We start from the raw sequence: 57,671 nt of genomic DNA on the forward strand, positions 1-57,671 counted from the left end.
ACTCCATTAATCGTTCTTTGCAGCGCGCAAGTCCAGGAAATTCAGCGAGCGATAATTCGCTGAAGCACCCCATGACTTCGTCTTTTAATGTCAACCAATCAACCCAAACACGCATAAAGGATTTGTTATGCTTTATTTCCTCCCAACTAAATCGGTCATCAACTTCCGCTAAACTACTTACTAGCTCATCCATCAACGTGTCTGCCTTATGGCTTAAAGCTTTTAAAGGTTGATTAGCAAGGTCTACAGCGGGCCATTCTTTAATAAGATCATCCAATAAATCACGAAACTGACGTGTTCCAATTCGTTCACCATTAAAATGGGTTGCTGTTTCAGCAAGTTGATGAGCCTCATCAAAAATAACCACCTCAACACCAGGTAATAACTCACCAAACCCTTCTTCTTTCAAGCGTGAATCAGCAAAAAATAGATGATGGTTAATGACGACTACATCAGCATCTAAAGCACGTTTGCGTGCCTTGAGTAGAAAGCATGTTTCATGATCAGGACATTCAATACCTAAGCAATTATCTACTGTTGAGGTTACATAATGCCAAACTGGAGAGTCTTCATTCAGTTCAGGTAACTCCGATCGATCACCGTTTTTCATTTGTGACAATTTACTGCGTACATGAGCTACTTCATGAGCACATTGCGGGCTTTGGAATTGTCCTTCTTCAGAATGTAATGCAACACGATATTGACAAATATAGTTGGATCTTCCTTTAAGATTTTGTATGCGGGCAGATAATCCCAAGGCCCTGACTAAAGTAGGTAAGTCTTTTTGATAAAGCTGATCTTGTAATGTTTTGGTTGCTGTAGAAATCAGCGCTTTTTTTCCACTTAACAAACAGGGAAGTAAATAAGCAAAAGTCTTCCCTGTCCCTGTACCTGCTTCGGCAATTAAAATTGATTTTTCTTCGATTGCTGCAGCAATAGCCTCGGCCAAATCGGACTGTGGCTTACGTGCCATAAATCCGGGGATAGCAGTAGAAAGCCGCCCTTTCTCAGCAAAAATTCGCTGACAGGTTTCAGCGAGCGAAGTAATTTCTACCACTCTTCTTGCAAATATTGAAGTTTATCCTTAACCTCTTCCCAATCTTTGGCATCAGGCGGAGCATCTTTTTTTGCAGTTATATTAGGCCATTTTTTAGCAAGCTCAGCATTTAATTCTTTAAATTGTTGCTGCTCAGAAGTTAAATCATCTTCAGAAACAATTGCATTAACAGGACATTCCGGCTCGCACAATGCACAATCGATGCATTCCTCTGGGTGAATCACCAGAAAATTCGGGCCTTCATAAAAACAATCAACAGGGCATACTTCAACACAATCAGTGTACTTACACTTAATACAACTTTCTGTTACTACAAAAGTCATGATAAACCTTTCTTACGCTGGAAATAGTAAATATTAAATCATAAAATAGACCACTTAAGATAGTAGTTTTCTTAGTAATTACTTCATCCAAAACTGTCTTCCCAAATGAAAACGAGTTCATGATCTTTGCTAAAAAAAATAAAACGATTTGAACGCTGCAATTATTCACTTTTTATTCAAATGCACTTCTTGAAAGACAAATGGGTCTATGTTGTAATTTTACTCAATCTTTAAAATTACTGATGGGAGTGGTGTTTAAAATCTCACTAATCTTATGCATCCCCTGCTTATCAAAGGAAATGAAATCTCAGGGGTGGGAATAATTGACAACTTTTTAATTATATCGATGCCTATTGTTTGACGTTGGAGTAGTACCCATGGTATTAACAGTAACACCTATTAACGCAAAGCACCGGAGGCTAATACGCCAAATACATGAATTTAATAAAATACCTGAGGAAGATGTAGTCCAGCGTTTATTCTACTTACAGAAAATCAATTATTTTATTAATTCAATACCCATATCTGAGGGAGAATTTAAATGGCTTGCGGCAAGCGGCCCAAAAAGTTGGAGAGCTCATCTAGAGTCTCATGGAATTAATCCTCATGGGTCATTCTTTTTTAAAGGGATTCAGTTTGCAAAAGCTGTTGCAGCACAAGCTCCAGCATTATTAATACCCTCTGGATTAGAAGATGAGATAAAAGGAAAAAATATCTATCAATTAATGCAAGAGCGGGATGTATTATTAAGAAGTGCCAATTTTAATGAAATAAAAGAACGATTTTTAGCCATCAGCGCCCGGCTTAGTGTGTTGGCAGAAAAAGATAGTATTCTAAAAAAGAATCTGGATGATCATGCCCAAATTCTACGTTTGGCCAAGTCAATTTGCCAATCAGGGAAGCTTATTAGATATTGCAAAAGGACTAAAAGGTCAGCCCCAACAAAAAATGCAGACGTAACAGAATATTACTTCAATTAGATTAATGATTTTTGCCTCAACCTCAAAGAAGCAAATGCCTATCATCCTGATATTAAATTAAGTAATTTCTTGGTGCATAACCATAAATTGCTGGTAAGTGACCGAAAAACATTCGTACGCTCCCCAAAATCACTTGCCAGTACACTACGAAGTAGTCCACGCTATGCCCCACCACAATATCTTGCTTGTCTTAATGAAGAGTGTGAGGATTACATACCTATAGCATATACTACTCAAATCGACGTAGAGCAACTGATGTCCTATCAGATGGGCAAAGCGCTCAAAGAATTCCTCATCGTAACTCAACTGGGTGAAATGCCCCAAGAATCCAATGAGAAAAATAGAACTGTTCTCGCTCATTTTGAAAAACCAAATCGTGCCATTACCAACTTGTCCATACTTATTGACGAGCTAACGCGTTACAAGGAAGGAAAAAGGCTTACCATAGAACAATTCAAGAGATTACTCCCTTCTTTGAATCATAATATTGATGATTTCTATAAACAACTTGAAAAAGAATTACCGGCAAAACATTTAGGCATTGAACGCGAATTAAATGAAATTGATCAACTCTTACATAACAATGAACGCAAAGGAATAAACTTTCTGGAACAAGCGAACATAATTTGTTGCCATTTCAGAACGAGATCCTAAAGAACCTCGCCTCAATCGCATGGCTGAAAAGTTAGCAATAAAAAGTTATCAAGAATATTCAGAAAGTTATTTTTCCCAAATTTCCCAGGATATTGAAGCCTCGCTTTTAGCAAAAGATTGGGATTCTGCAAGTTGGTGGAGACAAATAATCCATGCCCTATCTTTTGGTTTCTTCAGAGTAAAAAGAGTAACTACCGTGGATAATATAGACATTTCATTAAATTTTAATGATCAAGAATTCCGAACTCATTTTATTCAACTGGAGTTTTTGCCTGCAACAATTCTGGATAGCCTAGGTGCCACAGAAGCAAATAATTTTAATGATTATTTTCAAACACATTTGGATGAGATAAGAGCTCTAAACGATCCGGCCTCAAACAGCGAAGAGGAAGAGATTGATGTATCAGAAAAAAAGAAGGACCCTACAGAAGAGGAAACCAGCGCCCCTCTTCCCCAAAAAGGTGCTGACAAAAAGGATGAAGAGTCCCTTTCAACTGAGACAATGGTAATTAAAAATAACAGTACTAAAAAATCAGGAGACGCAAAATCCCCCCCTAAAACACCTGCTGAAGCAGAACCACCTACTGATGAGGAATCACCCGGTAAGCAGCAAAAACTGCTTCTCCAACCGATAAAAAACCTCAGCATAAGAAAAAAACGTCTGTTGACCTTGCAGAAAACTATAGATTTTTCGCAAAACTTGCCAAGGGCACCAAAGATGACGATCCTCAGGTTAAGAAAAGATCGATACGTCGAGTCGGCACTGCGCTCTTTAGAGGGGAGAAGAGAGGGCATTACCCTAATGCTCAGGATATTTTTAGGCAAACACCAGAGGCCCAAGAAGATGTAAATCATCAGGAAAATTTAACCACTGGATAAAAATAATGGACTCAAGGAAGAGTTCTCACTACTTAAAATTATTATCTTCTATAAGAAAACGCGATCAGGAACTTTAAGGGATTATTTTATATCCTCTGGATTTCTAAAACCGCTACATTTATGTAGTGCGCGTCGAAGAGTATTTATTTTTATATTAATGAATAAAATTTGTAAATTTTCCGCAAAAAATTGCAATACAGCCAATTAATTAACACTTCAGTATTTTCTATGGTCTACAAATATTAATAGTAACGTAAAAAAGAGATTAAAATGAGTAGATTAAAAGTTTTCACTAATTTAGCTAATCGAATGTACAAAAAAGTAGTAGGCGAAAAGGAAAAAACAACTCAAGCCACCCCTGAAGGAACCAAAGATGCAGATGGTTCATACGGTAAAATGGAATCAGTTTTTCATACTGGGAGTGAAAAAGGAACAGTCAAGTCTCAAAAATCTGTTCTATTAGATGACATAGAAAGAATTAGGACCGATTTTCAACTTTATAATGGTGCTAAAAATCGCATAAGGTTACATGACGGCGGTATAAAAGACTCTGGGTCTGGGTATAAAGGTAATGAAAAAGAAATCATGAAAACTCTTGCAGAGAAAATAACCGCTCAACTAGAACAAAAAGGGTGGACGACATATTTTGAAGCAACAACATATCATCAGATTGAGAGTTTGACTCAGAAAGACAAAAGTATGCCAAAAGACGTACGTAACAAATTAATAGAACTTTGCAAAGAGTACGGCTCTGATTTCCAATACTTCAAAAAAGAACTTCAAAAAGAAGAATTTAAGCTAGAAGAAGAGCCTTCTACTATTCCCTCTTTTCAATAAATTAAAGGGTTATCTGAACCTTAAGAACAAATTTTTATGCTCTTTTTAATGAAAGGATTGTCATTTTATATAGTTTTCATCTGTATGCGCATTGATTATTATACGGAAATCCCTAATGTACTTTTTGACCAAAAGCATAAAAATTGTCTATATTTATAAACAGGTCAAATTGGTTTTATAAGGACATAACCAATGGAGTTGGAGCAAAAAAACAGGATTATTAAACGTTTTTTAAAAGAACAAAGTGAAAATCCTGTTGTAGTGGAACTAAAGGATGAAAATCTGGCGATTTATTCTGATCTTGATAAGTTATTAGATCACCTTGATCTCCATAAAAAGGGTTTATTCGACCTGAAGACTCTGGAAACGGATCCAGACCAGTGGCGAGAATTTTGTGGGATCATTAAATACGCTTCTACTTTTGAAAAAGGAGGCTCTCCTCCTCTGCTAAAGAGTGTTGATCTTAAAAAAGTAGAAGAAGGTATACGATATACTTTGAATGCACATGAAATTATTCGATTACCCAAAGATGATTATTATGAACGCTCGACTCATATACCCCAAGATATAGATGCTCAGTTAGATGATTTAATCGTTAACAGCAGGACAAAATTGTATGCTCTGACACAAACCTTTCCAGAAGCCATACCTTTTGATGCCTCCAATTCACTTCAAGTCACCTCGCAGATTCAACGCCTACAAGAAGAAATGGCACGATCATTTAATAGTGATACAGAAAGGGAAAGCATAGAAAAGAGATTAAATATCTTATTGGATCTCAATAAAATCAATGAATTAAAACGAATTAATATTCCACAAGACAATGGTTCAACCCTCGTCTATTGCATCTTACAAGAAAGCGTAGGTGGGGTGACAGAAAAAATCTCATTAATTAGCCTGGAGAGTGTAAAAAAACAATTGCATTGTTTATGTGGGCGTGCAGAAGGTCTAAGTATTGAGAATTACCATACTGAAAGAGAATGCTATAAACTCAGCACGCAAGCCATTATTAAATTGCCCAAACATGGCAATATTAAAGAAGTTCAACATGAAGCCATGGCACTCAATCTTTCCCGATTAATGGGATTAGATACGGCTGCTTCAACTACAATTTCTCATAATGGGCATCCAGGATTATTCATACCTTTTGAAGAAATACGTTTACTGAGTGAATTCTCTTTGGGGAAAACATTTTATGCGTGGCTTACAGGAAAAACCTATACCCATTATTCAACGATTAAAACTCTTGGGGAAGGGATACAAGCGGATTACTTTATCGAAGATTTTGGCAAGATACTTGGTTTACTTTATCTCTGTAGTGATACCGATGCAATTGGCGGCAATTGCCAAAACAAGGCATTAAGAAATGCAAAATCACTTTTTATCTTTGACCAATCACTCATGGATACTGATCGATTTATTCTTGATTCAAGATTGTGTCTTATACCTGGTGATTTTCTTAGAAAGCACTCTCGTCATGGCTTAGGACGCAATCGCACGCTTATTGAAGATTCATCCATGAATTCTAAATTTGAAAGCATCATGCAATTGCGCTCTATTGGCGATAAAATTATTCAATATATCAATCATATTGCATGGCAACATCACCAACAAACATCCCGAATTAAACGACAATTTAAAAAACCACTAAGTATAGAAAAACAAAGTCAATTAACTTCTGAGTTAAGTGATCTTCTGGTTCTTGAAAAAGATGCAGAAACCCTGCAGGCACGAGTATTAGAGCGTCTTGAAGCAATTGATAATATACTTCCCCAAACGGCAGGTGATATAGACTCTTTCGGAATCAAACAAGCCTTAATTTTTGAAAAACTCCTGCATAATCCAATATTATTTAGTGATGATGGCCGCGCCTTTAAATATCCTTGGACTCACAGACAGCAAAATAAAGTTAGAAAAGTAGAAGAACTTGGAAATGGCTTGATACAGCTGACGTTTAGTGACAAAGTTTCTTCAGCCATACTGGATTTTATTAAACGACGCAGTGGAGCTGATTCAATCACCAATACCTCACCCAAAATTATAACCTTAAGTAGAGTACACTTTGCAGCATTAAGGGAAGACACACTTCATCCTGAATATCAATTAGTTCTGGACCCCACTACGAACTACTTGGATCCCGCTGATTTGGGAGTAATCAAGGATGCTTACACTATGGGAAATAGAACCTATATTATGAATACGATTACAAGTTATTGTAAAAAAATGAAGTGCGATAAGGCCTCTACTGATGAAAAATTGAAATGCATCGTTGAAACTGAGGAACGACTTAGAGCACTTATTATCACAGCCCATGATAGAGGCTTTGGCATGCACGTTATTAAAAAATTCTTTTTTGACGCACAACAACAATTACAACAAATGATTTCTCCTTTGAAATTCCCAATGAGGTTAAATGATGCGTTTACCGCTGCTTTAAAGCTAGATAGAGTATCTGAATTTAACGCTGTAGTATCGGAAGCAATAAAACACGATAAAATCACCGATAAGCAATTCATCAGCTTTTTGGAGGAGTGTATACTCAAAGCCAGTGCTGCAACAAATTACCTGCAAGCACGAGAAAAAAGCCAGGAATTATCCAGTATTGCAAAAACGGTAATACATCAATTAGGAACGCTTTCCACGTCTTGGAGTCAATTTTTAGCTGCAAATGTGCGGCAAAAAGGATTGAATAAGACCGAACCAATAGTTATCACTAAAACAATACAAGAGAAAGAAGAAGATGAGTGGGTAATAAAATCATCCCCAAATTCATCGATATTGGACATGATACATGAGGAGCAAATTGGAATATCATGTAAATAATAAGTCTAAGGACTTGTTCACTAAATGCAGTTAATGGAGCTATTATGCCTATACATGAGAGACGTCAACATTTTCGGGTGGAAGATCATATCTATTTTAACTACCGAATTATGGAACCTGGGGAGCTGTGTCCTGATCGCGCAGTTGTGGATCAACTTTTAGGCAAAAATGGACAACGATATCTTGAGGCAGCACATTATTTTCAAGAAATTGATTATGAATTGGCAGAACTCACCCAAGTTATTGCTCTTAAAGAACCCACAATAGCCCATTACCTTAACCTTTTAAATGCAAAAATAGATTATTTATCACGACAAATGCTGATGACGAACACAATTCAGTTACGTAAGGTTAATCTTAGTCTGGGTGGAATGGCATTTAAAACGCCCGACCTTATTAGAGAAAAAACCCTGATAAAGTTGGTAATCTATACTAAACCCAAAATGATCCCCATAATTGTAGAAGGGACCGTAGTCTACAGCCAATATCAAAATGAGCATAATTACCGCACGGCAGTACAGTTTAACGGATTAACAAATGAACAGGAGCAAATTCTTTCCCAACATATTTTGTTAGCTCAGGCAAAACATCGTTCAGATTAAAAATAAAAGTCATTTTAACTACACAATTGCCGAATAACACGTAAACTATACTGTGTTTATGATGTTGGAAACAAGAGGCAAAAACATGACCAGAATAGTACATTGCTGTAAATTAGAACAGGATGCCGAAGGCTTATTAAAACCACCCTTCCCCGGCGCATTAGGAGAACGGATTTATAATGAAGTATCAAAACAAGCCTGGACCATGTGGCTAAGTCATCAAACCATGCTCATCAATGAATACCGCCTGAACTTAATGGAAGCGAAAGCTCGCGAGTTTTTAAAAGAAGAGATGCAAAAATATTTTTTTGGTGAAGGCTCAGAAAAGCCAACAGGCTATACTCCGAAGTAAATCAACATACTTTGCAAAGATTAAAAATAGCATGCAATAACCAGCTTATAAAACTCTGCAGGAAGGTCATAAAATTTAAGGGTTCTATTGTTAAAATATTGAATTTTTTGGCCTACTCCCTAGCGAGTTTGATGCAGGTATTTTCATAATCCACTTCGTACATCGCTTTATGCCCGAATGACTCAAGCACTTACAAACCAGGCTTCCTGCCACACCTACAAACTGCACTTCCTAGCCCGCCTACATACCGCCCTATATGCGCGGTATCCAGAACCTGATAAGCATACTTCTAAGCTCTGTACATCAAAGACCCAGGGAGAACGTATAAAAAATTTCCTATTCTTTCTCTCTCTTCTCAATTCCTGAAAAAAAACAATACAGTAGAAAAATAATATTCCATTTTGAATTAAATGGAGTCAAAAAGAGATTATTACATACTAAATTATGATAAAAATTAATAACTTATTCAGAAAAAGCACTATGATTTTAAAAAACACATACAATAAGTATTCAGGAAATAATTCACATTGAAATGAAAAACAATTTTTTTTAAAAAAAAAATGCATTCAACACTTGACTCAAAACGCATCTCGGAGTCTAATAGCAACCCTCGGGGCCAGATAGCTCAGTCGGTAGAGCAGAGGACTGAAAATCCTCGTGTCGGCAGTTCGATTCTGCCTCTGGCCACCATGAGAACTCTTATATAATCAATAAGTTATAATTGATTTGTTAAACCCTTAAAAAGTGAGTATCACCCCACTTTTCTGGGCTCTTTCCCAATTATGGGGGCACTCACATTTAACAGCACAGCACCCTAGTAATTTCGCTCTTTCCCAATTACGGGAGCAGCTTTAATCATCCGCAGAGCACCCTAACACGTACTCTATAATTTTCAAAATTTCTAAAACCATAAGCTTCGCTGAATGAGTTTCATTTTGCGATGGAGCCCTTCTGTTATTCCATTAGATTTACTAAACCGCCACATTCTGGCGACCTCATCTTTCCGACTCTTATTGTTAGCGTAGTAACTGGTAAGCTTGATTGCGGCTCCATGCACTGGAAAGTCTTTTTTAGTTGATATAGTGAGGTGCAGAAACCAAGCCCCTTTAAACTAAATAAACTAGTCCAAACGCATCCCCACTTTAATAGGAGCCATTATTTTTTCCATAGATTCATTTTTAGATAAAGAGTCTCGAATCACCCTGAAATTTATATGGCTCGGTTGACTAAATACATCAATAATTTCCAGAGTATTATTACTATGATTCCTTTCATCTGATTTGTTTATCCTATCCTTGATTTGAATAATAGCCGAGGCAATTTTTTTATCATCTAAATAATCAATATCCTCCATTATATTGCGTATTTCTTGAATAATAGTAGGAATATTGCCATCTTGTCCTTTCATTAAATCATCATTATTTAATACCGCGTTAACAGCGAAAATGTTTTCCTCTCTCTCATTAGTAGGGATTCTAATAATATTACTCCTAGCTTTTAATTTATCCGGAAGAGTAGCAGTTGGAGATAAAGTGGAAGTCTCTGTAGTTTCCATACTTAATGCAGTCGGGGTTGTAACATTATAAATAGGTTTTTCAGTCTCTTGAGATATAGACAAGTCGTTTTTGGCTTCACTCGCTATAATTTTTTCTAAGTTTTTAATTTCTAACTCAATTTCTTCTAAATCTTTGGGAAGGTTTTGTAAAGCAATTAATGCTTCTTCGCTCAATTCCTCCGTCAAATTATCTGGTCCGGACTGATACTTCTCTGATCTGTCGAATTTAGGTTGCTCCATTTCTTTACAAACTTTGGCAATATCTAAAAACTTAGAATATACTTTTTGTGTATCGATTCTCAAAAGTTTATCCTCTGGCTTTCTAATTTCATCATTAAATTCTCTAAATTCTTTAATAATTTGATCTATGACTAAAGGATTTTGATTAATATATTGCCTAAATTCAGGGATAGCTATTAGTGTTGTTGTTAATAGGAACGTTCTTTCAATTTTATCTGCAACAAGTTGTTTTCTTAATTCCTCCGAACTAACAGTTGCTTTTGCTATTTCCATGTAATTAAGGTCATCAATAAGAATGCGTTTCAGAAAACTATAGTATTTTTGTGAAATAAAATGTTCATTATGAACTAGTTCATCAACATCTAATAATTTTTTTGGATATTCATGGACAAAGATTGCAGGGCCTGCGTCTTTTAATCTTGGGAAGTTAACTATATCATTAGCAGTAATAATAAATGGACTTTTAGCAGGAACGTCCCTTTGCTGGGATACAACCGGATATGTACTTTCACCGTGATCTATTTTAACCGAAATTACTTCACCTTCCTTATTGCGTCCAAACCCAAAATTTTCTGCGTTTAAATCATTTTCTTCCTCGCAGTAAGCTGCAACTAAAATTTGCGGAAACTTGAGTTTAATAAAATCTTCTGTGCTTACTCCCCTCTTGTTATTCTGTTTATAATAGCTGTAAAAAGATAAATAGTCAGGAATAAGTTTTGAAACAATAGCAATGGTAGCATTTGAATCATCATGAACTCCCCTCACTTTTGCAGCATGTTCTCCAAGTAGCATGCGATAACATAAGCCATTAAAAGCTTCTATTTCACCAAAGTTAGAATTGAGGGCTTCTTTGTATACATAAGAACTCTGAGAATGTTTTTTTCCCTCTTTTCTCTTAACAATAGATATTTCAGAAGTAGACTTTGCTATCTCATTAGATTCCTGTTGTTTTGTGAATAAGCCTCCACTCTTACTTTTATAAGGCTTCTTTCTATGTTTCATTTTATGCGCATTAAGTAGCGTATCCTTATATAATTATATTAGGTAATGTCCAAATTTCCATGTTATGTCCCAAGAAGACAAAAGACCCTCCTCTACCTTAGTAGACTTAATCCAAGTTGCAATGAAATACATCCTAATTGCAGAGAAATCGATGTAATGCAAAATACAGAGCCCAACAAAATCATCAAAAATTGACTGTGGGAAATTTGCGTATTTGAGTACGACACTGTGATACATCGTAGGATATTTGCAATGGTTTCCTTTGATATAAATTATAATAAAATCAATGGATTATTTTTAAACCAGAGGACTGAAAATCCTCGTGTCCGCAGTTCGATTCTGCCTCTGGCCACCCATGAGAGCCAACGACTTACCCGAGATTTCAAAATTTCCATGTAGACGCAATCTAGACACTTTAAACAGCACATTCACTTTTACTCATTATTATAAAAATAAGAGTTAGAACGTTTTAAGACTCAATTAACTGTTCATGGCTAAGTACCACACTCCGCTCACCCCAAAGCCATATTTAATGCATCGTGATTCAAAAAATGTTCACCTCTGATGTATGACTGCACTTTTTTTGGATCACGATCAATTAACATGCATCCAAATATTACTCTTTACTTAAATAATCAAAAATATGGTCAATACTCACAATATTTGAATATATATCGAAAATAAAGTATATTTCTTCGCCAAATTAACCGATGCCGAGAAAAATTCATATGTTTAGTAAAGAAACGTTGAGCAAAGATGCGAAGGGTATATTAAAACAATTAAGCGCCAAGAGTGATTTTACTATAGGTTTTGTTACTTCGGAGTTTGGATTATTACCCTCGGTGGTTCCTGCATCAGCTTTGCCTGCAAAATTTTCGATATTGGACAATGCTGCAAAAAATTTAAAAACCTGGGTTAAAGAAAAAAATATTGAAGCATTCAAACAGTTAAATGACGAATTAAATACTTCATTATTGATTGCAGAGATTGGCAACTTGACTGATAGTGAATTAGCAAGAGCAAAATTAATAGTAGGGAAGCTTGGGCATGCCTATGGTTATATTTTAAATGCCCTTGGAAAAACTTCGCCACATTTTAATATTGAATGTTCTAATTTGTTTATACTTTGGCAAAAATTGGCTGAAAGAATGAATCATTCACCAAAGTTTCCAATTCTTACAAGTAGCGATACCACCTATTGCAATTGGCGCTATAAAAATCCTGAAGAACAACATAGTCTGGAAAATTTAAAAGATTTAGAAAAACTCGAACAGTTAGTGCCGCTTTTTGACAATAGAGAAGAAATAGTAACTAATCTTGGGGTGGTAGTATTTGAAGCGCATATTGCCCCTGCGATTTCTGCGATAGACAATGCAGTCAAAGCTATGGAAATGAATGACATGTCTTTGTTATCCAAACAATTAGACATTATTTTAAATTCCGTCCAAGGTTTTGCTAAGACATTTTTAGAGTTTTACAATTTTCATCACGGTTCTGGCAAAAGTTATATCGATCTTAAGACATGGGGCGACACGGTTATGAAAGCTGTTAGACCATGTTATCCGGAAGAAGTTGCTCAATTAGGCTCAGATGTTAGTCTTTTTAATGTACTGGATGCATTTATAGGTAGGAATATACATGAGTCTCGTTTAGGTAAAGCAATGCAGGCATCAGAAACCTTATTGCCAGAAAATCATAGACGTTTTATACACTTTATAAGAGATGCGAACTTTAAAGAGTTTATTCAACAATGTTCGGATACATCCTTAAAAATAAAGTTCCAACAAATAACAGAAGCATATGCTGGACAACATGGTTTTTTGGGAATACATAAAGAAGTTGCTATGAGTGGCATCGTTGTAACTTCTGAATCTAATGTTAACCAAAGCGGTAGGAAATTAGATGCGAAGCTCGGCGAGGAAATAGAAGAGGCAAGGAATGAAAGAAAAAATGCAGAATTTGAAAACGTTATTCGTTTTCAAATTGCCCGTCAAGAAAAAATATCCTCCGAAGGAAGCAAAGAAAGCGGAAGTTTTAGTGTTGAGCTTAAACTTTGTGATGGTAAACAGGGCGATGCCAGAGGTATTATTGCGCGTGTTCAGCCTGGAGCTTGCATTTACATTCCTATTAAAAATTCTATAAAACATTTAACTGAATTCGGAATCTTATTAAACACCTTGAATCTAAGCATAGATCTTAATGCAGCAGTTGATATTCACAGTAATCAAATATGGAGAGACGCGCTTAGCAAATGGCCAGAAACCGCAGGAAAAAGTAACTTTACATTAAAAGAATTACTTTTGTACGTAGACTTACATCATCTTGTTCGTTCACTCAAAAAAGGCGCTCAAATAAGTTTAGAGAGAAATTTTTTACCAGCACCAGACAGAGTCTATTCTGTTAACTCTGTGGATGCAGAACAAGGCACTGTTAACTTATTGGTGAAAAGACAAGTTTATGAAAGTGGAGAAATCGGATCAGGGTCTTATTTTTTAACTAATGAAGAAAATTTGGGTCAAGAGGTGAGTTGTCACATTTTGCCTCCATTAAGTTTTACCTTGCCCAAGGACAAAAATAAACCAATTTTGTTATTTGCTGGTGGTAATGGAATTGCGCCTTTTACTCACTTCTTGTCTGAGTTGGATAAAAGTGGATTTACTAATCAAGTATGCCTGGTTTATTTAACGCGCTCAGAAAAAGAAGATTGGCTGGAAACACAATTAAAGCAAAACACTCAACACCTACCCAATTTCCAGTGTTGTGTTATTTATACTGGAAAAAACAAACGGACTGAGTGGTTGACAAAAAATAAAATTGATAGTGGCGACTCTCCTCAAGACAAACTTAAAGCCATTGGTACTGTTATTGATAGTTTTAAACAACAAGAATTTCGCGCTTATGTCTGCGGAAGCATACCCTTTACTCAAGGACTCTTGGGAACTTTTAAGAAGGCATTAGGCGAAGAGAGATTTTCAAAAATGATTGGGAACGCTCAATTAGTATATGAAGCGTTTAGCTTCTCTGAAACTGACAATGGCAGAAGTGCTGAAGCTTCTGTTTCGAAGAGAGAATTCACTCTGGAAGAAATTAATAAACACAATACAAAAGAAAGTTGCTGGGTAACCGTTGATGGGAATGTTTATGACATCACTGGATTTCTGGATATCCATAAAGCAGGAGGCGGCATCTTTCTTTCCAAAGCACTTGTCGATAGAGATATGTCGGAGATGTATCGAATTGTGCATAAGGGACATTCTCCTACTGCAGATGGATGGCTCCAAAGTTATCGCATTGGATCTGTTAAGGTCAAATTGGATGATTCAGATCTGGTTGTTGTCGCTCCTAAGGTAAATAAGCTTGTTAATGAATCAATTACTCCACCTGTCCGAGCTTCTGATGCGCCCAAGCATTCCAAATTAGATTACTCAGTCACTTGTCCTTATCTTAGCAAAAAAAGCACAGCGGATTCTTTACAAAAAGAAAAGCCTGTTGAAAGTAATCCTGTTGTTCCAACGAGCAACAGTTGGTGCGGGTTCTTCGGGAAACGAGTGGTGCCAGTAATAGCAACAGTTGGTGTAATTGCAACTGCGTATTACGCGAGTTTATAATCCCCCTAGAAAGCTCGTGGCGAAGACCCATAGGCATCTATAGAAATGCTTCTCCCAATATTTGAGAAGCATTTTTATTTCGCTAGCAGAAACTTCTAATGATCCAGAAGTGCTGTAAAAATCTATTGATGTAGGTTTTCTGCGGCCCTTTGATATTTACTAATCTCAGGGAAGCGTTGATTAAAATAACGCCCCCAATTATACAATATACTTTTAAAAACTAAATATGCCTCTCTTTTGAAATCACTTTCTTATTACAATAAATACCGCGTGACACTTCTCTCAATACAGGTGCATAACCTCTTATTTTTTTAGAAAAACTAGATATCTTTCCCAGGATGCTTCTATTTAAATTTTTATTATTAAATTCAACATATTAGAATATATCGCTTGATTTAAAACATTCAACTAAATGACCATAAAATACAAAAAATATGCAAGTTTTTCTTGCTTTTGAGGGCGTCGTTGCGTATCATTCCGGAGCTCAATAATAACCCAAACAGTTTCATTTATAAGATATTTGTTATTAAGTTAGATAATAAGTAAATTTAAAACGCGAATCGGAGTGGTAAATGCAACAGAAACATATTAAATCTTGGTCTGAAATTGATGTTAAATCCTCAAAATACTACAATAAAATCATTGAGTTATGCAAAAGAAATCTAAAAATTGATGGTAATGTTACTTTCTTAGTAGTGGATCATTGTCTGCAAACTTTTGAATCGCATGTGGATTCTATAGCTAAACTTGGCAAAATAGCGGGTGTAATTTTGAAAAGTTCTACTCATGTTAAAGAAGCTGAGGAATTTGCCAAAAAACACTGCAAAATATTAGATGTTACAAAAGAGGACCTTAAAAAACCTGGTGTAGCGATTGATCTCGTTTTAAAAAACACAGAAGCTAATGAAAAATTGGTTATATTGGACCATGGTGGTTATTTTTCTTATGCTATTAAAGAGATGATGTCTGATCCGGAAGTGAGCAAAAGATTAATTGGTATTGCAGAGGTCACTGAAAATGGTCACTACAAACTGAATAATGCTTTAAAGGAAACGGCGATGCCTAATCTTTCTGTTGCTCGTAGTAACATTAAAGAGTTGGAAGATGCTCAAACGGGTGTTGCTATTTGCGATGCGAGCAATACAATCCTTTATGGTGTGCATTCGGCTTTAAATTCTTTACAACATGCTTGTGTTATCGGTTATGGAAAAATCGGCCGGAGTATTGCAAATAGTTGTAGAAAAAGAGGAATTCCAGAAGTCACAGTGATTGAAATTGACCCACTGCGCGCGCAATTAGCCATGATTGACGGACATCAGGTCGTAATGGGGACCGATAAAAAAGCTAAAGCACTTGCTTTACAAAAAGCACAGATTTTATTTAGTGCAACGGGATCAAAAGTATTGTGCAGCAAAGATATTGCTGACCTTCGAAAAATTGACCGTTCTTCTGAGGTGGACACGCAACCTGTGTTGTTTATTGCATCATGTACTTCGCCAGATGATGAGTTCAGCGATGACTTTTTTCAAGAACTAGCAGCTCAAAGCACAAATTCAAAAGAAGATCGTTGCAATTGTGAAGAAAACTTACACTTGTCACCTTATAAGTTGTTTGATGGTCGTACAATCTATGTTTTAAATGGTGGAAAGTCAGTCAATTTTGCAATTGGAGGCACTCCAGGATTTGAAATTTGCCAAGTATGGGCAGGAGTTTTATACACTGCAGCGAAGTTAGCGGCACACGATGTAAAACCGTCTAATACGGTACAAGAATTGACTCGCGAAGAAGAAAGATCAATTGGTCTTGTGACACAAACGGTATTCTTTGGTAAAGACTGTTGTGATACTCCCAGCAAGCCGAAAGAAACTGAAGCGGCCAATCCTCCTAAAGCATCTAAGCTTCACCGCTCCCATAGTTTTTCAGAAGTGTCTGGATTGTTTGCTTCCTCAAAACCAACAAAGAAAGAGGCACAACACGCTCCCTATGATACAAAATCTCAGTCACTTGGGTAATGATATAGACTTGACTAGATGTATGTGTCTAGTCAAGTCTATCCAAATAGCATAACGTGTAACTCTTCACTAATGAATAGGTAGTCAAATGGTCTATCTTGGATTCTTGACTTCGAAGGAGTTTAGTGAAAAAATTTATCATCTTATTTAAACTGTGCACAATAAAAGAGGAATTCACCGTAACCCGAATACTCCGTTTGTTTTATTTTGTTCACAAAAATCCAAACTGTATAACAATCAATGATAGGTAATAACATGTCGTCAGAGAGAGTGGGACAAACTCTTGGTAGTTTCTTGTCTACAACTACAGCCCAAGAGACCGATCAGAAAAAAACGGAACAGAAACAGCAAAAAAGGAAAGTGATTCTGAATCAAATAATTTATCCTATCAGTGCATTAGTTGCATTACCTACTAGCATATTATCTGGATTTGCAGCACTTGAAAGTGAGCATGGAAACCTTAAATCACTTGATTCTTTAAATGCAATTGGTCACTTACTAATGAATCAATCCATTGGTCAACTCCTCTATGGATTCATCTGTTTGCTGGCCACTGCTATTGTCTTGACGGGTCTTAATAAGAAATATCTTTTGGGTTCTACACAAACAGTTTTAGAACTCATTAAAAGTAACCTTATTTATTTAAAAAACAAATTTTCAAAAAAATTGGATGGAAACAGAGTTTCATTACTTGAAAATGGACTTTTCATATGGTGCTTCATAACCAGTCTGATTTTTGCAGAGCTTGGCAAAGAGACGATGGCTTTTTTAGGAGTACCTGGTGAGCTCATTGGTTTTTATCTCAATTTAATCGTGTACTTTGCTACTCGATATGCAGGAGCACGTCGTTTTTTTCGAACTATTCTCGAACAGAAGAATACTCAATCCTCGTTTGATGCTAAATCTTCGTCAAAAGATCATATGGTTAGAAGAATATCACTCGTTGCGGGATATATGTTGGCTTTTGTTAGTGCAATTTCGATTATAATTAATTTTATTCCCGAATGTGTTAAAGGATTACAAATGCTGTTACATAGCAATTTGAATGCTGATCCCAAATATCAAAACATGACGGCTCTCATTGTAGGTTTTATCGCGACCTTACCTACAGTATTTTTCTATAGTGTGAGCATTAAAGATTTGCCCAAACATTTAGCTAAATCTGGTTCATTATTTCATAAGACAATAAAGTTTCATCATTATAAACACGCATTATTATTATTGTTACTAACAGTGCTTGCATTTGCAGCAAGTTATTTCGCGGGCATTGGTTTTCGTTTAGTGGGCACCAGCAATATCGAACAAGGCTATTTATCTTATTTGAATCCAGTAATCGCAAATTGGATGCCAAATATGCTTTTTATAGCATGTGTCCTGATGTTTTGGTCGCATTTACAGCATTTAATCAATGATCGCGTAACATATCAATAAAGGCGAACAACAGTAGAGTTCTCTAAAATCCACCTTAGATTTATTGCCTAATGAAAAATATTTGTATATAGTCATCAATTAATGATCATGATACTTTATAAGTATTCAAGATATATCTTTTCATTGATGAAGAAGGAGGACATTTGTGCCTAAAAGTTATAAGGAAATACACGCTCGAATAACAAAGAAATATAAATCCCATTATTTAAACAACCCTACCTCCAAATCTTTAGCGAAAAATATTAAAAATCTCACCCTTGATGACATTATTAATTTATTAAAAGAAATTAGAGACACGCCTAAGCTAACCCAAATGTCTATTTCCCTATCTCGAAGAAGCAATCTATTTGATAAGTTAGTTCTTATGATAGGCGATGAGCCCCATGAATGGGCTTTAAGATTACATACTTATAACATGGTGAAACAATCCGATGAACCCGGATATGTAGTAAGTAATTTAAAGAGAAAAATTAGGGACGATGAAAACCATATACATGAACATAGTTGGCAATTGGCCTCTAGAATTTTAATTGGGGGATTTAAAAATCATCAATATGCTAAAACTGATGTAGCACCCCTTTTTAATCGTTATACTTTAGTTCCCACCATTAAAGACGGTGTTTCTGAAGACACATCATATAGAAGAGCTATTTTAGAAGGACAAACAGGTATAATAGAAATTACTGAAGATTTATATCAACAAGGTGATTTAGTCCATTACCCCATAGAAATTCCTCATAAAATCGACACGCTTGCCTCTTCTTACTTAGGCATGACAATAACCTTGGCACATACCTCTGAGCGTCACAACGAGAACTCTATTTTTTATGAGAAAATGCAAAGTGATCCAATTAATGAGGGAAATAAAGAATTGGCAATTGAAGCCCATAAATACACTGAAAAAACCTTTTTTAAAGCTATAAATATCGCGATTACTCATTTAGAACTTATAAAATTATGTGATCTACTGGCGAAAAAGGGATTTAAACGGTTTAATCGCTTTATCGATCCAATTACCCAACAATTTTCTCCAAATAATGTATTGGAAACAGAATTATTACCTACAATAGCAATGCTCATGTTACAGAGCAATGAAACGTTTATAGAATACCCAATGACCGCAGAATTACAGGAAAAATCACCCAATGAAATTCTAAACCTAAAGGAAAAATATGCGAATAGGAGTAGTGAATTAAAAAATCTTATTGAAGAAGCGATCGAAGGAATGCATAGGCCTTCTTTGCTGCAGCTTATTAGAACTTCCCAAGAAAATTTAATTGCTAAACTCTACACAGCGTCTCAAAACAGTTTAGCTGCGGATGTTCTGCCCATATTTAAAAAAAGAGAGATGAATACACCAGAACATGTTCTAAGGAGCGTAAGCTTTTTTTCTAAAGAGCAGACAGTAACGAGAGAAGTGCGTAAGTTAACAAAAGAGAACTGTAATTCGCTACCTCAAATGGTTTCATCGAAATAATAATAATCCGGGGGGAGCTAGGAACTCAGCACATGAAATTTATATTTTTTTAAAAAGCATATCGATAATATCATCTATCCCCAAGGAGACTTGAAGGCCTGACTCGTCAAATTTCTGTGGGTGCCAATTTAACCTATTTCGATGCCCATAATCGGCTAGCGGCTCACATGCATCCTTTAATTGTCGTGAAATAAGTTTATTCCCATCCGAGGTATAGCAAATCCTTCACTTGTGTTAATTGATTTAGGAGTCGGTGCGGTAAACAATGAATAGCGCATTATTTGTCTCATATAATACTGATACCCTGCCGATTCCTCTATATTTTTTTGGAACTTTTTTAAATTAATTAGTTTTAATTGGCAGCCCTCTTCCAGCATATGCTTAAATTGAACATCATCCATACTGCAATAAAGATCTCCCAATTCTTCCCATAATTTTAAAGTAACTTCTTTTTTTATTGCCTGCCAGATGGGTAACACGTCTTTTTCAAGATGCAAAAATAACTCCATTAATTCTTTATATTCTTTAACTGTCTGGGGATTAGTTAAAGGCTCAAGATAGTTCATCGCTACCTGTTCAATAATTTTATCCCGACGCATAGAAACGGCAAAAGCTAATGCTTTTTCTAATGGATAGAATTCTTGATGGTGAGGCTCATAAACAAATACTTCACCCGTTTCAAACTCATAGAACCAGCCATGGATCGCAAGTTCTTTCCGAGCTAATTTTTCGGCAATTAATGGATATGATTTTAAATGTTCTATCTGTTCCAAAATATTTAACTTAGTGGCTTGAAGTAACTTTAAATTAAAATCATGAGTATCCAGTTCCTTGGAATCATTCATCTGTTTTAAGACAGAATGAGAATGGGTTAGCCATGAAGCAACTTCAGGCAGACGTTCCTTGAGGTTAGGCGTTAATAAACCCTTCATTGCCCCGCAATGTGAATGGCCACAGATAATAATGTCTTTTATGCTAGGAAGTTCGTTTAGAGCAAACATAAGCCCTGCTGCTTCACTTGAGGGAACGTTATAGGGTGGAATAATATTTCCTACATTACGAATGATGAATAGATCCCCTGGTTTTGTTTGTGTTAAAAGACTTGGTAATAAACGCGAATCAGAACAAGTTATAAATAGAATGTCTGGGGTCTGCGCCGTACTCAATTTTTTGAAAATGCTCTCCATTTGTTTAAATGATTCATCCTGAAACTTACGTATCCCAAGTATCAATTTAATTAACATGTTTTCTCCTTAAGTGAAAATGTTGTTATGACCATCTAAGAACAGACACCAATACTCAAGGTAATTAATTATTTCATAATCGTCAATTTATATAACAAAATTGTAAATATCCTTCAGTACATTCGATTATTTTTTCATTAGCACGTGTATCACATAACAGCCAGGATAGATCAGCCAAATCTTATTAGTTGATAGTTGTGAGCAAATAGCTCCTTATTTAAATGGCAGAACCTGTTTGATGCCGTGCAATTTAATGAGTATTTGAATGAGCTGGCTGAGCCAAGTGCACAAGGTCGCACAGATTACCCCATGGATGTAGGTAAAATTTGGTATGGATAGGCTACAGTCCTTCTGTATTAGCAAAAGCGAAGTTATAGAATTTAAGTTGCAAATAAGAATAAATATATTATTATATTAGAATATACTAATATTGGAATTTACCATGCCCGCTAGAAAATTAATTTCCGAGAAAATGGCAGAATTTTTAAGTGCGATAGCCCACCAGCACCGTATTCGAATCATAGAGGAACTGCATACAGGTGAACAAAACGTTAACGGTCTTCAAGCAATTTTAGGAACGAGTCACTCAGTGGTATCACAGCATCTGTCTATCTTAAGAGCCAACAAGGTAGTCAAACAACGCAAAGAAGGGAATCAGGTTTATTATCAACTGGCTCAACCAGAATTAGCGAATTGGCTACTTCAAGGGTTAGCTTATCTTGAAGGCGGTTTGCAATCTGATGAAGTCATCCGCTCGGCAGTTAATGAAGTAAAGACTATATGGAGCCATACTCCAGATAATCCCTTTAAGAATGGTGGATCAAATGCATAACCCCCATTCTCCAGACTTAATAGACTTCAGTGTCTTAACAATTAGTAAGCAATATGTGCTCTATAGAGGGGAAATATAACATGTTCAAAGAATTCAAAAGCGACCTTATAGCAAGTATTGTAGTATTCTTTGTAGCACTGCCATTATGCCTTGGTATTGCTTTAGCTTCCGGTGCCCCCTTGTTCGCAGGCATTATAGCAGGGATAGTAGGCGGCATAGTAGTCGGTACAGCCAGCGGCTCACACCTGGGCGTTAGCGGACCTGCTGCGGGGCTAGCTGTTATTGTATTTTCTGCCATCAACATATTAGGCTCTTGGAATGCATTCTTATTAGCGGTTATTATAGCTGGTGTTATACAAATTATTATGGGCTATGCAAAAGCCGGATTTATTGCTTATTTTTTCCCCTCTTCAGTCATCAAAGGGATGCTTGCAGGTATAGGGATATTGATTATTTTAAAACAGATTCCCCACGCCTTAGGTTATGATAATGATTCAGTAGGCGACCTTTCTTATTTTCAAACGAGTGGTGAAACCACGTTTACATCCATTAGTAGTGCATTCAATGCATTTACACCGGGTGCAATTTTAATTTCCACCTTATCATTAGTAGTGCTGATTTTTTGGGAAACCGTTTTAACAAAAAAGCATAAGATTTTTCAATTAATACAAGGCCCCATTGTCGTTGTATTAATGGGAATTGCAATGAACCTGCTGTATCAATCGAATATCTTAAATTTTAGTTTGGCTCCAGACCATTTAGTGAAGATTCCTGTTGCGAATAATTGGATCGAATTTTTCAAACAATTCACTTTTCCAGACTTTTCTGCAATAAGCCATTTCCAAGTCTGGAAAACTGCTATTGTTTTAGCCATTGTCGCAAGTCTAGAAACACTGCTTTGTGTGGAAGCCACCGACAAGTTAGATCCCTTTAAAAGGGTGACGCCAACCAATAGAGAACTAAAAGCACAGGGACTTGGTAATATAGTGTCCGGACTGTGTGGTGGATTACCTATTACCCAGGTCATTGTTCGTAGCTCTGCAAACATTGCATTTGGTGGGAAAACCAAGCTTTCTACAATACTGCATGGTATTTTCTTACTAATTAGTGCTGCTACTATAGCTAAATTTCTAAATTTGATTCCCCTTGCGAGCCTTGCGGCTATATTAATTATGGTAGGCTATAAGCTAGCCAAACCAGCGTTGTTTCAACATTTATATCGATTAGGATCCGAGCAATTTGTTCCTTTTGTTGCTACCATTGTGGGCATTTTGGCAACTGATTTGCTTAAAGGAATTTGTATTGGTCTTGCGTTTGGTATTTTTTATACCTTACGCCACAGTTATCGGAATGCCTATTATATGAAAGATACAATAACCAAGGAAAATGAACATGCGGTTCATCATCTCGTATTGGCAGAAGAGGTCTCTTTCTTTAATAAAGCCAGCATAATTCAAGCTCTCGATACCCTTCCACCTTACTCAAAAGTTATTATTGATTGTTCAAACTCAAAGTCTATTGCCTACGATGTAGTTGAATACATCCGTGATTATAGAATAAACGCAAAACAGAAAAATATTACTGTTGAAACCATCGATTTTATTGAGCCTGTTTAATACCCAGGCCTATGTAGGAGTATAAAAAATGAAAACATTAACTAAAGAAATGCAAGAAGCTATTACACCTGCAATTGCATTGCACTTATTGCAAGAAGGAAATAAACGCTTTGTAAATAATTTAAAAGTTAATCGAAACTTGTTGCAGCAAGCGAATGAAACCTCTGATGGACAACATCCATTTGCAATCATCTTAAGCTGTATCGACTCCCGTACCTCGGTCGAGTTGATATTTGACCAGGGTTTAGGCGATGTATTTAGTGTGCGCATTGCGGGAACCATTATTAATGAAGATATATTAGGAAGTATGGAGTTTGCTTGCAAAGTAGCAGGGGCGAAGATCATAGTGGTTTTGGGGCATACAAAATGTGGCGCAATAAGAGGCGCATGTGATCATGTAGAAATGGGTAATTTGACTGCCTTGCTAAGTAAAATACAACCTGCTGTCAGGGCTGAGAAAACTATAGTCGAAAACCGTACATCAAGTAACGAGGAATTTGTGGAAAAGGTTACTACTATTAATATACATAGAACCGTACGTGCAGTTATGGATCGCAGCCCCATTTTGAAAGAACTTATTGAAACGGGCGAGTGCGGAATTATTGGGGGAAATCATGATATCGCAACAGGTGAAGTGAGTTTTTACGAGGATACGAAATATGGCTTTTTTACGACTGAACCCCTTTTAAAGCTTTTATAACTCATTATACCCCATAAGAGACAATCTTGAGGATCGGAATATAACTCGTGAGAAGCAGAATATCTTTCTCATTTTAGTGATGGTAAGCTAACAAGATGGATGCTTTGTCTCATAATCTAGAAGCTTGTTGTGCTAATGGTTATCCAATGGCAGAAGATATCGGATTGAAGGAATAAGTTTAATAAAAGATAATTTACCGCAAGAAGTACAAGATGGCCCAAATCTTCTCTCCCCCGAATGTTAGCCTCTACTATGGGTGCAATAACTTTCCAGCATGGTTTGGGCACTATGCATGCATTAGCGCATCCCCTAGGAGTAAATTAATTTTCTATATCACTAAAGAGCCAGAATGAGAGCTAGATTATTTAAATTACTGAAATCACTAACTAAACTTCTCTGCTTATGTCTTGTAGTTTTGCTCGGGTTAAGGATATTTGATTCGCAACGTGGCCCAGCCTTGGAGCTATGGCATACTTATGTCCCAAAAGAAAAACATGCCAAAGAACTTGATAAACTTAATTGGGCACAATACATAGGAGTAGAAAATGCCCTTTTTGACGCTGTACTAACCGAAGTAACTGAAAAATTAAATAGTAAAGAGCGTATTCCGATTAATCGATATTTCTCTGGAAGCCCAGTTTATCCCGAAAAGTTTTCCACTGATTGGAATCGCTCGTATATACTTGAACCCCAAGGTCCTGCTGTTGGAGCTGTTGTATTCTTACATGGACTGACTGATTCTCCTTATAGCCTGCGCCATATTGCCAGACGATATGTCGCCCATGGTTATGTTGCCATAGCGATTAGATTACCTGCTCATGGCACAGTCCCTGCCGCGTTAACGGATGTCAAATGGGAAGATTGGCTAGCGGCAGCTAAGCTGGCTGTACGTGAAGCACGAAGACGCGTAGGACCGTCACAACCCCTTCATCTCGTAGGTTTTTCTAATGGCGGAGCACTGGCATTAAAATATGCACTTGATTCTCTTGAAAATAAACAATTAACACGACCCGATAAGATTATCTTAATTTCACCAATGATAGGAATCACCCGCTTCGCTCGCTTTGCCGGATTTGCTGCCCTGCCGGCTATCTTACCACCATTTGCAAAAGCAGCTTGGCTTAGCATACTTCCTGAATTCAATCCATTTAAATACAATTCTTTTCCTATTAATGGAGCAAGGCAATCTCATCGTTTAACTGCAGCATTACAACAACAAATAGTACGCCTTGCCAATGAAGATCGACTAATTGAACTTCCACCTGTATTGACGTTCCAGTCTGTAATGGATTTTACAGTGAGTACGCGTGCAATAATTACTGCTTTTTATGCCCATCTTCCTGCAAATGGTAGTGAATTAGTATTATTTGATTTGAATAGAGCCGCTAAATTAGGTCTTTTATTACGCCCTTCCGCAGATACGGCGGTGACCCAGCTTTTAAATGAACCTCCGCGAAAATTTCGCACCGTAATCATCACCAATGCGAATGTTGACAGTATTGATGTTGTCGAACGTATTACTGAAGCTGGAACTTTAAATGAAATTGTTTCCCCTCTGGGTTTAACTTATCCACGTGATGTTTACTCTCTGTCCCATGTTGCCATTCCCTTTCCTGTAAACGATAGCCTATATGGCCTTTTTCCAGATTCGAAAAAATATGGCATTCAGTTAGGAACCACCGCTTCGCGTGGTGAACGACAGGTCCTCATCATGAGTTTGGATTCAATCCTTCGCCTGTCATCCAATCCGTTTTTTCCCTACATGATGAAACGAATAGAAGAGCATCTTCCCCCAACTAGCCAATAGGTTCCTAGATAAAAGCTACGATAAACCATTTAACTATTGGATATTTTTCACGATATCATCTATGGCCCTGCGTTTGAACAATTGATGGAGCAAATCGAGTTCAACATGATGCCTAGAAAAACTATCGCTAGCGAGGGTGGATTGTGGGTCTTTAGACACCCAACATAAAATCAAAATTTACAGTTAAATTGTTCGGTCAAAATGATTTGAGGGATCGTCAGTTTTCATTTTAAATTTCTCTACGTACTGCATAAATTTCTCTACGTACCGCGCTTTATGCGCGGTATCCAGAACGATATTTTAAGATGCCGCTGAGCATTTCTATAGCAAGATCCTGGATACCGCACATAAAGCGCGGTACGTAGGCGAAAAAATTAGTGGAGGTTTCTCATCAAAAAACTGACGATCCCTCAGGTCAAAATGACCCAACCTTACAAACACACCATCAAATTAAATCATGCAAAAAACGCCCAAATGACTGCAATAGCAGCCATTTGGGCGGTTGAGCTATTTAGAGAACAAATTAGTTTGACAGTTTGCTGGAGTAGGATTGTTAAAGGGGTCATAGCTTCCATAATTAGGACCATGAAATCCTATGTACCCTGGAACAGTTTTGGAAACCCAATCTGGTTTTATGTTAATCAGCAAATTATCTTTATCGAGCACTTGGATATTGCTAAAAACACCCGGTGCTATGATGATTTTAGTGAGATCGATTCCTGTAGCACTAAAATTCAACACGAAGGGAGCTTTATCGGTATAAACATCATAGCCAAGCCAATAAGTGCTTGAACCCTCCATGCGGATTGCCGTACACGTTTGCCCAGGGTTATTACCCGATATTACATGGATATACCCGTTCGTAATGCTGCTTGTTACAGGTACGTAGATTCGATTTTCCAAAGGAGATCGAACAGGTTCTACTGTTTTGTTATCGGCAGCAAGTACTCCAATCTTAGCTGAGAAATTATTACCTGCATTTGTAGCTTGCGCTAATGTGTAAGCCCAATTTTCAGGTTTCGCAGTATTTTCATCCAATATAATTGGAGCAGTAGGTATGAAATAATCTTTTCCTGCATTATCAATTAATCGTAACTGAACCCCATCTCCAGGCTTTAATGTTGTAGCAACAGTGGCCTTTCCAACTAATTGCCAGCTTGAACTGATAGCGGGTAAGTGAGTGAACTCGATACTTGAGTGGTCAACCGCATCGCCTTGTTTAATTGTTAAATTCACAGTGACAGGTTGTTGCGCATTAATATTAGCAATAGTTAAATGTGCTTTGGCATTTTGGCTATCGGTTAATTGATAAGCTGCTAAATTATCTGCATCAATAGACCAGCTGTAACTTAAATTGGTACCCACTGAATTACTACCGTCCAACTCCAGTTCTGCAGAACCTGATATTTGCGTAGGTAATGGATTGATCACTGCCTTAATACTGGGTGTATTATCCGTTGAAAACACAACATCCATACATGAATGAAAGCGTTCATAAGTTGATTTATTTCTCCCCCACTCGCCATAAATCACCGCTCGATTTTGCCGCACCGGTACATTACATAAAGTGGTAAATCGATTGTTCACTTTATCTGGTATCACATTGGGATTAGCATTTGGAGATTGATCATTATAGTTAAGTTTACAAAATGGAGTGGATTCAAAATCGTCCCAAGTTAATTCCTTGTTGGGATCAAATTGAAAATCGGACTTGGTTATCCAGTAAACAAACTCCTCTGTATCACCAAAGTGATTACCCCAAGAAATGTTCCATATAAATTTTTGTTCCCCACTACCAATCAGAGTAGTAGGCCAATCAATTGCATTATCCCAAGGCGTTTTTCCACCGCCCCACATTTCAGAATTAAAACCACAAACATGAGTAGGCAATTGGTCCATAGGCTTATTGGAACGGCCAATGGTATGTGTAAGTACAGCCATAAAGTTGTATACACTATTATCTAAAGATCCATCTTCTTTCGTCATAATGGGACGGCATTTCTCATGCGTCATTTTATCTTTATAAATTTCATCAGGTTTACTTTCTACCCCACAAAATTGCTCGCGAGAAGGAGGGCTTTCTATCACACCATGAGCAAAACCTGAAAGATTAAATACAAATAACAAAATACATCCAATGATAAAGGGATTCCTTTTATTCATACTTTAATTTCCTTCAAAAAATAAGATATTAATATATAAATAATTTTTCCTTTAAAATCAAATATGTATTAGTTTAAGCTAGGGTGTTAATCAGGGGTCCATTCAAAATATTATAAAGGTTGTTTGAACCAAAAGAGTCTACTTTGTTCAAGGTTAACTGAACCCATTATTATAAATTTAAAAGGCGGAGAGGTATTTCTTGGAATGCGCCATTGTTGAGTCAGAAAGAATCCACTTTAAAATATGACAATTATACTGAATGCCCGCTTTGCAACAGAAAAAAACAGGGGCATTAACACAGTGCGAGTATTTATGAAATACATTTTTTTATATTGATTTAATTTATGGGCGCGTTATGTTGTACAAGGCTCCTTGTGTTCTTTTCCCGCCAACAAAGTAAAGTTAGGTTCAGCAATGCAGCTTGTTGCTTCATAATGTACTGTTTTGCTGCTTAGGTTTGCCTGGCGTAATTGATTTATAAGCGTTTCATTGTGACGAAAACTGTCCAACCATTTTTTGATCCTTTTTAGACGCCATATATGTTTATAAATTTTTTTATTCTTTATCTCTTTTATAACAATGAGCTTAGGCAACTTAAAAGGAAGCAATTCTTCATTGAGAAGAAGTATTGCCATTAGCCAGCGTAGTGAAAGGAATGAAGGGTGAAAGTCGCCACTGCGGTGGCTGATATTTTTTAAAACAGCCCCTGCTTTATCTTTAAATTTTATATTTCCTGCCGTCAAGCAGCATGCAGTCTCTAAAGGATCACCAGTCATTTGGAAATGTTTCGGTGCTTTATTATGAGGGCGAGTTTCAAAAGCGAACCACAACTTACCTGCTGTATCTACTAAAAAGCGAAAAATGGTTTCTTCTTCTCGCGCCAGTAGTTGGTTAAAAGTAGATAAAGAGTTCACAGAAAAAGAATCCGCTTCACAATTAACGGCTGTTTTTCCTGCATAAAAAATATGTGCTGGATCTGGCGGAGACGAGAAAAATTCTTTATCTAATTGGGTTGAAAATCTAATCATATTTTTTTTATTAGAAAAATTGGCGCACTAATAACAAGAATCATAACATAAATAGGCGCCGTCAAGTTAATAAAATCCAGGGTAAAAAATATCAATATCTTGAATTTTGAGTCCGCAAAGAAGCCGAGAAGCGAAACCAACTTATAAACCAATAACTTCGAACTGACGTTTTAGAGATAAAAGGATTGCAAATTTTATTTAACTCGATAACATAATCTACAAAAAAATAACAAAGGAATGTCATGAAACTTGCATTACTTACTACTGCGTTATTAGCCGCAGGAAGCGCTGCCTCATCCACAGTTAATGGCTGGTATGCCACCGGCTTTGGCGGCTACACTTATTCACCTTCTAATGTAGAAAGGCTTTATTATGATTTCTTCTTCCTCTCCGATGTGCATTATCGTTGGGGCTATAATGCTGGTGGCGGCCTTGGATACCAAAGTAATCCTATTCGTTATGAATTTCAATATACTTACTTATATGTGGATACAAATCAGTATAGTGTAAATCACAGACCAGCACTGGATATCGATGGAGGTACTAAAGCAAATATCCTTATGGCCAATCTTTATTATGATTTTCCTGAAAAGTTGGCTAAAATTTCTCCCTTTCTTGGAGTAGGTATCGGCTATGCCTTTATGCACGCTACTTTAAACAGTACAAGCCGCTTCAAACGCCCTCATTTTAATGTAGACCAAAATTCCTTTACTTATCAAGGAACTGCAGGGTTGACTTATAATTTTCGAGAAAATTTTGCAATTAATGCTGCATATCGCTATTTAGCAACGACCGATAATAGTAATTGGGGCAAAAACCTCCAGGCACACATGGCTAATATTGGAGTAGTATATCGTTTTGATTTAGGCACGATAGGTAGTTATAAATAGGAGTTCTTCATATTTGAAACCCCAAATTTAGTACTCCCTTTAGGAGCAAATGGTCGGGACTTGGCCCGACCTTGCTTACGGGAATTCAAAAGTTCTGGCACTTCCTACCTTGCTCATCTTACTTTTTGGGAAACGTAATAATTAAGTCAAAGTTCTTCAAATGGTAACCCGAAGCGCCTGCAGGCAAATCACCTATGCTTTTTGCTTGAACCGGGGACAAAGCAATGGGAGTTTTTGCTCCCTTGCTGGCGTGTACAAGTGCTGATGGAATATCAAGCCAATCCATATCACCATAGATAGAAACCATCTCATTAGGATACATTTTATGGAGCAGATAGCCCGCTGAAAACTCGTCTGGTTTACCAAGGATTTTAAGATGAGTGGAACCTACCCAAAAAACTATTTTCGCATTAGCATTTTGTTTCAATATATTCGCTATCTTATCTACCATTTGTTGATTTCGAGATACTGGTGAATCAGGATCTCCATTATCCACGGTGATTATTTGTAACCCCGAGTTTCTGACTGATTGAAGAAGACCAATGTAATTGTTATCTTGAAGTAATTCAGGGAGTGCCTTTGGATTGAGTACTCCCGTTTTATTAAATGAGTCTACTCCCCTGTCATCCGGTGCTTCAATGGCTAAATGCGTAGCCCCTGCTTTTGCAAGCTGTGGCATGACTTCAATACCAAAATCTCTAAAAGGGCTCCCCGAATCCCCTGCGTGTACTTCACCCATACCCACCACTTTATTATTTTTTATCGCTCAGTTAAGTTTCATGATTTTTTACACTCGATTAAAAAAAGCGTATAATGAGCATATTATTAACAACAGAAACTAATTGCTATGAGAACTAAGGTTTACGCTTTAAAAAATGCACACCCCTTTGAGTTGGAAATAAAAGAGGAAGGAAATTTTTATGGTGGTCAATATAAATTAAGACTTCACAGTCATCGACTTGAAACACTTGAAGGTTTTGCTGAAGCTCATCAACTTCAATATAGTCTGCCTAATAAAAATGGATTGTTACACAGTGGCGATTTGTATGATCGTTATGGCCTGGATTTTAATTCAGACAAAGAAGCTTTAGACGCAGTCTTAGCCCTATTAGAGTCAGATGAATATACTTTTGATGCTAAAGGTTTTCTTGCACTTGCACGCTTTGCTCAAACACGATTAGGTGACTCTCAGGATACTCTGCGCTTAAATAAGATTGTTAAAAAGCGTTTTGATTCTTCCTTACAAAATAATCAATTATTGATAAATACGCACCAAAGTCTTAAAGAGATTGTTATTAAAAATAGACCATCTGTTGAAATAGCGGAATTTAAACCTTTTAAAGCAGATGAAACTACAATCGAAACACTTGCTGAACTGATGCAGCAAAACCAACAACTTTATACAAATATTCGAAAATTGTACAATCAAGGGGTAACAATTTCTAATTATGCTGCTACTGATATTCAAATTACCGAATCATGGATAACCCAGCTTATCAATAAATTTAAAAAACTTCTTGAATCATCTAAAGAGCCCGATAACGAAGTCTTAGAAGGACAAGAAAAAATCTCGGCACGCCAAAGTAATACAGGTGTTATCTTAGATAAAATGGGCACATCAGAGCTTGACTGTCATCTCCTGGAAGATAGCGAAATGATAAATGAAATCGGAAAAAAGGCTTCCGTTCTTGTCGATGCATGTCATAAAAATATTAACTCCAAACACGATTCGATGGATTGGTTCAGTTGGTTTATAAGCAAATTCAATGAATTATTTGTCTCAGTGCAAAAAGAAGCAACTGACCAGGCTAACAGTGATATTACTAGCATGATACAAACGGGCGCTTTAGCAAGAGAAGAGCAATATATAGCCTTTGAAGTGAAGCAAGGAACCTATTTAGATGGAAAATATGACCTTAGTAGCAGAGAACAACGAGCTAAAAACCCCCTTATTACGGTTCTTGATGCTCAAAACATGTCGAACACATTAAAGCTTAACGTGCTCCGTTGTTTAATCGAAGAACATGGTTGTGATGTCAATGAGGTCCAATCTTATTTTGATCAAACGGTTTTGGAATACCTCTTATCCTCCCCTAACTCGAGTTTATATTTAGAAAAACAAGGGGGCGAGGAAGTTTATGATATTGCCAAACTTCTCATTGAAAAAGGAGCAAGTCTTAAACCTAAGAATAAAGAGGGTGCTCTCTCTCCGCTTCATTACGCTGCCCAATCTACACTAGCAAAAGCCCCTGAAATTATGGCGCTTATGATAGAAAAAGGTGCCGACGTCAACTATCAAGCCAAAAAAGGAAAAGCTACTGTTCATTATAATGGAGGTTATGATAATGAATTAACCTTATCTGAGCCAACTCCATTGGCGGTTGCGGCAATTACAACCAATCGTAGAAAAGCCGAAATGATTGAAGTATTGATAAAAAATGGAGCAGATAAGACCGTGACAACAGAAGTAAAAATTGCACAAAAACGTACAGAAACGCAAGATTTAACTACGTTATATCAAACTGCTTTAAGAAGACAAAAAGATGACCATTATTCTTTTCATTCTTCATATTATCCTTCATCTAGCGAGAGCTCTAAAATCACCGCAATGCTTTCATCAGGAAATACAATTGAAAATACTCTCTAATGACAAGGTATCTCTTAAGTGAAATGGCTGTTTTCATCAGCCATTTCTCTAAATCGAGCAAAATAGTAATTGTATTGTTCATTGCATCTTGTAAATTTCAACCCTATTCTTAAGCCACGCTTACTGTAATGAATTGGATTGAAAGAATAGGAACTTCTAATTAAAGTTTACTTTAAAATAGAAGATGTAAAAAAATAAATCCCTCAGAAATTGCCCATGAATTTTTAGTAGAACACCAGACTTATTCAAGGTAAATTAAGGTTAGCCAGATACCTGTTTAAATTTTTGTTGGCTCGTGTCTGATTTCGTTGAGGGAATATCGTAACCATTTCTTTAACTGATATGCAGCAACAGATATACTTTGATTATAGCTCAAACTGTATTTTTTCTTACCTATTTACCTCCTTTGGCTAGCGTTTTTTGAGGTTCATAAAATTGAAATGCTTAACAAAATTGGTTAAGTTTCTACATATATAATTTGCTAGCGCCCTCTTCCCTTACAGGAAACCTATGCATCAAACTGAATTAATCTACTCAACCAGCCTTATTCGTAAAGCAATTTTTAGTTTTTGGTATAAAACCGTTGGACCTTTAATGATCCTGACTTGGTTAGCATTAATGGGATATTTTATATTCCTAATGGCTAATGAAGATTATTCTTGGATTACTGGTGCACTTGGGGCGATACTCTTTTTTTCTGTTGCTATAGCGATTACGCTGTATCTCGTTCATTATCGAAATTCTATAAACAAATTCAAGAAAATGGGACATCCTGATGCTCTATTCTTGGCTTCCGAAGATAATTTCACCTTTTCATCAGGTAGAGGCTCAGTTACTCTTCCTTGGTCATCAATTGAATCAGTTTGGCAATTTTCTGACTATTATTTATTGTTTTACTCAAAATCTCAATTTTCGATCTTTCCTCTTGCAGGTGTTAATGAAGAAATTCAACACTATATGATAAGGCATATACAAGATGCGGGTGGAAAAATAATAAATTGAGCTTTAGAGTGATGCAAGCGTGGCTGGCTATTAAGCATTTAACAGGATAACACTTCCAATTTTATTGGTGCATTATTGAAGGTGAACTATCCCGTTCATTAGATAATTCTGTATTAAAATAGTGTGGCAATTCCAATGAGTTTTTCTTGCAATAAGAGATAATATCCCCCTTACTCCCCATTTTGTAATGGCCTTTACCATCAGAAAAAGCATAATTATCGCTATTTTCTTGTTTAAATAAAAATGCATGACCGTCATTTGCCTGCTGACGAAAAAAAGCGTCTGCTTTTGAATTATCGGGGAACTGGAGGCAATCATCATGAATATTTTCCTTGCCAAATTGCAATTCAAAATTTGCAAATATCTGAGCAATCGCTTCCTTATTTGCGTATTGGACTTCAAATGATTGGCTAGGTTTCATATACATTTTTTGCAATAGATCTACTGAAGGAAGTTCATTCATTCCTTCTTCATCGGTTAGTCTTATTCGCAGCTTTTCAAACGCCTGTTGCTCCATAAAGCTTAATTGTTGCCGTTGCGCTCTAATGAGTAATGCTGCCTCTTGTTCATTGATGAGTTTTTTTAATTCTTCAAGAGTTTTAGCCATAAAATCATATCCACTCAACTTAGTTCATTAAATAATATATTAAATAAAAAAATAAAAGCGAGCTTATTGGGTAATTTGCACAATTTTTACAAATTGACTTAATTTTTATTTCATGGGTGAACATCTATTTTTACCCTATAAGTTCATTTCACCTCGCATTGCATGATTCTGGAAAATACGATACATTTTTAAGAATTAGGAGTTCACAATACAAGGAAATATCTGTGATAATGCAAACCCTAACTTCCTCATTCCTTGAGCATAATCACAATAATCCTTTTGCGTAAGTCGAGTTGTTTTGCAAACAGGGGTGCTAACTATCATTAAGCCTGGTTGAAACAGCCAGGCTTGTTGCTGGACACTTCTTTGCTGAATACGTTTAAATGATGTTCCAAATTTTCCTCTCAAGCTTGAATCTTCCTTTAGCATTGATACTATTTGTAAGTATCTCGTTTAAAGTATTAGGCTGTAACAAGCAGGTAACGTATTCTTCAAGTTCAAATTGAAATTAGGGAAAATTGGCTGTGATATTGAAATTAATTATTCATACATTGATTACGTTATTCATTATGGCGTTATTTCTTTTTCTACCTGTAGGCACTATTAATTGGCCAAGCGCATGGATCTTTCTTCTTCTTCAGGGAGGCTTTGAACTATTCATTGGTTTTTGGCTGGCGAAACATGATCCGGAGTTATTAAATGAAAGACGATCCTTCGTTATTCAACGAGGCCAAAAAAAATGGGACAAAGTAATTATGGTACTGTTCTCAATCCTGCAAATAACTTGGCTACCCTTAATTGCCTTTGATGTGGCTTATTCCCAGGGAAATTTTGTTCCTGTTTTTGTCAAAGTTGTGGGAGCAATTCTAATGATAATAGGATTCTATATTTTTTATTTGGTATTTAAAGAGAACTCTTATGCCTCCCCTGTAGTAAAAATTCAAAAAGAGAGGGAACATAAAATCGTGACTACAGGTCCATATCACTATGTGCGTCATCCCATGTATTCTGGCTCTATACTCTATTTTATCGGCATACCTTTATTACTTGGTTCCTGGTATGGTTTGTTGTTTACGTTGTGTTTAACCATCCTGCTGATCATACGCTCCATGCTAGAAGAGAAAGCACTCACAAAAGAGTTTTCAAACCATTACATTAAATATACCAAACGTGTTCACTATCGTTTTATTCCTTTCATTTATTGACCGGTATTGATGGAGATAATAATGTTAATTAAAAATTTTTTGGCATGTATTCTAATTTTATAGGGATTTATAATGAAGATTCTATTAACTGGCTCAACAGGTAGGCTTGGCAGAGAAATATCCAAATTATTAAATACTTCCGATAACAAAATAGCGCTCCATGGTAGAAATCAAAATCGTTTGGATGAGTTAGCCAAGTCATTGGATAAAAGTGACGTTATCACTGTTGCTCATGACCTCTCTTTTCCTGAGGCAGCTGAGTCGATCATTCAAGGAGTAATTAATCATTTTAAAGGCTTAGACGTCCTTATTAATAACGCAGCGTGTTTTAATTTTGAAAATTTTATTAATACACCCCTTCCGGTTATAAAAGATACGATTCAAACAAATCTAGTCTCGTTAATCATGATTACTCGATTAGCCTTACCTTACTTAATCGCGAGTAAACACGGTATAATTATTAATATTGCATCCATTGCAGGGCGGGAATATATCCCTGGAGCTTCCACTTATTGTGCCACAAAACATGGAATTTTCGGCTTTTCCGGAGCATTATTTGAAGAAGTTAGAGAGCAAGGAGTTAAAGTGTGTACCATTGCTCCAGGGCAGCTCACAATTTCTGAGGCAAATGAAAAAAATACCATTCCACCCAAGGAGCTCGCACACCTTGTAAATTATGTCCTTAACTACCCGGGCACAAAAAGTTTCCCCCGAGAAATAATAGTTGGAGCTACTTAGTCAATTCATTTATATGGGTATTTTTCTATGAACAGGTAACTCACCTATTCAGAAGGCAGTATTATTTAGTTCTTAATAAATTCCGCAAGAGACGCTTTCACGTATTCACTATGGTCCTCAAGTGCCAAAGCCAAAACAGATTTATCCGGATAATTTGCCAAGATTGCTTTCCACGCGATTGCCCTCATTTGTTCATTGGAATGTGTCATCGCAATTTTGCGAATGAGAACCAAACTATTTTTATCCCCTAACTTAATTGCTGTATCAATTAAAGTGCGCATTTGAGTCAAGCGATCAAGGTTACCCAAAATTATTTTGGCTTTCCCATTTTTTTCTAGTAATTCGAATTCGTATTGGCGGCGTTTGGCTGGATACGTTTTGGGCAGAATGAGATTTAGTGAAACCGTTATGGATTCCGGAGGATACTGGATATGAGCATCAGAACTACCATAATAATACATAACCTTATCCTGGGTTAAATAACATTCCTCTATAAACGGTAAGTTGATCTCTTCTCCCGGTATTCCTTTTACTAGATCATAGTCATACTGATAAATTCGTGTCTTATATCCAGGCCCAAAGTAGTTTACCGTAAAAAAATCAAAGTTATGATCATGTGGTTCGAAATATGAAAAAACTTTAGCTTGATTACGATCAGATAGAGGCATCCAAATTACTGCTCTTATCACGTAATTAGTACTTCTATGAATTATAATCGTTGATGGTTTGAATTGATTACCGGTTTGAAACGTTTCAAAATTTTTTAATTCGCTACCTAGGTTCCGTGAACCAATTTTCTAGCGCATCCATATAAGCGCTCCGGCCAAATGTAAGAACCCGGAAAAAGCGGTCGTTGTTTTATCAAAACGAGAAAAAACACGCCGAAAGTGTTTGATTTTGGAGAAAAAAGCTTCAACTAAAAACCGCTCTTTGTACTGCTCTTTATCGATTTTTCTTGGGTTCTTCGCATTCTTTTTTGACGGAATGGTTGCAATACAGCCTTGACTCTCCAGTGTGTCAACAAGTGCCTGTGAATCATATCCTTTATCTGCAAGAACTATCGTGTCACGCTGCTCCTTCAATAGCTCTGCTGCTTGAGTAATATCGTTTCGATGTCCCCCGGTCAGGATAAACTTAATCGGATTCCCCAGTCCATCCACCAAAGCGTGAATTTTAGTGGTAAAACCTCCTTTACTGCGCCCCAATGCCTGAGCATCATTCCCTTCCTTGTCGTAACCAGATGCACACGCATGCGCGCGCACTATGGTGGCATCAATCATGACGGCTTGATCATCAACATCGCTAACTGAAGACATTAAGCCAGTCCAAATGCCGCGATCTGACCACATTTTATATCGCTTGTGAATTTTACGCCAATGTCCGTAATAGGGCGGGAGCAGGCGCCATTGACAGCCTGTACGTAATACATACCAGACTCCTTCCACAAAGCATCTTGTCTTCTCATTATTCTTAATGTGCAATCCTTTTACTCCTTGCAGAAAAGAATAAATTGTATCCCAGACTCGTTCTGATATATTATTATACATGTAGGCAGTTCCATTAGTGTTGTTAACGATCGCAATCGAATTTCACTATAAAAACTGCCTACTTTTCAAGTAATTAAAAAAATTGGTTCACGGAACCTAGTTTTTTTACTAAAAAAGTTTTATTAAGCGCGAGTTGTGCCAATTTCTGAGCAATTGTTTCTAAATATCCCGGTTTGTACTCCGAGGACTTCAGTGCTTCTATTATGGGATTATTTTCAATAAACTTAATAAATGTCTCTAATGAAATGGGTTTTTTTACATTAGGGTAAAATGTTTCCGCCATGCTCATTCCCCCATTAATGCTAATGTTTTTTGTGACGCTCTCTTTATTTCAGGATCTTTATCCTGGCTTGCAATCTGTCGCAATAAAGGTAATGCACCCCTACCATTAATTTTATAGTAGTATTTCATCGCTTCCCAGCGAACGTTCGCATCATAATCGGACAAAATCAGTTTTTTTAAAAGAGGTTTGATTCCCTTAACAACCTGCATGGCCTGAAATAATTCTAAAATTAATCGAATTCTTGAGGCACGTACATCAGTACTAATCCGTCGAATGGGATCTAAAGTCTCCTGATTAAAAACCCAAGTGGTTCTTGCTTTTTTATCTGAATGCACAATAAGTAAAGGTGCATTATGTGACGCATTGTAAAAATCAGCAATTGAGGAGAATGCCGGTAAACAAACTGGTTTGTATGAAGGGAGAATCAAGTCTTCTTCTCGCTTAAGAGAATTGGGTTTCTCATATAAGCGCTCCCGCTGTAAATTACAATGATACAACGGTATATTTAATTCCACTTCTGATAAATTCATCACAATAGCATCAACCTCACTTGCAGATAAGGTATTGGAGGATGATTTGTGGTGAGTAAAACGCATTAATAAATGCAAGCCAGGCTGCTGATAAAAGTATATTTTATTTTCATCAGTAATTTTATCATTAGCAGTTATTTCTATTAAAAAACTATTAATCAGAGAAATGATATCTGTTCTGGTTAAATTGCTGAAAATCGGAGCTAAATCAAAAAAATTCGTACCTGGTCTATTTATTGTTTCATATAAAATTGTACCCAGTTGAAAAAATGTGAGGGAACTCAAATGGAAATCCTCCTTTAACTTTATTTGAATATAGCTAAAAAAAGTAGAGATATCCATTCATATGATAATAATAGAGTTTCCAATTATATTAAATTTTATATGAGCTATTGCTGCAGCAATTTTCGTAAATTATACTAAAATAAAAAGGGAAAAGCTTATCTAAGCTTTATGGGTAAAATGCAATTAAGGAGTTAATATGAAAGACGAAATACGCGATGAACTTCAAAACACCACAGAAATTGAATTTGTTGAATTAGATGAGGTTTCAATTGCTGGTGCAGATTCAACTCAAATAACCGCACAAGAAGAAGGTCGAGTTCTTGGTTTTGGGTGTCTCGATAGTTAATCCATAATTTTACAGGTTAGAGAGTAAATAAAAATTTTTTTCTATTATGAAAAAACTTTAAAATTTGACTCTCTTACTGTAAATATTAGTTCTAAACATAAGTTCTCCTGTACAAAACCTATTTTAAATTCGATTTGTTTAAGAGGATAAGATGTTTAGTTCAATATCTCTTATTAATTCCTGAATGGAGTTATCTTCTTTTTCTAACTGAGTAAGAAGGGATTTATCTTCCCCTCCAGATAAAGTTTTTTTGACTGCAACCATGAATTTTTCCCTGATTAATAATGAATTAGAGACCTTAGTCGATTCGTCTTCATCCCACCAAAAATTCAAATTAATATTGATGTCGCCAAGATGTTTAAAGCTGTGCAACCAATAGGCAGGAATAAATAAAATCTCTCCTTCATCTAATCTACCCTCTAAATAAACAGCATTACGGTATAGAGGAAACCGAATGTAATCCGGATTTAAAATATTTACTTGGCTGAAGTTTGCTATTCCATTTCTACTGTATAAATTCAGATAATAGTTTTGTACCTTAAAAGGAGGAAATAAAAAAATGTCTTTGGCACCTTTAATTTGAGCATTCAAATTATGACAACCATTTTGATCATAATGCAACCACGATACAATGTTTTTAGGAGAAATCCATAGTCCACCACTATGAAGTTTATTTCTATCAATTAATAATGGAATTTCAAAATCTTGCTCTAAAATATTAAGTTTTTGATTGTATTTTCTTTTATCGAAAAGCGATAATTCGTCTCCTGCAAGAAATACATTCTTTGCTTTTTTTAGCAGAGCAATAAAATGCACCAGCGTTCCTTCGCTAAAAAATGCTTTTTGATCCAGCCTATCTTCCTCGATAAAGCTGAGATCAGGATACAAGTTAGATTGAGAAATATAATAACGAACTTTAATTTTACCAATTGTTTTTGCAAAATAATCGAGAGACCATAATTTGTATGCTCGCCAGAAAGCAACAGCATCTTGGATAATCACTGGATTATTCTGTAAAACATACTGGGAGTGAAATTTTTTGGGAGTGAGAGAGCCTACACGTTCAATAACACCAATTTTTTTCATACCAATGCCTAAGTTGAAAAGATTAATTGACGAGTAAAACTCTCTCTTAACGATTTAACGTACCAACATCATTTCTTCTTTATTTTTCTATTTTCTCTTTAAAAGAAAACAAACAGGTTCTATCTTCAGGTTTTCCTTGGGCGTCAACCCAGTTGACTACCATCATAAGACCGCTTGCTGCTTCATCTTTATTGGTTTTGTTTTTTGTAAATCCAACAATAACATCTGCTGTTTCTTGACCATTAAACTGGACTTTATGCCGAATTAAGGCTTGATCATGGTCTGAATAATTTTTCATAATGCGTTCTTTGTGACTAACAGAATGACCTCCTGGGAGGAGGGTCTGTTCTCCTTTTTTCCAAGTAAAGCTTTTTTCTTTTAGAACTTGGCCAAAGAATTTCTCGCAATCGGGAGAAGAGCCTTCGCTGATGAGTTCAAAATCGGTGATATGTGTGTGGACATCTGCTTTAGATGCTTGATGGCCAGAACTATTATTAGCTGCATCATTACTACTAATAGTTGCCTCATTACTACCATATGCAAGATTCATCAGTAAAATTGAGGCTAGCATAGGAATCATCTTCTTCTTCATTTTTTTTCTCCTTGATTAGTATACACTTCTTAGTCCGATAATTGCGTGTCATATACGACTAAAAGCTAAAACAGCCGCCCAAAAGAATCCGGGTGGTCTTGCATTTTACTCGTTCAGAAAAATGTAGGCACTTATCGTTTTCTCTTAGGTCATCAATGTAATTTATTGATGAGGTTACCAATTAAAATTTAGCACCTACTTGGCTTCAGCGCAATTTAACTTAGTTATTAATCTCATGGTTTTATTAATAATTAAGATAATTGAGTTTTTGAAATGAACTATAAGTGCGATTAAAAGAGATTTAGCATCCATGATAAGGACACTCAGCAGTGTTCTATAATTAAAAAAATGGATTTGATTTTGACGTCGATCATATGCTCACTTTAAAAAATACTCTGTTAATGTCTGTGCTGACAATGGTTTTATTGGTCAATAACAATTTATTTGCCTGCCAGTGTTTTAATTCATTTTTTTTGAATTCAATTTTTTCTAATAGCCAGGTAATGAGGTGCGCCCTGTCCACAGATTATGGCAGAGTCGTGAGAGTTAGTCTTTCTGACGGAAGAAATAGTGCCGTTTCATCGATTTATGGCTGTTCGTTAAATTCTCTCAGTAGTAACATTCACAGAGATTTTTTTGATTTTTATGATAATGAGTTGTGTGTTGACGAAATCTTAAATGCGTGTCGAATGCTTAACATTGAAATTCACTCTGATAATGTAGTGCATATTATTACCCACTGAAGAATAAATAGAATATAAAATACCCCGTCTACTTCAGGAAATCTCCAGATGACATGAAGATGTTCGAGTACAACGCTTGCTCCCTAAACTTCAAATCCTATTGATCAATGTATGTCAGTTGACATACAATCTGATCATTTTTAATCCTCGAGATATTAATTGAACTTTTCCATTCTTAAATCCAAAACCCTAACACTATTAAATTATATTTTTATTGTTAGTATTCTAACTGTCTGTTTATTGCCCAGTAACTCTATAGCCTCAAATATTGAGCAATATGACTTTGGGAATATTTCTCAGAAAGTCACCAAAATATGGGATCCTGAAGTTGCTCTTTATGTCGCGAAACATTTTGCCGCCGCAAATGGTTTTAATGAACAGAATGTGTCGGTCACACAATTAAAAGCAGGTGCTGCAAATAACTTTATCTATCTCGTTTATATAGATAATCAAATGAAATTTGTTATAAAAGGGCTTTCTTCGAAAAAAGAAGCAGAGTCTTTGTTTGCATTACAAAACTATTCAAAACTGGAAGCGATTCAAAATAATCCTGAAGCGGCTACCATTTGTTTAAGTAAGTTAATCCAATATTACAAGGTAAAAAATGATAATAATATTTATTATTTTGCTATTCTTGAGGCGGCTCAAGGAAAAGAACTGTTCAAAATAATGAGTTATGAACTGCTTCAAAATAAAGATATAAACAAACTTAAAGATATTTTTTATACTATTGGTCGTCAAACCAGTAAATTACATAAAAGTATTATTGGAGCGGAGCAATTTATATCCCCAAGAAATTTGCGATCGGTAATTCATGATGATTTTCATCCAGAAAATACTTTTTATAATATTGAAACAAATATTTTCTCTTTAATTGATAATGACAGTATGGGTGAGAGTATTTCTAATCCGTTGCCTATTGTTAGGGAAATTTATGGAATATATGAAGTTCCAATAATTAGATGGCCATCAGAAAAAATTAAGATTGATCTTTTAAAAGACGCAGATCCTCATGACATAGCAAGTATCTATTTTGAATTAATCATGGGAATGGCTTCGGTGTATCAAAACCATCAAGATGCGAAAAACGTGTTTATTCATAGCATTATTGGCTTAAATAATATGGCAATTGCATTTCTAAAAGATAAATATTCCGAATCATGGATGTTATATCCTACTGATAAAAATGAGGATCATATTGTGTGGGGCAAATTTTCTAAAGTTGTAAATGATCCCGCGCTTGCTGAAATCTATATATCTAGATTAACAATAATCAATAACGATTTAAGATCAATGGGAGGCTCGCAACCTTAGACTGGTTACGAGCAACCTGTCTCTTGCTTTACATCTCTGCATACGCCCCATATCTTGACTGCGGGGTACAGTGTTTTAGTGCAGATCTTCTGGATCCCGCGGACAAGCCCTGAGATATGGTCACAAAAAGTGACAATATCTCAGGCATAAAGCGCAGTACGTAGAGAAACTTAAGTGGTACATGATAAATTCAAAAAACTGACGATCGTTCAGGGTCTGTTTACCTGCGGTATCGTCAGTTTTGAGAAACCTCCACTAAATTTTTCGCCTACGTACCGCGCTTTATGCGCGGTATCCAGGGGATCTTGCTATAGAAATGCTCAGCGGCATCTTAAAATATCGTTCTGGATACCGCGCATAAAGCGCGGTACGTAGGAAAGCAGTACGTAGAGAAACTTAAGTGGTACATGATAAATTTAAAAAACTGACGATCGTTCAGGGACAAGCCGCGGGAGTGGGAATAAAGCTGGTCTGGTTTTTCAGAGATGTGTAGAAGATACAGTTGCATCTTTAATCTGCAAGTGAAAAAGGCTTTAAGATTACATTATAAATGCACTCTTGTGAGGAAAAATGAAATTTTTATTCGCAAAATGTCCAACCTCGATGTTTTCAATTGAGGTATAACGGCTTTTATTTTTTATATAATAGATAGGGGGATGTGAATTAACCTCCGTTTGCTCCCAGTGTTCCTGCAACATTCTGTTGCGGTGGGGTTAATGGCTGCAATTTTTCTGTTTCCAGATACTGTGCCACAGCGGGTTGCCCCTCAGCCCATGTAAGGTATTCTTGAAGCGGAATAAAACTGCTAGGTATCCGAGTTCCTTCTGAGTAAGGCAAAGGACGTAAGAAATCAGCAACTGAGGTACAATTATTGACTACTCCTTTCTCATGAAGAAAACGAATTAATTGATAAAAATGTAATGTATCCGGTTTATAATGCCCACTGCTGTTACTAATCATCGCCACCATCCCATCTTTAACCAGCCACATTCCAGCACAACGCACTTTACGCCCCTGAAACAGTGAAGAGTGGTGAAAAACTCCTGCTTTATGAGGATGAACATGGAATAGGTTATCATTAAATTTATCCCATACAAAAGCTGATCCGCCATAGGGCATGCCCATTTTAAAAAAGAGGTTTTTCAAACGTGCTGTATTTAGGAGAGGGGTTTCTGCTAAAGAATCTTTGGAAATAATTTTCAACTTTTTATCGTCGATTTTAACTTGAACTTTATCTCGTAATTCATAATCGACTGAAGTGACCTTCGTTTTATAAGCGTCTGTCCAATTGTCACTCACACCTTCTAAGGCGGTTGTCAGTGGATGCTCTTCTAACCATAAAAAAAAGGGAGGCGGGTCAATTTCTCTAACCCACTCATAGAATGCAGTATTCATGGGGTAACAGGCACGGTTGAAACCTTTTTCAATATCACTGTATTTAAATTCAATTGTGCGATGAGCAGGATCTAAACGTTCGATTAAAGTTGCGCCAGAAAGACGTAATAAAGGGTTATTACAATGGGTTTCTTCTCGCTCTTTAAGTGTTCGCAGCAATTCATTCTTTAACACGTGTCGGGGCTTAGCTTTTTTATAATAATCCTTTAATTTTTCTAGATAAATTGCCTTGTTTTCAGCGAGTTTTTGGATAATCACTAATGGTTCCACCACTTTGGGTTCTGTTCCCATTAAATGAGTGCACATATTATTTATCTGAGAAAGTAATTTCATTCTTTTATCGAGTAATTCTAATTGTGTTTTTGGAATTGAATGATACTTTTGCAAGGCTTGGGTAACCGGTGCTAGAAGAGTATTAACCTCACTTGCAGTTAATCCACACTTTTCACATAATTTTTCCCAATCTTTGAGATTTGGAACATCACGCCACATAAGACCGAGCTTCAAATAGTATAATTAATATAATATTAGGACAATATTTGCGCACATGACAAATTTATTGCGAATAAATAAACAAAACTGACGTCTAAAAATGTATGCAAGGAATAAATTAAGGAAACAATTACAAATCACGGCCACAAGCTACCAGGATTTCTTATAGTAAGATCCAGATAGTAGAAAGAAGCTAATCGTACTCATTTTATTTCTAGTATGACCAATTATTAATAATGATGTTTAAAAAATGCTTTTCTCTTTATATGCCATACTATATCTATATTAATTGATGGAGTCTAATCAGAATATGGAAATTCATACTCCTCAGAAGCCATTACGCATTTATCTCGTTCATCAAGATCCCAATATAATTAAGTTAATTGCAAACGAACTGAAAGCATCAGGACATATCACGTTCTCTACAGATAATACGGAGGATATACTCGTTGAAGTGAATAAAATCAAACCCGACTATGTATTAGCTGATCAAAAGACCCCCACTGAAAAGATCAAAAAACTTTGTAAATCAAATATATATAAGGTCGTCATTCTCTCTTTAGATCCTAGCAATAAAAACATTAACCCATATAAATTAGGTGCACATGGTTGTATTTATCAAATTAACCGCATTGAATTATTTACTGATCAACTTAATCGTATTATTGAAGACAAGATTGATATTGAATTCTGGGGGATAACGGGTGCATTTCCTGCACCAGGAAAAGATTTTATCAAATATGGTGGGCACACTTCATGCGTCACATTAAATTTTGTAAATGAACGCGCGATCATATTAGACGCAGGTTCTGGAATAATCCCATTAGGTAATGAGCTAATCATCAGAAACCAAAACCCTATAGAGGCGGATATTTTTATCTCACACGAGCATTGGGATCACATACATGGATTAACATTTTTTAAACCATTATATCATCCTGGAAATCGATTCAATTTTTATGGCCCACCACAAGGAGTAAAAAGCGTTCATGAGTTACTAGCAGGACTCATGGATGGCTTATATTTTCCAGTTAAAATTGATAATTTACCCTCTACCATTTCATATCATGATTTAATGGCGGATCAAAATTTTAAAATTGATACTATCAAAATAGCAACTATCGCGCTTCAGCATCCATGTGCAACATATGGTTATAAAATTCAATATAATAATAAAATCATAAGCTATATAACTGATAATGAACTCTATGATAAATCATACCACTTATATAATGCTGATTTTGTACGTAATCTTATTAAGTTTACAATGGATTCAGATATTTTAATTGTAGATTGCTCATTTACAGACGAAGAATACGATGCGGGACGGGTGTCATGGGGGCATTCCTGCCCCAGGCAAATAAGTGAATTTGCACACTTGGCCAATGCAAAGCAACTTATATTACATCATAATGACCATCATGAAACAGATAAGATTGTTGACGCCAAATTGATTGCGACACAAAAGATGTTAAAGAAATTCGGTTCAGAGGTGAAATGTATTGCCCCTGTATACAGACAGATATTGCGTGTCTAGTAATATATAAGTAAGCTTTGGCCATTTTTGCTCTCACCAACCAATCCTGGTTTTTCTAATCCTTTGGGGCAGAATACCCTGAGGTATCGTCTTTTTTTGATGAGAAACCTCCACTAATTTTTTCGTCTACGTACCGCGATTAATTTCTTCGCTTACCTACCGCGCTTTATGCGCGGTATCCAGGGGTTCTTGCTATAGAAATGCTCAGCGGCATCTTAAAATATCATTCTGGTTACCGCGCATAAAGCGCGGTACGTAGAGAAATTTATGCGGTACGTAGAGAAATTTATGCGGTACGTAGAGAAATTTAAGCAATACGTAGAGAAATTTAAGCAATACGTAGAGAAATTTAAAATGAAAACTATCCCTCAGGGCAGAACCTACTTTCTAAACAACTCCCTGGCGTTATCAGCTAAAATTTTTTGGACTAGATCCTCTGTAAGATTCGCTTGTTTAATATAATCAACAGCCCTGACGTATTTATCTTGATTTGCATAAGGGTAATCTGTACCTAACAGCAAATGATCCGAGGGATAAACATCAACAGCATTACGCAAGGCTGGAATATGGCCATGAGCAACTGTGTCCACCCAAAATTTCTTTATAAAATCACTGGGCTTGCCGTTTATCTCACCCTCTCCCCAATCTGTATATAAATTATCAATACGTTGCATAATCATCGGCAAATATCCGCCGAGGTGGGTGCTAATAAACCGGATATCCGGGAAACGTGAAGTGACACCAGATAAAATCAAATGCAGCACGCCATAAGTGTCCTCAAATGGAGCACCAATCATCCACGTTAGACCAAAAACCTTGGTCTGCTCTCCGGTGCAACAACCGGCAGGATGCAAAAAGACAATCGCTTTTCTGCGATTTAGCTCAGCAAAAATGGCCTCAAAACGGTTTGCTTCGACAATAGATTGCTGCAAGACAGTGGTCGTCAGGGTAACTCCCCACATCCCCAACTCATCAAAGCAACGTTTAATTTCATCTAATGACTCCTGGATATGCGGCAGAGGAAAAATCCCAAATGCCTGGAAACGTTTTGGATATTTAGTAATAAGCTGCGCGTAAAGATTATTGGCCATTTTTGCACTGTTCACGGCATCCTCTTTATTTGCAAAATAAGGAACTTGAGGCACCATTGAAAGCACTTGTAAATCCACGCCAGCGGTTTCCATTACGGCAAAGCGCGCCGCTAATTCTTGCTCATCGGTTCCAGCTTTCATATAGCGAGCCACATTAACCAAATCCGCTCCTTTTTTTTCAATATCATCAAGATATTCTTTGGGAAAGCAATGTGCATGAACGTCAATAATCATAGTAAATTACCTCTAACGAAATATGAATTAACTTTAAGTATAGCTAGGTTAACTGAGAAGCAATAAACATCTCAGTACGTGTCTTGTTGTGACTTAACGACCTATCATTAGTTGACAGCAAAAAACCTGTACTCTTATGAAGTTTCTTCTGTGGTATGAAATTTGAACTCTTCTCAGCTATAATTTTATTTAAATCGATCAATTTGTTTAATTATGAGACTCCCAAAGGCTATTGTCCCTTATTCAAATAAGGATGCCGCTCATCTTGCTAATAAATACGCCAGAGAATTCATAATAGAAGGCGCAACTCAACTTATTAATAATACTTATCATATTGATAAGAGAAAAAGTCTAAGTGAAGCAGTAAAAGCTATAAGGGAAAAATCTCAGGAGTCTGCAAGCTCATGGTTGGAGTTTGACTATTATATTTATGAGTTTTACCAATCCATTGAATGCAGTAAAAAATATTCAATTGGGAATTGTAATGAGCTTTCTGAACTGGCTTTAGATTATATTGCTCATTATGTTCCTCACGTGAATGCAGAAGTTTTTCAATTAGCAGGTGGCAATCACGTCGTACTTGTAGTGGGGAGACAAAAAGGTAGTGATCCCAAGAAACCAGAGACTTGGGGTAAGGATGCTTATATTTGTGATCCTTGGTCTGATGATGTATATCCTGCTTCAGAATACCGTTCTCGAACTAAAAATTACTATCAGGAATATGACGAAGCTTCAGATGTTTATACGAATCATGTAGAAGATTTTAATCCTTCCAAACATACTTTTAACCCAATTAGAAATTATAATACCGATTACCTCAGAAAATATAATACTCAAGAACATATTGTTGCTGTTTATGAACTTTTTCAAAAAAAACAGGGAGTAATTATTGCAGCAGCAGTAAATTTGGAGAACGCTCTTATAGAAATTAGCAATAGGTTAGAAAAAAAATATGGTGTAAATAATGAAAAATACCAAATTATCCAACGAAAAATAAATGAGGTACGGAGTGCTACCGAACAACTCACTAGAGACTTTGCTAAGCCTATTGATGAATCAAATAATTATTATGAAGTTATATCTCAATTAGATAAGACGCTGCGACAATCAATTAAGACCTATATTAAAGCAGCAGAAATAACAGACGAAGAAGCAACCGCTTTAGCCAAACCTGTTGAAAGGACGAGCCGACATTCCCCCAAATTTTTTCATTCGAATTATGATGTAGTATCAAAAATTAATGATGCTTTAGAAGCGTCTAGCGATATGTTAAAAAATGTTATCGTAAAAAAATAACCCAATTATCCTTAATCACAAACTGAAATAGAACTCATCGATTTAGCGAGCGTTTGGCAAATACCCTCTTATCCATTACCTTTCTCCATAATGGGGGGCAAAGAGCCAGAATTATCATTCCCAAATAACCTGAAGGAAGCTGGGGACTTGAGTCAATATGCCTTAATAATTGATAAGGGCGTGCTCCATGAACATGATGATCGGAATGCCTTTGCAGTTGGAAAAGGAGCATATTACTAAGCCAATGACTCGCATTCCATGAATGTTGCTCTGAAACTTTCTCATAGGATCCATTAGCTAGTTTCTTGCGTTCCAAACCATAATGTTCAATATAGTTAATGACTTCCAACAAAATAATGGCGGTCAAAGATTGAAGAATGAAGAAAAAAAGAGCACTCCATCCACCATAATAAAAAAGAGCCATTGCTAAAATAATAGGCATGCTAATTATCCACCAGAACTGATTTTTCAAATGGAACCATGAATATCCCAGACGATTTAAACGCTTGTACTCTATGTTCACAGCAGAACGAAAAGAACCAATGATTGTTCTAGGTAAAAACTGGTATAAACCTTCCCCTAACCGAGATGTTGCAGGATCTTTGGGTGTAGCCACATGAACATGATGTCCACGGACATGTTCAATAAAAAAATGGCCATAGCATACACTGACCAATAATAGTTTACTTAGGGTTTGATCAGTGATGGAGTTTTTATGCATGAGTTCATGAGCAAGAGTAATTCCAATCCCCCCTGTCAGAAGTCCAATTGATAAACTAAACCCAATAAACTCTGTTGCTGTTAAAGGGAAATGTATGAGCAGATAAGTCGCAAGTATCAAAAAACAATATTGCAAAGGGACATACATCCAGGTAAGAAGTTTGAAATATCTGTCCTTTAATAGTATATGTTCTTGAGTACTCTCTGGATTGTCTGGATCAACGAACCAAGTATCAATCAGCGGAATCAATGTGAATAATATAAAAAAAGGGAGAAAAGTATAAAAATCACCGAAATAAAAACCAATAAAAGGCAGTATCACCAACAAATAAGCCAGCATAAAACACAGTTTTTTACTTCGTTTCATTATGAATATCCTTTCATTTCCTCTTTATAAATATAGACGGATCATTAATATTATAAAAGCCGCACAACCTCTTGAAAAGATGCAAAACTCCAACCCACAAGGAAATTTAATATAACCTATCTTTTTCAGATTTCTCCACGTAAAAAATCAAGATCAGCTAATTTGCTCTTGCAACGCTTAAATTAGCATTTAATTGTTGAAAATTGTAATATCTTTTATCAGAACTTAATATTATTTTAAAAGAATAACTTAATAAAATATGAAATACCATCAAGCTGGATCAGGCTCTTATAGAAGAGAGTCAGCCCCTAACTTTAAGGTTGGGTCAAAATGACCTGAGGGATCGTCAGTTTTTCATTTAAAATTTCTCTATGAACTTGTAAATTTCTCTATGAACTTGTAAATTTCTCTACGAACTTGTAAATTTCTCTACGAACTTGTAAATTTCTCTACGAACTTGTAAATTTCTCTACGTACCGCGCTTTATGCGCGGTATCCAGGGGATCTTGCTTTAGAGAAACCCAGCAGTATCTTAAAAGATCATCTGGATACCGCGCATAAAGCGCGGTACGTAGGCGAAAAAATTATTGGCGGCTCTTATAAAAAAGTGACGATACTTCATGGTCAAAATGACCCAACCTATTAATATGTTTATGCTTTTGCTTTATAATCACTCAATTGTTCTATAATTGCTTGGTTAAACTCGGGGATATCATCAGGCTTTCTGCTGGTAATTAAATTTCCATCCTTAACCACAGCCTGATCGACCCATACTCCTCCTGCATTAATTAAATCAGTTTTCACCGAAGGCCAAGAAGTCAGCCGTTTATCTTTAACGGCCATAGCATTAATAAGAAGCCAGGGGCCATGACAAATAGCGGCTATGGTTTTTTGTTGTTCATTAACTTTTTTTGTGAACGCTACAGCTTCAGGTAAAGTCCTTAATGTATCTGGATTCATTACTCCTCCAGGTAGGAGTAATGCATCAAACTCGTTTGGATTTGCATTTTCCAAGAGTACATCCACATCAAAAGAATCTGCTTTATCTGCATGATTCCATCCCTGAACTGTTGATTTATTTGAAATAAGAAAAGTTTGCGCTCCTTGATCTTGCAAGGCGCTTCTAGGCTTTACCATTTCTACTTGCTCAAAACCATCTGTCAATAAAATAGCTATTTTAAGTCCCTTAAGTGAATTCATAGTTATCATCCTGAGATAGAGTGGATTGATAAAGAATAGCCTGTTGTACGATTTTTACAATTTAAGGAAAACATTACACTTTTGAGAATGAATGTCTATTTTTTCAATAAGCTTACTTGTTTATTTTTATATTCAATAGTGTCTATAATGAATCATTGTGTCACACTATGGGGCATCTACTATGGACGGTAAAATTGAAAAACAGCCATTCACACTCACAATGCTAGGAACACTCACTGACTTTACCCCCGAATTAAAACAAACTGCTAAACCTTCTCCTTATACTAAGGGAGCAAAAGTAAAAGATTATCCTAAAGGAGAAACATTGAGTGTAGTTTCTTCTTTAATTAAAACAAATCTCCTTCCTAAAGCGGCAAAAGTAGATGCAAAAAATCCATATCCTTTTCAAACTGATGAAATTACTGTAATTAATGGACCTACAACAGATGGTTCTAATGTAGGAGAGAAAATTGCCCTGGGCTTGGTGGCAATATTAAAGGCCGTAGCCCGTGGACAAACTCGAATCAACATTCTTGCTCATAGTAGAGGCGCAGTTGAATCGATTTTAATAGCCCATGAATTGCAAGCAATACAAACAATTATTTCTGGATGTACTACCTTTGAAGAAGTATTGAAGCAGTTGGCTGAACAGCAAACCAAACGATACAAGGGTACACCAAAAAATAATACGCCAGATATTATAGAGCCTATAAAATCCCAAATAAATTTAATACCCAAAGAAGAGCAAGAGCAATGGTTTAATAACCTAAAAACACATCTGCCACCTAGCTCAATAAACTTTTTTGGTATAGATCCTGTCCCCGGAGATTGTTTTCCGATTACTTGGTATGACGACCGATTTTTTATATTGCCGGAAATTATAAAAAATACTGAATTAATCTACTATGCAAACGAACGTTCTGATTGGGGATTCACTCCGATTTATCCTGAAGTAATCTCTAAAGAAAAACAAAATCTCATTTGTTACTCCATGCCCGGGCATCATGGGACTGGCTCAAATGGAAACGATGGTTCCCAACAAGGAATCATTGTTTCCCCCGATGGGTATAAGACCACCCATGTCCAAAAATTAATGATATATAAGGTACTTAATTTCTTATGCAAGCAGCAAGTTGAATTTAATGATGCCATTCAAATCTTTCATCAATATACTGCTTTAGGCCGAAAATATTCGGGAATGGATGCTGGAGTCAAGTCAATTAATGTAACGACTCTTGATTTTCCCACCATTTTACGGACACTTTATGCGGCGATCTCCAAAAATCAAATTGCCTATGAGGCATATAATTCAACCCATTATTCCTACATGGGCCTGATAAAGCAACGCAGAATTTTGCATAAAGGACGTGTCTATGGTCTTTTCAATGATGTATTTACTACTTACTCTGGCTATGTTAATGAAGAACATGCTTTATTAATGCAAGCACATTTTTTTAAAATTTTTGGTCTTGATACTAAAAGAAAAAATCTTGCCGAGCTGATCAATACTGCAAGCAAAGTCCTAGAAGAAAGCATAAAGAAAGTCGCCAATAAAGAAACATCAATCCTGGATTCTGAAGTGACTCGCAAAAATGTGTTGGAAACATTTGGTATCGTGATTCGTCAGGTGAGCCACCAATATTTAAATGAAGATTGGTCTCCTATTGAGAAACAAGAAGAAAAAGAGACACTATATCAATCCATTATTGATATATTTACTAAATTTGAAGAACTCTCTGCACTAGATAATTCAATGATTAAGCAGTTTATTACCTCACTGCTTGAATTAAGTTTCACCAGCATAAATCATACCTTGGTTGTTCGAGCTCATGCATTGAAAAAAGATTTTAGTTACTTCCAAGAATCTATAGACAATCGCTTCACCCACTTTTTTAGTGCATTATTAATGCAATTAAATCACATCGAAAATAGCTCTCCTGTTATTCTGAATGAAATTATAAACTCTGAAGAATACAAAAAATTACCCAACCACCCTACAGCCATTAAAATAACTCATATCTATAAAAAGCTGACTGGAAAAGGTGTTGAAAAATATACCATCGAGGAACTTATTAAGAGCTATGAAGAGCAATTTGCTGATACTATTGAAGATTTTGCAAAACTTTATCAACAAATTCAGATTTTTATCTATGACTTGGCGGCTTTGCGTGGGATGGTCCCTAGCAAAAAAATTGAAGTAGATGAACTGTGCTTGCTAAAACAAGCTAATGAATTAGTCGCAATCGCTGCAGAACGCTTTTATAAAGAGAGGCCAGAGAAGCTTCCCCCCATTGCTGAGCCTGGTTCTTTCATGAAATTGACAGAACAACATGCTATTGAGCATTTTGGTATCGTGGATCGCAGCAAAGAAAAAAATAAAGAACCAGAAAAAGCCAATGTGGAGACAGGCGGCTACCTCTCAGGAGCGTTCTCTTTCTTCTCAAGAATGATATACGGCACCCCAGTTACTGTTCCCCCTAACGGAGAAGCTAACCCAAAAGACAGCGTCACACCAACTCCTATATAGGGATAACTTCAATATGATCAAGCATATCCTCCGATGGATCTGGCTCCAACACGAAACGCGGCGGAATGTAGGCATTTTGAGGGTTATTTCATGCTATTCCAGGTATTTACTGCCAATTCACAAAGTTTTAAGAGTGTTAATATTCAATTAATATTAAAGTGGTATTATACAAAATGTAGCGATATTAAACTCCTAGGTTATAAATCACTCATTTTATCGCTACATTAAACTTTTTCATTTTGCCGCATGGGCAATTCTTGCTGACTCATTAAATCATCAATAGAAACTTAAAATAAATCCCTTCCCGCTGTCCATGACGATAAAGCATAGGATTTTTTATGAAACAAGCGGCAAAAATTAGCAAAAAAATGCTTCGCTATTGCCATTGACTGGGGTAAATGCAGTTTGGTCTCTGCATGAATCGCATGAACATCTTCGGGTTGTAGATAGCGACGTAAATGCTCTAAATAGTCTGGGTGTTCGAGCCACCTTTGAATCAAATGGGCATCGACCTCCAAATGAAACTGGAGCCCCACACTTTTATGATGACAAAAGGCTTGCACACACTGGCTGTTTTCTAAAAGTACATCAATACCTGGTGCTGTCTGATTTGCAAATTGATGCCATTGAAAAACATGGAGTGGAGGATCGAACAGTCGAAATAAATCATGTTCACCACATTTGTCTACTCGTGTCCATCCAAACTCAGGTTTGTCTAAAACATAACAGCTCCCACCCAAAGCTATATTCAGTAGTTGAGAGCCTAAGCAAATGCCTAATATTGGCACTTCTTTAGCAATTGCTACCCGCAATAATTCTATTTCGTGAATTAGATGAGGGTACACATCAAGCTCATTAGGATGCATGGCACCGCCAAGAACAACAATGCCATGATAACGATTCACATCCACTCGCTGATGAGGATCTCTGGCAAAATTGACGTAGCGAATACGCAGCTTCATCTTTCTTAAAGTATGAATAATGATACCCAATGGTTCATAAGGAGAATGTTGTAAAACCAGAATTCGTGCCATTATTATGTTATTTTAATTAGTTATTTTAAGTATAGCCTGATGATATCGGTAATTTAAATCCTGGAATAATAGGAACAGCTTTTTCCTCATAGCAGGTGCCGAATTCTTGCAACTGCAGATCTTCTGGATCCCGCGAACGAGTCGTGGGATGGGACGTCGGAGTAGAGATGGACTGGGTTTTCAGTGAGTTGTGACGAGAAAATTCAGTTGCAATCACCTGAATTTTCTCCATTATATGTTGAAGACAACCAAATGACGGTCGTCCGGGCTTTTGAGACATTGTTGGATCGCTTCAATGCGTAATACTTTAATTTTTCTATTAATTTCATGTCCGATGTAGTTCGAAGCGAGTTCTTTGGTGTTAATGGATTTGGCTGCTTGAAAGACATTTCGTACTTGTTCTATAGACGAAGGGTCTTGCGTACACAGCTCAAAAATACGTAAGCAATTGTCAAAACGTTCTTTATTATGGAACGCACCGATGTTTGTCAATAAATCCAATAATTCACCTGCATTCAGTTCAGGAACACGTCGAAATTGCGCCAAATGTTTACTCGTTAATAACGCTAAATCACGGTATTGATTAGGTATGTTAAATTGTTTGCAAAATGCACTTATTTCATTTTGGGACTGGTTATGCATCAAAACAGCGAAACGAACATACGCCGAATCTTTATGATTAGCGGCTCGTTGCAGCGCTTTAATGCTGGAGTCTGATATATCCATATCGGGGATTAAAATACTGTCTGCACCACATTGTTTGAGCACATCGAAGAAATTTTCCGGATATGCTCCCATAAGTGCACGTTCCAGTTCCTTCCAGATTTGCTCAGAGCTCAATTCACAGACTTTCTTTTCAGCAACCATCTGTTTCATAAGCACCATCGTTTCCGGAGCTACTTGAAAGCCTAAGCACGCGGCAAAACGTGCAACACGTACTAATCGAAGAGGGTCTTCAATAAATGTTGGTGATACATGCCTTAATATATGATGCTCCAAATCAGCTTTTCCATTATAAGGATCAATCAATTCACCCAGTTTTTCTTCTGCAAATGGTAAAGCCATAGCATTTATTGTCAAATCTCGACGACTTAAATCATCCATTAAAGTAATTGTAGGAGAAATGTCAAACGCAAAACCAGCATGACCACTGCCTGTTCGCTTTTCGCATCGCGCAAGGGCATATTCTTCTTTAGTTTCGGGATGTAAAAATACAGGAATATCTTTTGCTTCTTGGCCACTATGTACTGGTTTATATCCCAGTTTTAACATAGCGTCCCAGGTTGCACCCACAACAACCCAATCATTATCTTTGGGGAGAACGCCACGTAATTTGTCACGTACTGCGCCTCCTACTAAAAAAATTTTCATAAGTTTTAAAAATTTGCTGACAAATTGATTATTTTATATTCATATAGGGAAAAAATCAATGTATTTGGTTATTTTTTAACGATTATTGAGTTACTGTCGTTTTGAGAATGCATCCAATTCTATTAAAAAATAATATGATTTACGCCCCTACTTGAAATCTTGGTCAAATGGAGCGAGGATAATAAAAAATATTTTTTATACTTAAAAAAATGAATTTATTTACTGCTGCAGTTCAAGTTAATCCCATAGAAGAAAATATTGTGCAGACCACCCCTGGATATTTTACGCCCGTATTTTTATACGCGCAAATTTTAAGCATACTAATTGGTGTTGTCTTTCTTTTCATAGCGTTTTATATACTTCGACCAAGAGAAAAAGAGCAAAGACGCATCCAAGATCAATTTTTATTTTATTTGATCTTGGGGATTTTTTTTATTTGTTGCCCTTTTTTACTTGAATATTTTGGATAATTGATAGGGTACATCAATTTTTAATCGTGAATATTCTCAAGAAAACCCTCCAGATTTTCTATAACAGATAACAGATTATCATTTAACTGCTTTACCTCTTTGCCAGGTAAATTTCCAGTAGACAGGCTTTGCATCAACATTCCCTGCTTTTCTAATTCACGACACGCTTTTTTTGCCTTTTCAGTAAGAAAAAAATGATAATAACGCTTATCCCGTTCATTGCGAATTCGTAGTACAAGCTGGTCTCGTTCCATCTTATTAAGAATACCGACAACCGTAGGCTGTTTAAGCCCTGCACTTTTTGTGAGTTCCATTTGAGTTTGACCGTCTCGTTCCCATAAACGAACCAGGAAAATGGTCTGACTATAGGTTACACCAAGCTTCTCAAGATTAAGATTTGAAACACGCTCAAACAAACGGGCTGCTTTTTTAATTAATACACCCGTATGTTCATTCAAATTAAATGTCATGGACTTCTCCTTTTTGAATAATATATAGGCGCCTATATATATTGACAAGATTCTATTCAACCAATATCATGGCCACACTTTTTTTATTTATAAAGGGATTTAATTATGCTCAAAAAAAGCTGGATGCTATCCATTTTCCTGGGTATTTTCAATGATGTCACCTATTCCCTTCCCCTCAACTCAACTTTAGCTGTTGTTGAAGAAAATGCAGACCGTATCAGTTTCTATAATCCCGATACAGGCACAAGACAGGGCAGCCTGAAACTTGCTTTTCTCCCCCATGAAATCGCTGTTGCACAAGATGGAAAAACAGCATATGTCAGCAATTTTGGCATTAGAGACTACGATAGTGGATCTGGCGTACCCGGCGTATCAATCTCTGTCATCGACTTGCCAAATCAGGTAGAGAAATATCGGCTATTTACTTTTG

The 57,671-nt window shown here is 36.4% G+C and carries 48 protein-coding genes, 1 tRNA gene and 2 pseudogenes (2 of these 51 only partly in view); 28 read left to right on the top strand and 23 right to left on the bottom strand.

The window, feature by feature from the left end; genetic code table 11:
* Positions 1 to 1,057, bottom strand: partial view of an ATP-dependent DNA helicase gene (locus tag FOLKNPGA_RS11140; protein WP_182349978.1) — the 5' portion only. It extends 902 nt beyond the left edge of the window; the window shows 1,057 of its 1,959 coding nt (coding positions 1–1,057); the start codon lies at positions 1,055 to 1,057; the stop codon falls past the left edge of the window.
* Complete coding sequence (gene fdxA, locus FOLKNPGA_RS11145) at positions 1,051 to 1,380, bottom strand: ferredoxin FdxA (RefSeq protein WP_182349979.1); 330 nt, start codon at positions 1,378 to 1,380, stop codon at positions 1,051 to 1,053. The genes FOLKNPGA_RS11140 and fdxA overlap by 7 nt, the downstream gene beginning before the upstream one ends.
* Positions 1,381 to 1,757: 377 nt before the next feature.
* On the opposite strand from fdxA, the gene FOLKNPGA_RS18970 reads away from it, so the two are divergent.
* From FOLKNPGA_RS18970 to FOLKNPGA_RS11175, 8 genes are all read left to right on the top strand, one after another.
* Positions 1,758 to 2,360, top strand: coding sequence for a hypothetical protein (locus FOLKNPGA_RS18970; protein ID WP_255465960.1), 603 nt, complete (start codon positions 1,758 to 1,760; stop codon positions 2,358 to 2,360).
* 72 nt (positions 2,361 to 2,432) lie between these two features.
* Positions 2,433 to 3,014, top strand: a complete 582-nt coding sequence (locus FOLKNPGA_RS18975; RefSeq protein ID WP_232891127.1) for a hypothetical protein — start codon at positions 2,433 to 2,435, stop codon at positions 3,012 to 3,014.
* Positions 3,015 to 3,033: 19 nt separating this feature from the next.
* On the top strand, positions 3,034 to 3,864 hold the full coding sequence (locus tag FOLKNPGA_RS18980; protein ID WP_255465961.1) for a hypothetical protein: 831 nt from the start codon (positions 3,034 to 3,036) through the stop codon (positions 3,862 to 3,864).
* A gap of 299 nt (positions 3,865 to 4,163) precedes the next feature.
* Positions 4,164 to 4,730, top strand: a complete 567-nt coding sequence (locus FOLKNPGA_RS11155) for a hypothetical protein (RefSeq protein ID WP_182349980.1) — start codon at positions 4,164 to 4,166, stop codon at positions 4,728 to 4,730.
* Positions 4,731 to 4,922: 192 nt separating this feature from the next.
* Positions 4,923 to 7,553 (top strand): hypothetical protein, encoded by a 2,631-nt coding sequence (locus FOLKNPGA_RS11160; RefSeq protein WP_182349981.1) that lies wholly within the window; start codon positions 4,923 to 4,925, stop codon positions 7,551 to 7,553.
* Between the two features lie 44 nt (positions 7,554 to 7,597).
* Positions 7,598 to 8,155 (top strand): PilZ domain-containing protein, encoded by a 558-nt coding sequence (locus FOLKNPGA_RS11165; protein WP_182349982.1) that lies wholly within the window; start codon positions 7,598 to 7,600, stop codon positions 8,153 to 8,155.
* Positions 8,156 to 8,240: 85 nt separating this feature from the next.
* Positions 8,241 to 8,507: an oxidative damage protection protein gene (locus FOLKNPGA_RS11170; protein ID WP_182349983.1), complete on the top strand. Its 267-nt coding sequence runs from the start codon at positions 8,241 to 8,243 to the stop codon at positions 8,505 to 8,507.
* Positions 8,508 to 9,121: 614 nt separating this feature from the next.
* A tRNA-Phe gene (locus FOLKNPGA_RS11175) sits at positions 9,122 to 9,197 on the top strand.
* Positions 9,198 to 9,362: 165 nt separating this feature from the next.
* Here FOLKNPGA_RS11175 and FOLKNPGA_RS11180 read toward each other — a convergent pair.
* Positions 9,363 to 9,510, bottom strand: a pseudogene (locus FOLKNPGA_RS11180) (transposase); the annotation flags it as partial.
* Between the two features lie 117 nt (positions 9,511 to 9,627).
* On the bottom strand, positions 9,628 to 11,304 hold the full coding sequence (locus FOLKNPGA_RS11185; protein WP_182349984.1) for a hypothetical protein: 1,677 nt from the start codon (positions 11,302 to 11,304) through the stop codon (positions 9,628 to 9,630).
* Positions 11,305 to 12,032: 728 nt separating this feature from the next.
* Here FOLKNPGA_RS11185 and FOLKNPGA_RS11190 point away from each other — a divergent pair.
* The 4 genes from FOLKNPGA_RS11190 (at position 12,033) to FOLKNPGA_RS11205 (ending at position 19,832) form a co-directional block, all read left to right on the top strand.
* Positions 12,033 to 14,912 (top strand): cytochrome b5 domain-containing protein, encoded by a 2,880-nt coding sequence (locus FOLKNPGA_RS11190; protein WP_182349985.1) that lies wholly within the window; start codon positions 12,033 to 12,035, stop codon positions 14,910 to 14,912.
* Positions 14,913 to 15,484: 572 nt separating this feature from the next.
* On the top strand, positions 15,485 to 16,924 hold the full coding sequence (locus FOLKNPGA_RS11195; protein ID WP_182349986.1) for an NAD-binding protein: 1,440 nt from the start codon (positions 15,485 to 15,487) through the stop codon (positions 16,922 to 16,924).
* A 255-nt stretch (positions 16,925 to 17,179) separates the two neighbouring features.
* On the top strand, positions 17,180 to 18,355 hold the full coding sequence (locus FOLKNPGA_RS11200) for a hypothetical protein (protein ID WP_182349987.1): 1,176 nt from the start codon (positions 17,180 to 17,182) through the stop codon (positions 18,353 to 18,355).
* Between the two features lie 145 nt (positions 18,356 to 18,500).
* A complete protein-coding gene (locus tag FOLKNPGA_RS11205; RefSeq protein WP_182349988.1) occupies positions 18,501 to 19,832 on the top strand; it encodes a hypothetical protein in 1,332 nt (443 codons plus the stop codon).
* A 176-nt stretch (positions 19,833 to 20,008) separates the two neighbouring features.
* Here the strand turns inward: FOLKNPGA_RS11205 and FOLKNPGA_RS11210 are convergent, their stop codons facing one another.
* On the bottom strand, positions 20,009 to 21,076 hold the full coding sequence (locus tag FOLKNPGA_RS11210; protein WP_182349989.1) for a carbonic anhydrase: 1,068 nt from the start codon (positions 21,074 to 21,076) through the stop codon (positions 20,009 to 20,011).
* A 442-nt stretch (positions 21,077 to 21,518) separates the two neighbouring features.
* On the opposite strand from FOLKNPGA_RS11210, the gene FOLKNPGA_RS11215 reads away from it, so the two are divergent.
* The 5 genes and pseudogenes from FOLKNPGA_RS11215 to FOLKNPGA_RS11230 all read left to right on the top strand — a co-directional run bounded on the left by FOLKNPGA_RS11215 (position 21,519) and on the right by FOLKNPGA_RS11230 (position 26,031).
* Positions 21,519 to 21,908 carry a helix-turn-helix transcriptional regulator gene (locus FOLKNPGA_RS11215; RefSeq protein WP_182349990.1) on the top strand — a complete coding sequence of 130 codons (390 nt, stop codon included), beginning with the start codon at positions 21,519 to 21,521 and terminating at the stop codon, positions 21,906 to 21,908.
* An 80-nt stretch (positions 21,909 to 21,988) separates the two neighbouring features.
* Complete coding sequence (locus FOLKNPGA_RS11220) at positions 21,989 to 23,524, top strand: SulP family inorganic anion transporter (protein ID WP_220471038.1); 1,536 nt, start codon at positions 21,989 to 21,991, stop codon at positions 23,522 to 23,524.
* Between the two features lie 28 nt (positions 23,525 to 23,552).
* Complete coding sequence (locus FOLKNPGA_RS11225; protein WP_182349992.1) at positions 23,553 to 24,224, top strand: carbonic anhydrase family protein; 672 nt, start codon at positions 23,553 to 23,555, stop codon at positions 24,222 to 24,224.
* Between the two features lie 86 nt (positions 24,225 to 24,310).
* A pseudogene (locus FOLKNPGA_RS18985) lies at positions 24,311 to 24,539 on the top strand (iron-containing alcohol dehydrogenase); the annotation flags it as partial.
* A 34-nt stretch (positions 24,540 to 24,573) separates the two neighbouring features.
* Entirely contained in the window at positions 24,574 to 26,031 is a 1,458-nt protein-coding gene (locus FOLKNPGA_RS11230) for a carboxylesterase (RefSeq protein ID WP_182349993.1), read from the top strand.
* 507 nt (positions 26,032 to 26,538) lie between these two features.
* Here the strand turns inward: FOLKNPGA_RS11230 and FOLKNPGA_RS11235 are convergent.
* Both FOLKNPGA_RS11235 and FOLKNPGA_RS11240 read right to left on the bottom strand, forming a co-directional pair.
* Positions 26,539 to 28,194, bottom strand: coding sequence for a lytic polysaccharide monooxygenase (locus FOLKNPGA_RS11235; protein ID WP_182349994.1), 1,656 nt, complete (start codon positions 28,192 to 28,194; stop codon positions 26,539 to 26,541).
* A 353-nt stretch (positions 28,195 to 28,547) separates the two neighbouring features.
* A complete protein-coding gene (locus FOLKNPGA_RS11240) occupies positions 28,548 to 29,222 on the bottom strand; it encodes a hypothetical protein (protein WP_232891135.1) in 675 nt (224 codons plus the stop codon).
* A 242-nt stretch (positions 29,223 to 29,464) separates the two neighbouring features.
* On the opposite strand from FOLKNPGA_RS11240, the gene FOLKNPGA_RS11245 reads away from it, so the two are divergent.
* Positions 29,465 to 30,112 carry an outer membrane protein gene (locus FOLKNPGA_RS11245; RefSeq protein ID WP_182349995.1) on the top strand — a complete coding sequence of 216 codons (648 nt, stop codon included), beginning with the start codon at positions 29,465 to 29,467 and terminating at the stop codon, positions 30,110 to 30,112.
* A 118-nt stretch (positions 30,113 to 30,230) separates the two neighbouring features.
* Here the strand turns inward: FOLKNPGA_RS11245 and FOLKNPGA_RS11250 are convergent, their stop codons facing one another.
* Positions 30,231 to 30,851 (bottom strand): hypothetical protein, encoded by a 621-nt coding sequence (locus tag FOLKNPGA_RS11250; RefSeq protein ID WP_182349996.1) that lies wholly within the window; start codon positions 30,849 to 30,851, stop codon positions 30,231 to 30,233.
* Positions 30,852 to 30,959: 108 nt separating this feature from the next.
* Between FOLKNPGA_RS11250 and FOLKNPGA_RS11255 the strand changes: the two genes are divergently transcribed.
* A complete protein-coding gene (locus tag FOLKNPGA_RS11255; protein ID WP_182349997.1) occupies positions 30,960 to 32,759 on the top strand; it encodes an ankyrin repeat domain-containing protein in 1,800 nt (599 codons plus the stop codon).
* Positions 32,760 to 33,269: 510 nt separating this feature from the next.
* Entirely contained in the window at positions 33,270 to 33,761 is a 492-nt protein-coding gene (locus tag FOLKNPGA_RS11260) for a YcxB family protein (protein ID WP_182349998.1), read from the top strand.
* A 61-nt stretch (positions 33,762 to 33,822) separates the two neighbouring features.
* On the opposite strand, the gene FOLKNPGA_RS11265 is transcribed toward FOLKNPGA_RS11260, so the two are convergent.
* Both FOLKNPGA_RS11265 and FOLKNPGA_RS11270 read right to left on the bottom strand, forming a co-directional pair.
* Positions 33,823 to 34,368, bottom strand: coding sequence for a hypothetical protein (locus FOLKNPGA_RS11265; protein WP_182349999.1), 546 nt, complete (start codon positions 34,366 to 34,368; stop codon positions 33,823 to 33,825).
* A 195-nt stretch (positions 34,369 to 34,563) separates the two neighbouring features.
* Positions 34,564 to 34,776 (bottom strand): hypothetical protein, encoded by a 213-nt coding sequence (locus FOLKNPGA_RS11270; RefSeq protein WP_182350000.1) that lies wholly within the window; start codon positions 34,774 to 34,776, stop codon positions 34,564 to 34,566.
* Between the two features lie 116 nt (positions 34,777 to 34,892).
* On the opposite strand from FOLKNPGA_RS11270, the gene FOLKNPGA_RS11275 reads away from it, so the two are divergent.
* Positions 34,893 to 35,573, top strand: coding sequence for an isoprenylcysteine carboxylmethyltransferase family protein (locus tag FOLKNPGA_RS11275; protein WP_182350001.1), 681 nt, complete (start codon positions 34,893 to 34,895; stop codon positions 35,571 to 35,573).
* Between the two features lie 72 nt (positions 35,574 to 35,645).
* On the top strand, positions 35,646 to 36,311 hold the full coding sequence (locus FOLKNPGA_RS11280) for an SDR family oxidoreductase (protein ID WP_182350002.1): 666 nt from the start codon (positions 35,646 to 35,648) through the stop codon (positions 36,309 to 36,311).
* 65 nt (positions 36,312 to 36,376) lie between these two features.
* Here FOLKNPGA_RS11280 and FOLKNPGA_RS11285 read toward each other — a convergent pair whose 3' ends face one another.
* The 4 genes from FOLKNPGA_RS11285 to FOLKNPGA_RS11300 all read right to left on the bottom strand — a co-directional run bounded on the left by FOLKNPGA_RS11285 (position 36,377) and on the right by FOLKNPGA_RS11300 (position 38,956).
* Complete coding sequence (locus tag FOLKNPGA_RS11285) at positions 36,377 to 36,979, bottom strand: hypothetical protein (RefSeq protein ID WP_255465963.1); 603 nt, start codon at positions 36,977 to 36,979, stop codon at positions 36,377 to 36,379.
* Between the two features lie 129 nt (positions 36,980 to 37,108).
* The gene (locus FOLKNPGA_RS11290) at positions 37,109 to 37,858 is read right to left on the bottom strand and encodes an IS5 family transposase (RefSeq protein WP_058441825.1); all 750 of its coding nucleotides are present in this window, start codon (positions 37,856 to 37,858) and stop codon (positions 37,109 to 37,111) included.
* A 73-nt stretch (positions 37,859 to 37,931) separates the two neighbouring features.
* Positions 37,932 to 38,141 (bottom strand): hypothetical protein, encoded by a 210-nt coding sequence (locus FOLKNPGA_RS11295; RefSeq protein ID WP_255465964.1) that lies wholly within the window; start codon positions 38,139 to 38,141, stop codon positions 37,932 to 37,934.
* 2 nt (positions 38,142 to 38,143) lie between these two features.
* On the bottom strand, positions 38,144 to 38,956 hold the full coding sequence (locus FOLKNPGA_RS11300) for a HEAT repeat domain-containing protein (protein WP_182350003.1): 813 nt from the start codon (positions 38,954 to 38,956) through the stop codon (positions 38,144 to 38,146).
* Between the two features lie 196 nt (positions 38,957 to 39,152).
* On the opposite strand from FOLKNPGA_RS11300, the gene FOLKNPGA_RS11305 reads away from it, so the two are divergent.
* Positions 39,153 to 39,302 (top strand): hypothetical protein, encoded by a 150-nt coding sequence (locus FOLKNPGA_RS11305; RefSeq protein ID WP_182350004.1) that lies wholly within the window; start codon positions 39,153 to 39,155, stop codon positions 39,300 to 39,302.
* A 138-nt stretch (positions 39,303 to 39,440) separates the two neighbouring features.
* On the opposite strand, the gene FOLKNPGA_RS11310 is transcribed toward FOLKNPGA_RS11305, so the two are convergent.
* Together FOLKNPGA_RS11310 and FOLKNPGA_RS11315 are read right to left on the bottom strand one after the other, a co-directional pair.
* Complete coding sequence (locus FOLKNPGA_RS11310) at positions 39,441 to 40,388, bottom strand: cupin-like domain-containing protein (RefSeq protein ID WP_182350005.1); 948 nt, start codon at positions 40,386 to 40,388, stop codon at positions 39,441 to 39,443.
* A 79-nt stretch (positions 40,389 to 40,467) separates the two neighbouring features.
* On the bottom strand, positions 40,468 to 40,980 hold the full coding sequence (locus tag FOLKNPGA_RS11315; RefSeq protein WP_182350006.1) for a hypothetical protein: 513 nt from the start codon (positions 40,978 to 40,980) through the stop codon (positions 40,468 to 40,470).
* 1,196 nt (positions 40,981 to 42,176) lie between these two features.
* Between FOLKNPGA_RS11315 and FOLKNPGA_RS11320 the strand changes: the two genes are divergently transcribed.
* Positions 42,177 to 43,037 carry a serine kinase gene (locus FOLKNPGA_RS11320; RefSeq protein ID WP_255465965.1) on the top strand — a complete coding sequence of 287 codons (861 nt, stop codon included), beginning with the start codon at positions 42,177 to 42,179 and terminating at the stop codon, positions 43,035 to 43,037.
* 663 nt (positions 43,038 to 43,700) lie between these two features.
* Here the strand turns inward: FOLKNPGA_RS11320 and FOLKNPGA_RS11325 are convergent.
* The gene (locus tag FOLKNPGA_RS11325) at positions 43,701 to 44,924 is read right to left on the bottom strand and encodes a hypothetical protein (RefSeq protein WP_182350008.1); all 1,224 of its coding nucleotides are present in this window, start codon (positions 44,922 to 44,924) and stop codon (positions 43,701 to 43,703) included.
* A gap of 454 nt (positions 44,925 to 45,378) precedes the next feature.
* Between FOLKNPGA_RS11325 and FOLKNPGA_RS11330 the strand changes: the two genes are divergently transcribed.
* The gene (locus tag FOLKNPGA_RS11330) at positions 45,379 to 46,461 is read left to right on the top strand and encodes an MBL fold metallo-hydrolase (protein ID WP_182350009.1); all 1,083 of its coding nucleotides are present in this window, start codon (positions 45,379 to 45,381) and stop codon (positions 46,459 to 46,461) included.
* A 380-nt stretch (positions 46,462 to 46,841) separates the two neighbouring features.
* On the opposite strand, the gene FOLKNPGA_RS11335 is transcribed toward FOLKNPGA_RS11330, so the two are convergent.
* A complete protein-coding gene (locus FOLKNPGA_RS11335) occupies positions 46,842 to 47,786 on the bottom strand; it encodes an amidohydrolase family protein (protein ID WP_182350010.1) in 945 nt (314 codons plus the stop codon).
* A 213-nt stretch (positions 47,787 to 47,999) separates the two neighbouring features.
* Between FOLKNPGA_RS11335 and FOLKNPGA_RS11340 the strand changes: the two genes are divergently transcribed.
* Complete coding sequence (locus FOLKNPGA_RS11340; protein WP_182350011.1) at positions 48,000 to 49,082, top strand: hypothetical protein; 1,083 nt, start codon at positions 48,000 to 48,002, stop codon at positions 49,080 to 49,082.
* Positions 49,083 to 49,116: 34 nt separating this feature from the next.
* On the opposite strand, the gene FOLKNPGA_RS11345 is transcribed toward FOLKNPGA_RS11340, so the two are convergent.
* Both FOLKNPGA_RS11345 and FOLKNPGA_RS11350 read right to left on the bottom strand, forming a co-directional pair.
* Positions 49,117 to 50,169 carry an alkane 1-monooxygenase gene (locus FOLKNPGA_RS11345; RefSeq protein ID WP_182350012.1) on the bottom strand — a complete coding sequence of 351 codons (1,053 nt, stop codon included), beginning with the start codon at positions 50,167 to 50,169 and terminating at the stop codon, positions 49,117 to 49,119.
* 651 nt (positions 50,170 to 50,820) lie between these two features.
* Positions 50,821 to 51,369 carry a type 1 glutamine amidotransferase domain-containing protein gene (locus tag FOLKNPGA_RS11350; RefSeq protein ID WP_182350013.1) on the bottom strand — a complete coding sequence of 183 codons (549 nt, stop codon included), beginning with the start codon at positions 51,367 to 51,369 and terminating at the stop codon, positions 50,821 to 50,823.
* A 181-nt stretch (positions 51,370 to 51,550) separates the two neighbouring features.
* Between FOLKNPGA_RS11350 and FOLKNPGA_RS11355 the strand changes: the two genes are divergently transcribed.
* Entirely contained in the window at positions 51,551 to 53,896 is a 2,346-nt protein-coding gene (locus FOLKNPGA_RS11355) for a hypothetical protein (protein WP_182350014.1), read from the top strand.
* 287 nt (positions 53,897 to 54,183) lie between these two features.
* Here the strand turns inward: FOLKNPGA_RS11355 and FOLKNPGA_RS11360 are convergent, their stop codons facing one another.
* The 3 genes from FOLKNPGA_RS11360 to FOLKNPGA_RS11370 form a co-directional block, all read right to left on the bottom strand.
* The gene (locus FOLKNPGA_RS11360) at positions 54,184 to 54,930 is read right to left on the bottom strand and encodes a type 1 glutamine amidotransferase (RefSeq protein ID WP_182350015.1); all 747 of its coding nucleotides are present in this window, start codon (positions 54,928 to 54,930) and stop codon (positions 54,184 to 54,186) included.
* A gap of 231 nt (positions 54,931 to 55,161) precedes the next feature.
* Positions 55,162 to 56,301 carry a CCA tRNA nucleotidyltransferase gene (locus FOLKNPGA_RS11365; protein WP_182350016.1) on the bottom strand — a complete coding sequence of 380 codons (1,140 nt, stop codon included), beginning with the start codon at positions 56,299 to 56,301 and terminating at the stop codon, positions 55,162 to 55,164.
* Positions 56,302 to 56,791: 490 nt separating this feature from the next.
* Complete coding sequence (locus tag FOLKNPGA_RS11370) at positions 56,792 to 57,241, bottom strand: MarR family winged helix-turn-helix transcriptional regulator (RefSeq protein WP_182350017.1); 450 nt, start codon at positions 57,239 to 57,241, stop codon at positions 56,792 to 56,794.
* 105 nt (positions 57,242 to 57,346) lie between these two features.
* Here FOLKNPGA_RS11370 and FOLKNPGA_RS11375 point away from each other — a divergent pair, with 105 nt between their 5' ends.
* Positions 57,347 to 57,671: the beginning of a hypothetical protein gene (locus FOLKNPGA_RS11375; protein ID WP_182350018.1), read on the top strand. It continues 1,268 nt past the right edge of the window; the window shows 325 of its 1,593 coding nt (coding positions 1–325); it begins with the start codon at positions 57,347 to 57,349; the stop codon falls past the right edge of the window.

This window comes from Legionella sp. PC1000 (assembly GCF_014109805.1).
In the GTDB taxonomy this organism is placed as follows: Bacteria; Pseudomonadota; Gammaproteobacteria; order Legionellales; family Legionellaceae; genus Legionella; species Legionella resiliens.

Bases quoted from the DNA above. Each gene is read 5' to 3' on its own strand.
- FOLKNPGA_RS11260 (WP_182349998.1), top strand. From the start codon at position 33,270: ATGCATCAAACTGAATTAATCTACTCAACCAGCCTTATTCGTAAAGCA.
- FOLKNPGA_RS11230 (WP_182349993.1), top strand. From the start codon at position 24,574: ATGAGAGCTAGATTATTTAAATTACTGAAATCACTAACTAAACTTCTC.
- FOLKNPGA_RS11335 (WP_182350010.1), bottom strand. From the start codon at position 47,786: ATGATTATTGACGTTCATGCACATTGCTTTCCCAAAGAATATCTTGAT.
- FOLKNPGA_RS11360 (WP_182350015.1), bottom strand. From the start codon at position 54,930: ATGGCACGAATTCTGGTTTTACAACATTCTCCTTATGAACCATTGGGT.
- FOLKNPGA_RS11155 (WP_182349980.1), top strand. From the start codon at position 4,164: ATGAGTAGATTAAAAGTTTTCACTAATTTAGCTAATCGAATGTACAAA.
- FOLKNPGA_RS11310 (WP_182350005.1), bottom strand. From the start codon at position 40,388: ATGAAAAAAATTGGTGTTATTGAACGTGTAGGCTCTCTCACTCCCAAA.
- FOLKNPGA_RS18980 (WP_255465961.1), top strand. From the start codon at position 3,034: ATGGCTGAAAAGTTAGCAATAAAAAGTTATCAAGAATATTCAGAAAGT.
- FOLKNPGA_RS11370 (WP_182350017.1), bottom strand. From the start codon at position 57,241: ATGACATTTAATTTGAATGAACATACGGGTGTATTAATTAAAAAAGCA.
- FOLKNPGA_RS11235 (WP_182349994.1), bottom strand. From the start codon at position 28,194: ATGAATAAAAGGAATCCCTTTATCATTGGATGTATTTTGTTATTTGTA.
- FOLKNPGA_RS11340 (WP_182350011.1), top strand. From the start codon at position 48,000: ATGAGACTCCCAAAGGCTATTGTCCCTTATTCAAATAAGGATGCCGCT.
- FOLKNPGA_RS11285 (WP_255465963.1), bottom strand. From the start codon at position 36,979: ATGCCTCTATCTGATCGTAATCAAGCTAAAGTTTTTTCATATTTCGAA.
- FOLKNPGA_RS11185 (WP_182349984.1), bottom strand. From the start codon at position 11,304: ATGAAACATAGAAAGAAGCCTTATAAAAGTAAGAGTGGAGGCTTATTC.
- FOLKNPGA_RS11265 (WP_182349999.1), bottom strand. From the start codon at position 34,368: ATGGCTAAAACTCTTGAAGAATTAAAAAAACTCATCAATGAACAAGAG.
- FOLKNPGA_RS11225 (WP_182349992.1), top strand. From the start codon at position 23,553: ATGAAAACATTAACTAAAGAAATGCAAGAAGCTATTACACCTGCAATT.
- FOLKNPGA_RS11255 (WP_182349997.1), top strand. From the start codon at position 30,960: ATGAGAACTAAGGTTTACGCTTTAAAAAATGCACACCCCTTTGAGTTG.
- FOLKNPGA_RS11240 (WP_232891135.1), bottom strand. From the start codon at position 29,222: ATGATTAGATTTTCAACCCAATTAGATAAAGAATTTTTCTCGTCTCCG.
- FOLKNPGA_RS11315 (WP_182350006.1), bottom strand. From the start codon at position 40,980: ATGAAGAAGAAGATGATTCCTATGCTAGCCTCAATTTTACTGATGAAT.
- FOLKNPGA_RS11245 (WP_182349995.1), top strand. From the start codon at position 29,465: ATGAAACTTGCATTACTTACTACTGCGTTATTAGCCGCAGGAAGCGCT.
- FOLKNPGA_RS11160 (WP_182349981.1), top strand. From the start codon at position 4,923: ATGGAGTTGGAGCAAAAAAACAGGATTATTAAACGTTTTTTAAAAGAA.
- FOLKNPGA_RS11210 (WP_182349989.1), bottom strand. From the start codon at position 21,076: ATGTTAATTAAATTGATACTTGGGATACGTAAGTTTCAGGATGAATCA.
- FOLKNPGA_RS11365 (WP_182350016.1), bottom strand. From the start codon at position 56,301: ATGAAAATTTTTTTAGTAGGAGGCGCAGTACGTGACAAATTACGTGGC.
- fdxA (WP_182349979.1), bottom strand. From the start codon at position 1,380: ATGACTTTTGTAGTAACAGAAAGTTGTATTAAGTGTAAGTACACTGAT.
- FOLKNPGA_RS11170 (WP_182349983.1), top strand. From the start codon at position 8,241: ATGACCAGAATAGTACATTGCTGTAAATTAGAACAGGATGCCGAAGGC.
- FOLKNPGA_RS11280 (WP_182350002.1), top strand. From the start codon at position 35,646: ATGAAGATTCTATTAACTGGCTCAACAGGTAGGCTTGGCAGAGAAATA.
- FOLKNPGA_RS11215 (WP_182349990.1), top strand. From the start codon at position 21,519: ATGCCCGCTAGAAAATTAATTTCCGAGAAAATGGCAGAATTTTTAAGT.
- FOLKNPGA_RS11325 (WP_182350008.1), bottom strand. From the start codon at position 44,924: ATGTGGCGTGATGTTCCAAATCTCAAAGATTGGGAAAAATTATGTGAA.
- FOLKNPGA_RS11200 (WP_182349987.1), top strand. From the start codon at position 17,180: ATGTCGTCAGAGAGAGTGGGACAAACTCTTGGTAGTTTCTTGTCTACA.
- FOLKNPGA_RS11190 (WP_182349985.1), top strand. From the start codon at position 12,033: ATGTTTAGTAAAGAAACGTTGAGCAAAGATGCGAAGGGTATATTAAAA.
- FOLKNPGA_RS11350 (WP_182350013.1), bottom strand. From the start codon at position 51,369: ATGAATTCACTTAAGGGACTTAAAATAGCTATTTTATTGACAGATGGT.
- FOLKNPGA_RS11195 (WP_182349986.1), top strand. From the start codon at position 15,485: ATGCAACAGAAACATATTAAATCTTGGTCTGAAATTGATGTTAAATCC.
- FOLKNPGA_RS11220 (WP_220471038.1), top strand. From the start codon at position 21,989: ATGTTCAAAGAATTCAAAAGCGACCTTATAGCAAGTATTGTAGTATTC.
- FOLKNPGA_RS11250 (WP_182349996.1), bottom strand. From the start codon at position 30,851: ATGGGTGAAGTACACGCAGGGGATTCGGGGAGCCCTTTTAGAGATTTT.
- FOLKNPGA_RS11295 (WP_255465964.1), bottom strand. From the start codon at position 38,141: ATGGCGGAAACATTTTACCCTAATGTAAAAAAACCCATTTCATTAGAG.
- FOLKNPGA_RS11355 (WP_182350014.1), top strand. From the start codon at position 51,551: ATGGACGGTAAAATTGAAAAACAGCCATTCACACTCACAATGCTAGGA.
- FOLKNPGA_RS18970 (WP_255465960.1), top strand. From the start codon at position 1,758: ATGGTATTAACAGTAACACCTATTAACGCAAAGCACCGGAGGCTAATA.
- FOLKNPGA_RS11305 (WP_182350004.1), top strand. From the start codon at position 39,153: ATGAAAGACGAAATACGCGATGAACTTCAAAACACCACAGAAATTGAA.
- FOLKNPGA_RS11345 (WP_182350012.1), bottom strand. From the start codon at position 50,169: ATGAAACGAAGTAAAAAACTGTGTTTTATGCTGGCTTATTTGTTGGTG.
- FOLKNPGA_RS11290 (WP_058441825.1), bottom strand. From the start codon at position 37,858: ATGTATAATAATATATCAGAACGAGTCTGGGATACAATTTATTCTTTT.
- FOLKNPGA_RS11165 (WP_182349982.1), top strand. From the start codon at position 7,598: ATGCCTATACATGAGAGACGTCAACATTTTCGGGTGGAAGATCATATC.
- FOLKNPGA_RS11320 (WP_255465965.1), top strand. From the start codon at position 42,177: ATGAAATTTGTTATAAAAGGGCTTTCTTCGAAAAAAGAAGCAGAGTCT.